This is a genomic window from uncultured Psychrobacter sp. (assembly GCF_947495825.1).
Lineage (GTDB): Bacteria > Pseudomonadota > Gammaproteobacteria > Pseudomonadales > Moraxellaceae > Psychrobacter.
This window is the reverse complement of the sequence record NZ_CANMAH010000011.1, coordinates 1-57,671: the sequence shown is the minus strand read 5'-3', so window position 1 is coordinate 57,671 and position 57,671 is coordinate 1. Positions and strand designations below refer to the sequence as shown.

The 57,671-nt window shown below is 40.9% G+C and carries 44 protein-coding genes (1 of these 44 running past the window's edge); 27 read left to right on the top strand and 17 right to left on the bottom strand.

The genetic code is table 11. The annotated features are described in order from the left end of the window. Positions 1-4,403, top strand: the 3' portion of a protein-coding gene (locus Q0895_RS11645; protein ID WP_299189107.1) for a translocation/assembly module TamB domain-containing protein. 592 nt of this gene lie to the left of the window's left edge; 4,403 of the gene's 4,995 nt are visible here — the last part of the coding sequence; the start codon falls outside the window, past its left edge; it ends in the stop codon at positions 4,401-4,403. Positions 4,404-4,543: 140 nt separating this feature from the next. On the opposite strand, the gene hemP is transcribed toward Q0895_RS11645, so the two are convergent. Further along, the gene (gene hemP / locus Q0895_RS11640; RefSeq protein WP_299189106.1) at positions 4,544-4,708 is read right to left on the bottom strand and encodes a hemin uptake protein HemP; all 165 of its coding nucleotides are present in this window, start codon (positions 4,706-4,708) and stop codon (positions 4,544-4,546) included. Between the two features lie 298 nt (positions 4,709-5,006). Here hemP and Q0895_RS11635 point away from each other — a divergent pair, with 298 nt between their 5' ends. The 19 genes from Q0895_RS11635 (at position 5,007) to Q0895_RS11545 (ending at position 28,003) form a co-directional block, all read left to right on the top strand. Continuing rightward, positions 5,007-6,092 carry an NUDIX domain-containing protein gene (locus Q0895_RS11635; RefSeq protein ID WP_299189105.1) on the top strand — a complete coding sequence of 362 codons (1,086 nt, stop codon included), beginning with the start codon at positions 5,007-5,009 and terminating at the stop codon, positions 6,090-6,092. 306 nt (positions 6,093-6,398) lie between these two features. Next, positions 6,399-7,331 (top strand): lipocalin family protein, encoded by a 933-nt coding sequence (locus Q0895_RS11630; protein ID WP_299189103.1) that lies wholly within the window; start codon positions 6,399-6,401, stop codon positions 7,329-7,331. Positions 7,332-7,728: 397 nt separating this feature from the next. After that, a complete protein-coding gene (locus Q0895_RS11625; RefSeq protein ID WP_299189101.1) occupies positions 7,729-9,174 on the top strand; it encodes a glyceraldehyde-3-phosphate dehydrogenase in 1,446 nt (481 codons plus the stop codon). 418 nt (positions 9,175-9,592) lie between these two features. Then, complete coding sequence (gene cgtA, locus Q0895_RS11620) at positions 9,593-10,801, top strand: Obg family GTPase CgtA (protein WP_299189098.1); 1,209 nt, start codon at positions 9,593-9,595, stop codon at positions 10,799-10,801. Between the two features lie 162 nt (positions 10,802-10,963). Further along, positions 10,964-12,136 carry a glutamate 5-kinase gene (gene proB / locus Q0895_RS11615; RefSeq protein ID WP_299189095.1) on the top strand — a complete coding sequence of 391 codons (1,173 nt, stop codon included), beginning with the start codon at positions 10,964-10,966 and terminating at the stop codon, positions 12,134-12,136. Between the two features lie 302 nt (positions 12,137-12,438). Next, positions 12,439-13,575 (top strand): uroporphyrinogen decarboxylase, encoded by a 1,137-nt coding sequence (gene hemE, locus Q0895_RS11610; RefSeq protein ID WP_299189092.1) that lies wholly within the window; start codon positions 12,439-12,441, stop codon positions 13,573-13,575. A 118-nt stretch (positions 13,576-13,693) separates the two neighbouring features. Beyond that, positions 13,694-14,761, top strand: a complete 1,068-nt coding sequence (gene argC / locus Q0895_RS11605) for an N-acetyl-gamma-glutamyl-phosphate reductase (protein WP_299189090.1) — start codon at positions 13,694-13,696, stop codon at positions 14,759-14,761. Between the two features lie 155 nt (positions 14,762-14,916). Beyond that, positions 14,917-15,804, top strand: coding sequence for a hypothetical protein (locus Q0895_RS11600; RefSeq protein ID WP_299189088.1), 888 nt, complete (start codon positions 14,917-14,919; stop codon positions 15,802-15,804). A gap of 141 nt (positions 15,805-15,945) precedes the next feature. Next, positions 15,946-16,359 carry an ATP-dependent Clp protease adaptor ClpS gene (locus tag Q0895_RS11595; RefSeq protein WP_299189085.1) on the top strand — a complete coding sequence of 138 codons (414 nt, stop codon included), beginning with the start codon at positions 15,946-15,948 and terminating at the stop codon, positions 16,357-16,359. A 606-nt stretch (positions 16,360-16,965) separates the two neighbouring features. Next, entirely contained in the window at positions 16,966-19,539 is a 2,574-nt protein-coding gene (locus tag Q0895_RS11590) for an AAA family ATPase (RefSeq protein ID WP_299189084.1), read from the top strand. A gap of 164 nt (positions 19,540-19,703) precedes the next feature. Further along, positions 19,704-20,441: a uracil-DNA glycosylase gene (locus Q0895_RS11585; RefSeq protein ID WP_299189083.1), complete on the top strand. Its 738-nt coding sequence runs from the start codon at positions 19,704-19,706 to the stop codon at positions 20,439-20,441. Next, positions 20,442-21,002, top strand: coding sequence for a tRNA adenosine(34) deaminase TadA (gene tadA / locus Q0895_RS11580; protein ID WP_299189082.1), 561 nt, complete (start codon positions 20,442-20,444; stop codon positions 21,000-21,002). A 181-nt stretch (positions 21,003-21,183) separates the two neighbouring features. Further along, entirely contained in the window at positions 21,184-21,954 is a 771-nt protein-coding gene (cmk, locus tag Q0895_RS11575; protein WP_299189080.1) for a (d)CMP kinase, read from the top strand. 272 nt (positions 21,955-22,226) lie between these two features. Further along, entirely contained in the window at positions 22,227-23,915 is a 1,689-nt protein-coding gene (rpsA, locus tag Q0895_RS11570) for a 30S ribosomal protein S1 (protein ID WP_299189079.1), read from the top strand. A gap of 445 nt (positions 23,916-24,360) precedes the next feature. Further along, positions 24,361-24,663: an integration host factor subunit beta gene (locus tag Q0895_RS11565; RefSeq protein ID WP_068036291.1), complete on the top strand. Its 303-nt coding sequence runs from the start codon at positions 24,361-24,363 to the stop codon at positions 24,661-24,663. A 151-nt stretch (positions 24,664-24,814) separates the two neighbouring features. Beyond that, complete coding sequence (locus tag Q0895_RS11560; protein ID WP_299189075.1) at positions 24,815-25,222, top strand: lipopolysaccharide assembly protein LapA domain-containing protein; 408 nt, start codon at positions 24,815-24,817, stop codon at positions 25,220-25,222. Between the two features lie 72 nt (positions 25,223-25,294). Further along, positions 25,295-25,993 (top strand): orotidine-5'-phosphate decarboxylase, encoded by a 699-nt coding sequence (pyrF, locus tag Q0895_RS11555; RefSeq protein ID WP_299189072.1) that lies wholly within the window; start codon positions 25,295-25,297, stop codon positions 25,991-25,993. Between the two features lie 213 nt (positions 25,994-26,206). Then, positions 26,207-27,004: a metallophosphoesterase gene (locus Q0895_RS11550; protein WP_299189070.1), complete on the top strand. Its 798-nt coding sequence runs from the start codon at positions 26,207-26,209 to the stop codon at positions 27,002-27,004. Positions 27,005-27,265: 261 nt separating this feature from the next. Beyond that, the gene (locus Q0895_RS11545) at positions 27,266-28,003 is read left to right on the top strand and encodes a histidine phosphatase family protein (protein WP_299189220.1); all 738 of its coding nucleotides are present in this window, start codon (positions 27,266-27,268) and stop codon (positions 28,001-28,003) included. Between the two features lie 121 nt (positions 28,004-28,124). Here the strand turns inward: Q0895_RS11545 and rpsT are convergent, their stop codons facing one another. Further along, entirely contained in the window at positions 28,125-28,391 is a 267-nt protein-coding gene (gene rpsT / locus Q0895_RS11540; protein ID WP_058369082.1) for a 30S ribosomal protein S20, read from the bottom strand. A gap of 594 nt (positions 28,392-28,985) precedes the next feature. On the opposite strand from rpsT, the gene Q0895_RS11535 reads away from it, so the two are divergent. After that, positions 28,986-29,696, top strand: a complete 711-nt coding sequence (locus Q0895_RS11535) for an NAD-dependent epimerase/dehydratase family protein (RefSeq protein ID WP_299189065.1) — start codon at positions 28,986-28,988, stop codon at positions 29,694-29,696. A gap of 164 nt (positions 29,697-29,860) precedes the next feature. Continuing rightward, entirely contained in the window at positions 29,861-30,379 is a 519-nt protein-coding gene (gene rraA / locus Q0895_RS11530) for a ribonuclease E activity regulator RraA (RefSeq protein ID WP_299189218.1), read from the top strand. 118 nt (positions 30,380-30,497) lie between these two features. Here the strand turns inward: rraA and Q0895_RS11525 are convergent, their stop codons facing one another. Further along, positions 30,498-32,132, bottom strand: a complete 1,635-nt coding sequence (locus Q0895_RS11525; RefSeq protein ID WP_299189063.1) for a BCCT family transporter — start codon at positions 32,130-32,132, stop codon at positions 30,498-30,500. A 424-nt stretch (positions 32,133-32,556) separates the two neighbouring features. Here Q0895_RS11525 and mfd point away from each other — a divergent pair, with 424 nt between their 5' ends. The 3 genes from mfd to Q0895_RS11510 all read left to right on the top strand — a co-directional run bounded on the left by mfd (position 32,557) and on the right by Q0895_RS11510 (position 38,610). Next, positions 32,557-36,261, top strand: coding sequence for a transcription-repair coupling factor (gene mfd, locus Q0895_RS11520; protein ID WP_299189061.1), 3,705 nt, complete (start codon positions 32,557-32,559; stop codon positions 36,259-36,261). A 205-nt stretch (positions 36,262-36,466) separates the two neighbouring features. Further along, on the top strand, positions 36,467-36,898 hold the full coding sequence (locus Q0895_RS11515; protein ID WP_058369077.1) for an HIT domain-containing protein: 432 nt from the start codon (positions 36,467-36,469) through the stop codon (positions 36,896-36,898). A gap of 323 nt (positions 36,899-37,221) precedes the next feature. Then, positions 37,222-38,610 carry an adenylate/guanylate cyclase domain-containing protein gene (locus tag Q0895_RS11510; protein ID WP_299189058.1) on the top strand — a complete coding sequence of 463 codons (1,389 nt, stop codon included), beginning with the start codon at positions 37,222-37,224 and terminating at the stop codon, positions 38,608-38,610. A 133-nt stretch (positions 38,611-38,743) separates the two neighbouring features. On the opposite strand, the gene fdx is transcribed toward Q0895_RS11510, so the two are convergent. The 8 genes from fdx to Q0895_RS11470 form a co-directional block, all read right to left on the bottom strand. Then, positions 38,744-39,082 (bottom strand): ISC system 2Fe-2S type ferredoxin, encoded by a 339-nt coding sequence (gene fdx / locus Q0895_RS11505; RefSeq protein WP_299189056.1) that lies wholly within the window; start codon positions 39,080-39,082, stop codon positions 38,744-38,746. Positions 39,083-39,191: 109 nt separating this feature from the next. After that, on the bottom strand, positions 39,192-41,084 hold the full coding sequence (hscA, locus tag Q0895_RS11500) for a Fe-S protein assembly chaperone HscA (protein ID WP_299189054.1): 1,893 nt from the start codon (positions 41,082-41,084) through the stop codon (positions 39,192-39,194). A gap of 182 nt (positions 41,085-41,266) precedes the next feature. After that, a complete protein-coding gene (gene hscB, locus Q0895_RS11495; protein ID WP_299189053.1) occupies positions 41,267-41,860 on the bottom strand; it encodes a Fe-S protein assembly co-chaperone HscB in 594 nt (197 codons plus the stop codon). Positions 41,861-42,014: 154 nt separating this feature from the next. Next, positions 42,015-42,335: an iron-sulfur cluster assembly protein IscA gene (gene iscA / locus Q0895_RS11490; protein ID WP_075100713.1), complete on the bottom strand. Its 321-nt coding sequence runs from the start codon at positions 42,333-42,335 to the stop codon at positions 42,015-42,017. A 235-nt stretch (positions 42,336-42,570) separates the two neighbouring features. Further along, the gene (gene iscU / locus Q0895_RS11485) at positions 42,571-42,981 is read right to left on the bottom strand and encodes a Fe-S cluster assembly scaffold IscU (protein ID WP_058369071.1); all 411 of its coding nucleotides are present in this window, start codon (positions 42,979-42,981) and stop codon (positions 42,571-42,573) included. 182 nt (positions 42,982-43,163) lie between these two features. After that, complete coding sequence (locus tag Q0895_RS11480) at positions 43,164-44,390, bottom strand: IscS subfamily cysteine desulfurase (RefSeq protein WP_299189047.1); 1,227 nt, start codon at positions 44,388-44,390, stop codon at positions 43,164-43,166. Then, positions 44,387-44,896, bottom strand: coding sequence for an Rrf2 family transcriptional regulator (locus Q0895_RS11475; RefSeq protein WP_299189044.1), 510 nt, complete (start codon positions 44,894-44,896; stop codon positions 44,387-44,389). The genes Q0895_RS11480 and Q0895_RS11475 overlap by 4 nt, the downstream gene beginning before the upstream one ends. Positions 44,897-45,284: 388 nt before the next feature. Further along, entirely contained in the window at positions 45,285-45,929 is a 645-nt protein-coding gene (locus tag Q0895_RS11470; RefSeq protein WP_299189042.1) for a hypothetical protein, read from the bottom strand. 706 nt (positions 45,930-46,635) lie between these two features. On the opposite strand from Q0895_RS11470, the gene Q0895_RS11465 reads away from it, so the two are divergent. Then, positions 46,636-46,908, top strand: a complete 273-nt coding sequence (locus tag Q0895_RS11465) for an HU family DNA-binding protein (protein ID WP_025653024.1) — start codon at positions 46,636-46,638, stop codon at positions 46,906-46,908. A 304-nt stretch (positions 46,909-47,212) separates the two neighbouring features. After that, the gene (locus Q0895_RS11460) at positions 47,213-49,087 is read left to right on the top strand and encodes a SurA N-terminal domain-containing protein (RefSeq protein ID WP_299189040.1); all 1,875 of its coding nucleotides are present in this window, start codon (positions 47,213-47,215) and stop codon (positions 49,085-49,087) included. A 131-nt stretch (positions 49,088-49,218) separates the two neighbouring features. Here Q0895_RS11460 and purH read toward each other — a convergent pair whose 3' ends face one another. From purH to mrcB, 6 genes are all read right to left on the bottom strand, one after another. After that, positions 49,219-50,799 carry a bifunctional phosphoribosylaminoimidazolecarboxamide formyltransferase/IMP cyclohydrolase gene (gene purH / locus Q0895_RS11455; RefSeq protein ID WP_299189038.1) on the bottom strand — a complete coding sequence of 527 codons (1,581 nt, stop codon included), beginning with the start codon at positions 50,797-50,799 and terminating at the stop codon, positions 49,219-49,221. Positions 50,800-51,092: 293 nt separating this feature from the next. Next, on the bottom strand, positions 51,093-51,371 hold the full coding sequence (locus Q0895_RS11450; protein ID WP_058369067.1) for a helix-turn-helix domain-containing protein: 279 nt from the start codon (positions 51,369-51,371) through the stop codon (positions 51,093-51,095). Positions 51,372-51,597: 226 nt separating this feature from the next. After that, complete coding sequence (locus Q0895_RS11445) at positions 51,598-52,818, bottom strand: DUF3426 domain-containing protein (RefSeq protein ID WP_299189036.1); 1,221 nt, start codon at positions 52,816-52,818, stop codon at positions 51,598-51,600. Between the two features lie 202 nt (positions 52,819-53,020). Further along, positions 53,021-53,944 carry a 50S ribosomal protein L11 methyltransferase gene (gene prmA, locus Q0895_RS11440; RefSeq protein WP_299189033.1) on the bottom strand — a complete coding sequence of 308 codons (924 nt, stop codon included), beginning with the start codon at positions 53,942-53,944 and terminating at the stop codon, positions 53,021-53,023. A gap of 71 nt (positions 53,945-54,015) precedes the next feature. Next, the gene (locus Q0895_RS11435) at positions 54,016-54,861 is read right to left on the bottom strand and encodes a tetratricopeptide repeat protein (RefSeq protein WP_299189031.1); all 846 of its coding nucleotides are present in this window, start codon (positions 54,859-54,861) and stop codon (positions 54,016-54,018) included. A gap of 40 nt (positions 54,862-54,901) precedes the next feature. After that, positions 54,902-57,370, bottom strand: a complete 2,469-nt coding sequence (gene mrcB / locus Q0895_RS11430; protein ID WP_299189029.1) for a penicillin-binding protein 1B — start codon at positions 57,368-57,370, stop codon at positions 54,902-54,904. Between the last annotated feature and the right edge of the window lie 301 nt (positions 57,371-57,671).

Below are 57,671 nucleotides of genomic sequence, written 5' to 3'. Positions count from 1 at the left end.
ATTTGCGTTATGCAGATATTGTAAAAATCAATGCATTACAAGGCAACATAGATTTGCAAGGCGACTATCCATTGGACCTCAGTGCCATCGCTGAAGTCAGTGCTCTAGAAAAAGCTTATATTGACCCCTTAAATATTACAGCGACAGGTACCCTAAAACGCACTGTAGGTAAGGTGCGTAGTCGTTACAATGAAGGGGATGTTCAAGGTGAGTTTGTCGTACAAGGCCTCGATAACGATTCGCCATTTCAAGCCAAATTACAATGGGATGATATCCTCATTCCTTATGCCGACGCCCAAAATATTCATCTAAAAAGTGGTACCGCTACTGCAAATGGGGTCATCTCTGAGATACGCCTGCGTATTAATACTGAATTGACTGCCAAAGACATTCCTTCAGGACATTACCAAGGCCGCGCTATCATCGCTAACAGCCAAATGCGTGTTGATCGCCTAGACGCTAATGTTCCAGCTGGTCATCTAATACTGCAGGGTATTTTGGATTGGCAAGATAGCTTTGATGCAAAGGTACGAGCGACAGGCAGTAACTTTGATATTCGCCGCGCTATTCCTGATGAATATGCTGATTTTAAGGCGTATGCACCGCAAAATCTTAATGGTCGACTATCAATGCATTATCAACAACAAAATAGTGTTGGTAATACGCAGATTGATGCAGACTTGCGTCAGCGTGATGGTGAACACGTCAATGCTAATATAGTACGTGGTAAGACTTCATTGAAGTCTAAGCAAGTGGCCCCTTGGTATATCGATGCCAGCTGGCAAAATCTTATTCGCAGCAATGTCCCTAATATCGGTAATATTAACAGTCCAAATGGACAAGCTGATGTTATTGTGCGCGGCTCACGTTTGTCTGTCGATGCCAATGCCCTTATCAATGAGTTAAACGCAGCCCCTAAAGGCAACTATGATGTGGCAGTCCGTAAGACTGGCGATGTCATTGATATCAATAGCCTTAATTATCAAGGCATTGTTGGTGATTTATCGGGTAACGGACAAATACAGCTAGCAACTAAGCGGCGCCCCTTGACATGGCAGATCGATGCACGTACTAATGGCTTGCTACCCAAACAATACCGTAGCGATTTGCCACTTGAGCGTTTGACAGGAAGCCTCAATGTAAATGGCCGTTTGTTGGATATCACCAAAAACGGTGTTAAAGGTCAGCGGCATATTATCAATCTAAATAATACGGACCTACAGGCTCAGCTTGATGCCACACAAGATGGTCGTGATATTGGTATAGCAGGTACGGGTGATGCGAGCATCGATATCGTTGGTGGTGAGCTGTCGGTTTTTGATGCACGTTTTGATGGTCAGCTTGATACCGCAGATGTACCTGATGGTCGACTATCGATTGATGCAGCTGGCACACCAAACCTAATCAATGTACGTAAGTTGGATTATACTGGCGAAGCAGGTGCTGTTAATGTAAAAGGTGTGCTTGATCTACGCCAAGATATTGGCTGGACAGTAAACGGGCGCTTTAATAATTTTGATTTGGGTTATTTTTTACCGAACAACCCTGCCATTCTTACTGGTGATTTGAACACCAGTGGGCAGTGGCAATCTGCGTCCAAAAACCGTCCTGATGAACCGGGCAAACTACAACGCTTTGCTGTAAATTTCGATGGTGTGCTAGATGCCAAACAGCTACCTGCTGGCAAACTGACCATTGATGCCAATGGAGACTCACAGCTCATTCGTATCAAGCGTTTTCGTCATGTAGGTACAGCGGGTAGTATTGACGCTCAAGGGTCGGTTGATGTGAGTAAAGGAGTTGCATGGGATATTAGTGCGGTAATGGATCGCTTTAATCTAGGTTACTTCTTAAAAGATACCCCAAGTACGATTACTGGCAGCATAAAAACAGATGGCAGCTGGCGTAAAGCGCAGCAAATTATCAATCTAAGACAAATTGACTTAAACGGTACTCTAAAAGGTCAGCCTTTGAGCGCCAAAGGTAGCTTGACAGCTAAATTAAATTTGCCAGAAAATTTAGCCAACTATTTTGAGCGTCTAAAAGCACAAGACGTTGAGTCACAGTATCAGCAAATCAACGCCCTCATCGAAAATCTAAATGCAAACAACTTAGTACTACGATGGGGAGATAATTATCTAACGGCCAATGGCAATGCCAAGCAGCTACAAACGAAGATCAATATTACCAGTCTCGATCAACTTTCTGACAAGCTTACGGGTAAAGTTACTGGCGGTGCGACCTTATCGCAGCCAGCAGGTCAGGCGTTGCCGACGATCTATATAGATTTGGTAGGTGAACGTATCGCATTGCCTGGATTTGTCTTACGTCAAGGCCGTGTACGCGGTAAGCTTGTAAATTTAGCCAATAGTCCTAGTCAACTAATTATCAGTGCAGAAGGCTTAGATGCAGCTGGACAAAGTTTTAAAAACGTCGATGCCTCATTTAATGGTACTGAGCAAAAGCATGTCGTCAACCTGAAGATGGCCAATGAAAAACTAAACATCTCAACACGATTAAAAGGTGGTTTTGATCGTGATCAGTTGAGTTGGTCAGGGGTGATAGGTAAGGGACGTATTCAATCACAGTACGCAACCTTAAACCAGTTACAGCCTGCGCAGGTCATTGTCAACTTACCAAAGCCGCAGAATAGTGGTACAACTGATCTAAAAGTGCAGTTGGCAGCACATTGCTGGCAAGCAGAGGATCAGACTGGTAAGTTGTGTTTGCGCGAAAACCTGATAGCTTCAGCCGCTGGTGGCAAAGTGAATCTGGCTTTACAAAAGCTTGATACATCATTGTTTTCAGTATTTTTACCTGAAGATATCGATTGGCATGGCCAGATCAACGGTAAAGCCGTTGTGAGTTGGCAGCGTGGCAAACCGCCTACTATCAATACGACGCTATATTCTGACAATGGTAAAATAGGTCTCATTCAAGATGGTGATGTTGCACCTGTAACCTTGACTTACGAGCGTGTGTCGCTCATCGCATTATCAGTGCCTGAAGGATTAAAGCTGCGCGCAGATATTAATACTGGCAATGGCGCTCGCGGTTACGCTGAAGTCATTGTAGACCCATACAAAACGCCCAAACCAATCTCAGGAGCGTTGGTACTTAATGAGCTCAATCTTGCTGTTCTAAAGCCGTTTTTCCCAGGAATGCGTGTACTTGAAGGTAATATTACCATGGCAGGTGGCATTGGTGGCACCCTAACCAAGCCGCAATTTTATGGCGACGTAAAGCTTGCAGATGGCCGTATAGCCATGCTTGATTTACCTGTTAACCTAACCGACGTTGATATAGATGCCAAAATTCGGGGTACTCAAGCCACCATCGATGGCAAGTTTAATAGTGGTACAGGCTCAGGTACATTGATTGGAACCGTTAATTGGCAACAAAAACTACAAGCTAAGCTGAGTATTGTAGGTGAAAGATTGGTGTTAACGCAGCCACCGTTATTATTGGCGGAAGTCAATCCTGATATTGACATCATAATACGCCCAGGCGATCGCTACGTTAATATTGAAGGTGCAGTCAGTGTACCCTCGGCGACTATTCGTCCTCCTGAGGCTAGTGAAGATATTATTACTCAAACCGAAGATGCTATCGTCATCGACCGTCGTTTAATCGGTAATATTGAAGATGTTTTGGCGGTGTCAAAACCTTGGTCTATTAACGCTGATATCGGTATCGATTTAGGTGATGATATCAACTTCCGTGGCTTTGGCGCTGTTATTCCTTTAGCCGGAGCTCTCAATATTAATCAGAGCGGTACTGGCATCATGCGTGCTAAAGGGGTCGTGCAAGTATCTCGCCGTACCAGTATTGATGCTTTCGGTCAGAATTTAGAGCTAAATTATGGACAGGTGCGTTTCAATGGCGATGTAATGAAGCCAAATCTTAGTATCGAAGCTGTCAAGATTATCGATGGTAAGACAGTTGGTCTACGGGTTAAGGGAGATACAGAAAATCCAAATATCATCGTCTTTAATAATGCTGGACTTACTCAGCAGCGGGCGATGAACGCCTTGGTAACGGGCCGTATTAACAACACAGGCGCGACGCAAATTAGTGAGCAAGGCTTTAAATCTCAGGTAACCAACAACTTAGCTGCAGCCGGATTGAGCTTTGGTTTGAGCGGTACACGTGGTTTAACCAATCAGATAGGTCAGGCCTTTGGTCTGCAAGGCCTCACTGTCGATGCCTCAGGTAGTAGCGAAGATACCAACGTCAATGTCACAGGTTACGTTACTCCTGACTTGTACATCCGCTACGGAGTTGGGGTGTTTAACGCTCAAAATAGCTTGTCTATTCGTTATCAATTGACACGCCGTATTTATGTCGAGGCAACTTCTGCAGCCGAAAACGCCGTAGATGTCGTCTACAGCTGGCAATTTTAAAGAGCAGCGCTCTTTATACTATGTTGAAAAATGGCTGTGGTTGTAAACTATGATAAGAGGTTGCTATAAATAACCAGCACTCACTGTTTTCCAATAAAAAACGCCTCTATCAAAAGGCGTTTTTTATTGGAGCAGTTAAATTATTTGGTCAAAATTAAGCGGTTATTACGAGTCAAGCGCAAGCGGTACTCCTCGCCTTCATGCTCAATACGTACCTCTTTGGTTAGAGCAAATAAGTGCTGCGATTGCAAGGTAGGCAAACGATTTTCACGGTAGTTTAAATAGCGAGAGATGACCATACTCATAGCGAATTCCTTTCAATTAAATGATGGGGTAAATACTAATAAATTCCAACGATAATAATTATCATTTACATTAAGAAAATTTGCAAGGCCATTGATAAAATAAAATGCAGTTATTATGTAAACTTATCTAAATTAACCATTTCCCAGATCCAGATAATGATTAGAGATGTTTCGAGCGAAATTTTAAATAAACTTAGCTGCCTTTTAGGTAAGCAGCTTTTTATAGTAATTTTGCAAAACGCTACGATAGAGCTGTTACGAGAATAACGACATAAGAGAATTGATATAGGACAGGGCTATGCTAAACCAATCGACAAAACAACCGATCAATAATACGAGCGTCACTGTTAATGTCGCCATTGCTGTTATTCACTACAAAAATAAATACTTGCTTGGATTTCGAAACCAGTCTCAACATCAAGGCAATCGCTATGAGTTTATAGGTGGAAAAATAGATGCCCACGAAACGACGAGTCAAGCACTAGTACGAGAAGTCGCTGAAGAGACAGGTATTGACATTCATAATAATACGATCGTTAAACTTGGGCGATTGCACCATGATTACGGTGATAAAAAGGTAAGTTTACAAGTTTATCGTATTGAGCTGACCACTCAGCAGTATGATAAGTATAGGCATCATGGTTATGGTTTGGAGGGACAAGCTTTGACTTGGGCCAATAAGTCTGAGCTGTTAGCAGGGGATTACAACTTGCCAGCTGCCAACAAAACGATTCTTGAATGGCTACGCTTACCTTCAAAGATAGCGATTACTTATCCTTTGTCATATTTCCATGCATACCCTGATACCGCACCGGCATGGTTAAAATACCATCAAGATCACATAGAGCCAAATGCTTGGGTTTATATTCGAGTCAAGGACACACGCTTCGAGAATATTGCAAAGCAACTAATGAGCCAGCGACTAGATATTCAGGTTATTGTGCCTAATGACGTTAGTCATCATTGCTTAAACGATCATTATTCAACGACCAATCATCAAATCGTGGCCCGTCATTTAACACAAACATCATTACTGCAATGGTCCCAAGAAGTTAAAGATAATCTCGCTTCTGTTCAATTGCGAGATTTATCTCATCCATTAATAATAAGTTGTCACGATGCAAATAGCATCTATGTAGCCAATAAACTCGCTAGACACCGTTTAGAACGACAGGAGCCGCCAGTAATGGGTATTTTCTTATCCCCTGTATTGGCCACTCAAACGCATCCTGATGCTAAGCCTTTAGGTTGGGAAGCATGGTCAGATCTAGCAGCACTTGCAGACATGCCTGTCATTGGCTTAGGTGGATTATCGCCAAAGTTATTCATGCAAGCAACGCAGTATGGTGCCACGAGTATAGCTGGTATCCGGCAGTTTCTTTAATGGGGCGAATAAGAAATAGTATCGTTTTATTTTTCACCATTTGATTATCATTTTTTGTTAACTAATTTACATACCAGTTACTATGTATTTAGTATTACTAATAAAGACTATGTTATTTACAAACGGTTGCTTTTCCCTACATTGCTACACTGTTTTGACTGCTGTCATATCTTTAATATTACAGGTGAAAATTATAATAGTCGAAAGCATAGGATAAGCAAACTAGTGTAAATCTTATCTTATTTAACTATATTTTTATATTATTTAATAAACAAGATTATTAACTTAAAAAATCATGGTATTTTTATGAAAACCAACAAGTTACCTACGTCAGAATATTCTGACATACAGGCAGCCGGTTCTCAGTCGGGGCAAAATCATCAATCGTTTGATGGGCGTTTAAGAGATGATAATACACGAGTAGCGAGCAATGCTAGTAACGATGCTAACTACAATAGAGCCAGACATTTGCTCTCAGAGGACGAAAGATCAATAGATAATGATCTTACTTCTACATATTTAAATGATGAAGTACCGGAGCGTGTATTTATGAATAGTCTTATCAAACATACTGGAATAGCGCTAGCGATTATCGTACCGTTGGCTGCATTTTCTGCTTATGCTGCAACACCGCCTGCGTCAGAAACCAATGCAAGTGTTGTAGGTGCTGATAAAGTAGACGCAGATAAGACGAATACGACTATAGATATTAACCCTTCTGCTATTATTTATAAACCAGCTACCGAACCAACCACAGTAGATAATCTTGATCTGAAGAAATATAGTGGAAAATGGTACGAAATCGGGCGTTTACCGATGTATTTCCAGCGTAACTGTGCCAGTGATGTGACTGCTACTTATACTCCTAGAGGGGAGGATACTGGCATTACAGTATTAAATCAATGTATTGACGAAGAGGGCAAACCAGTTACTGCTGAAGGACTTGCAAAGCCTGTAGACGATACAGGTAGTAAGCTTAATGTTACTTTTTTACCTTCATGGATTCGCTGGTTACCTGTTGGCCGCGCTGATTATTGGGTGTTGGCACATGATCCCAATTATCAAACAGCATTGGTTGGCACACCAGATAAAGAATATTTGTGGCTTCTCGCTCGTTCGCCGAATATTTCACAAGAGAGTTATGCAAATTATCGACAAATTGCTCAGCAACAAGGTTATGATTTAAAACCCTTTAAACTGACAAACCATCGTAATCAAACAGTAAATTTAGTCCCTTAATGCCAGATAAAAACTGATTACATGATTAGCAAGTCTGCTGTTTACTCATAGCGAACTTCATAGTCAATATCAACTTAGTTTACTAGATAGATAAAAAGGCAATCTATTAGGTTGTCTTTTTATTATTTATAAACATAGATTCTGTCGAAAAGGATACATGATTGATATCAAACGTTAGTAATAACGGTTATCACTAGCAAAATCAGGCATTTTGAGCTAAAATATACCCCAATTAAAACCTATGACAAATACAGTCATAGAGCCTATAAACCTACTACAGAATACAATCATCAATAAGTAAGTATCAATATTCAACGTAGCGTTTCATTCAGTTTGCAAGTTTTTAGTACTTATATAGCTTTCTGTATCTTACAAACACATTTTACTGACCATAAGGATGTTCCTCGTGAGCCAAGCTAATACCTTACGCCAATTACATCAAGATCGTCTAAATAGTTACAACGATCAAGAACAACAAGCCATTGAGTTAATTGGACTGTTAAACAAACTCTATAATGAAAAAGACGTACAAGTTACTTTGTTCGGCGAGACACTTGATACGACTTCAGTTGGTCAAGTATTAGCGCTACATCAAAAAGCCGCTACTCGTGAGCAAAACGGTAAACCTATTGCTATTGCTGATACTTTAGAAATGGTTAAAGAATTGGCTTCTAGTAGCGATATTCAATCAGCACGTGTGGATGTTGGTCAATTGATCGCCAATGACACTGATTTGCAAGCGGCTTTACAAGAAGTTGGTGATGATAAATCTGCACAAAACGGTACTACTGACGTTGTGTTATATGGCTTTGGACGTATTGGACGTATTTTGACACGTTTATTGCTGTCGCAAGCATCTAGCAAAAAGGGTTTACAACTAAAAGCGATCGTAGTACGTCCAGCTGCTGCAGGGGACCTTGCCAAGCGTGCGTCGTTACTTGAGCGTGATTCAATTCATGGTAGCTTTACAGGCGGTGTAAGCGTTGACGATGATAACAATGGTATGGTTATCAATGGTCGTTTTGTACAAGTGATTTATGCCAATGACCCAAGTGAGATTGATTACACAGCTTATGGTATCGATAATGCGTTAGTAATTGATAATACAGGTATATGGAAAGATGAGGCAGGCCTAGGCAAACATTTACAGTCGCAAGGTGTAAATAAAGTACTATTAACTGCTCCTGCGGGCGGAGACATCAAAAACGTCGTTTATGGTGTCAATAACGACACTGTCGGTGAGGACACTATCGTTAGTGCTGCAAGTTGTACGACCAATGCTATTACGCCAACGTTAAAAGTATTAAACGATGAGTATGGTATTGAAAACGGTCATGTTGAAACGATTCATTCGTTTACTAATGATCAAAACTTAATTGATAATTATCATAAGTCTGATCGTCGTGGTCGTAGTGCAGTATTAAACATGGTGATTACTAGCACTGGCGCTGCTAAAGCGGTTGGCAAAGCATTACCAGAGCTGAGCGGTAAACTGACAGGTAACGCTATTCGTGTACCTACTCCTAATGTCAGTTTGGCAATTTTGAACTTAAATTTAAAACAAGCGCCACAAGATGCGGACGCATTAAATGATTTCTTGCGTAAGATGGCTAATAGTAGTACTTGGCAATCGCAAATCTCTTATACCGATTCGACAGAAGCTGTATCAACAGACTTCGTTGGTACGAAGCATGTCGGTATTGTTGATGCGCAAGCGACTATTGTCACCGATAATCATGCAACAGTCTACATCTGGTACGATAACGAAGTAGGTTATAGCACGCAAGTATTACGCTTGGCGACGCAAATGGGCGGTATTAGCTATACCCAAATTCCTGCATAGAACTTATCTGAAAATGTGTTTTTATTAAGCTACTTTGTTTGATACAGCTTATGAGTGCATTTTAAGCAGATTAGTATGTTTGCAATATAGAACAACACCCGATACTCCATTTGGTTATCGGGTGTTGTTGTTTGATAACATCCATAACGGTTCTACTGGTATAATGGCTGTAATAGTTATAAAAAACTTTTAATACCTTTATAATAAGATAACAAAAGCACTACTAATTAGTATCTGATTTGAATCTGTAGCCTGCTTGCTTTATGGTAAGCATATTTTACAAGTACTTAACTTATAACCGTTGGTTTAGTAATTGAATAATGATTAGCTGATAGTAGACTGGTTAAGTATAACGGTATCTTTAAGCACACATATAAAATCAGTCGATGACTGTAATCTGGAAAGTAAGGAACGTAAGATGCGATTTATTGATGAAGCCGTCGTAACGGTAAAGGCAGGTGACGGTGGTAACGGAATCGCCAGTTTCCGCCGAGAAAAATATGTACCACGTGGTGGCCCTGATGGCGGTGACGGGGGTAGCGGCGGTGATGTTTATGTTATCGCCGATGATAATACAAATACTCTAGTCGATTATCGTTATACGCGTCGCTATGACGCCAAACGCGGTGAGAATGGTCATAGTAAAAACTGTGCGGGTAAAGGCTCTGATGATGTATTCTTGCCAGTACCCATTGGTACTACCATCATTGATACCGAGACAGACGAAGTACTAGGCGACTTGGTTGAGATTGGCCAAAAACTATTGGTCGCCAAGGGTGGTGATGGAGGACTTGGCAATACTCACTTTAAAAGCTCTACCAATCAAGCGCCGCGCAAAGCAACCTCAGGTTTCGAAGGCGAGTTAAAGGTACTTAAGTTTGAGTTAAAAGTAGTGGCTGATGTAGGTCTGGTAGGATTGCCTAATGCTGGTAAATCTACTTTCATTCGTCAAGTCTCTGCTGCCAAACCTAAAGTTGCTGACTATCCATTTACGACGCTCGTTCCTAATTTAGGTGTGGTAGATATTGGTCGTCACCGCTCGTTCGTGATGGCTGATATTCCAGGTCTAATTGAAGGGGCGTCTGAAGGTGCTGGACTGGGTATTCGCTTTTTAAAGCATGTTGCTCGTACGCGTCGTCTATTACACTTGGTTGATGTAAAGCCAGTTGATGGTAGTGATCCAGTAGAGAACGCTCGTGTTATCTTAAATGAGCTGGAGCGCTTTTCACCTGAATTGGCCAATTTGCCTCAAATTTTAGTGTTAAATAAAATTGATCAAGTGGCTGAAGAAGACTTAAATGAGTTATGTACGCATATCGTAGCAGAGCTTGGCTGGACAGGTATTGTGTTTCGCACATCCACTTTGACAGGCGAAGGTGTTGATGCTGTCAAATATCATTTAATGAATGAAATTGAGCGTGAGCGCGAGCGTGAAATAGAAGATCCTATTTTTGCCGACGCACAAAAAGAGCGTTTTGAGCGTTTAGAAGAAGAAGTACGTTTAAATACAGAGGCGCAGCGTGAAGCTTATCGTGCGGCTCGCAAAGCTGAGCGTGAAGGTACCAATCTTGTAGATGATGACGACTTAGATGACGATGACGGTGTAGAGGTAGTCTATACCTCTTAGAATATATTAGCAGAAGATAACGGTAGTGTTTACTGATATTCTCTGCTAACGTTTATACAAATTTGATGTCATTGTTTATGAGGCTATATTAGGTCTTTGTACGACAAAATAGATCATCTATTATTATTTTTGAATCAACCCCCACAATTTACAGGAGTTTTTATGGCAGGTGACATAGACCAAACGACCGAAGAAGCAAGGTTTATCAAACAAGATCGTAATTTTGATATTCAGCGCGTTGTTGTCAAGATTGGCTCATCGTTATTAACCAATAATGGACGGGGGCTGGATCGAACTGCTATTTATGAGTGGGCCAAACAGATTGCTAAATTGCACAAGCAGGGCGTTGAGGTGCTATTGGTGTCGTCAGGCGCAGTTGCCGAAGGCGTGGTACGAATGAACCTTGATGAGCGTCCAAAAAAACTTGCCGCATTACAGGCTTGTGCTTCTATCGGACAGATGGGTTTGATTGAAACGTGGTGGTCAGCATTGATTCAACACGGAATACAAAGCTCTCAACTATTATTAACTCACGATGATTTGTCTAATCGTAGTCGTTATTTGAATACCACTGGCGCACTGACGCAGCTACTAGAGTGGAATGTGCTCCCGGTCATCAATGAGAATGATACCATCACGATTGATGAAATTAAGTTTGGTGACAATGATACCTTGGGTGCGATGTCAGCGGCTATGATTAATGCTGACTTATATATTATCTTGACTGATCAAGATGGAGTGTTTACCGATAATCCACGAGACAATCCTAATGCTAAAATGATACGTCAAGAGCGTGCAATGGCTGACTATCTTTTTGACATTGCAGGAGACGGTGGTAAGCTTGGCCGCGGCGGTATGCTGACCAAAATTCGCGCCGGTCGCCTTGCAGCAATGGGTGGTTGTCCAACTGTGATCGTTAGCGGTGCTATTGACAATGTCATCACTCGCGTGGTGTCTGGTGAAGCTGTCGGTACACTATTGACCACCAATGATGCTGATAAAATTATTGCACGTAAGCAGTGGTTAGCCGCGCATTTACGTATGTCAGGTACTTTGATCATTGATGCTGGTGCTGCTAAAGCACTGATAGAGAATAATAGAAGTTTATTACCAGTTGGGGTTGTAGAAGTACGCGGTGACTTTGATGAAGGAGATGTAGTAGAGATTGTTCATCAAGACACAGGCGAACGTTTAGCGGTAGGGCAGATGAACTTCTCTTCTAATGATGCACGCCGAGTGGCTCGAGAGCGTACTGAACAATTTGACAGAATCCTTGGTAATAAGGAAGAACGCGTAGTCATGGTGCATCGTGATAATTTAGCATTGTCTATGTGATATCATCTATTAAAGACAGCGAGTCTACGGTAGCATAAGTAATAGATACATAGCTGGTCTATGAATAGTGCTGACTATTGGTTAAGATTACTCAAATAAGTAGTCGTAAGTATCATTATTTTTTTAAACTAATGCCATAATAGATTCTATCTTTATGGCATTAACTATATGTATGTTTCATACCATATATACGCTTTGACCAAAATACAATTAGTTATAAGCTAACAGACCCTTCTTAATTTTTTTATTTTTAACCATGATAATTACAATAATGAATATTGTACTCTTTTGGAGACTTATGCATGAGTGCCTCAAATAATATGAATACAGTCCAGCAAGAATTTGCCCCTTTAAAAAATGATAGGCTAATACGGGCACTACGTTTTGAACCTATTGATACCACGCCTGTATGGATGATGCGCCAAGCTGGACGTTACTTACCAGAGTATAAGTCAACGCGTGCAGAAGCTGGAGATTTTATGAGCTTATGCAGAGACACTGACCGCGCGACTGAAGTCACCTTGCAACCGCTACGCCGTTATGATTTGGACGCTGCTATTTTGTTTAGTGATATCCTAACCATTCCAGATGCGATGGGTTTGGGCTTATATTTTGAGACTGGAGAAGGGCCAAAATTTAAACATCCTATTCGTAATCAAGCAGATCTTGATAGATTACCAAAACTTGATGTCAACGACTCTCTTGATTATGTTATGCGCGCTGTGACGAGCATTCGTAAAGCGTTGAACGGACAAGTGCCATTATTCGGTTTTTCTGGTAGCCCATGGACGCTTGCTACTTATATGATTGAAGGTGGCAGCTCAAAAGATTATCGCTATACAAAAGGGTTTTTATACAGCAATCCTGACTTTTTGCATCAGTTGTTAGACAAGTTAGCAGTTTCTGTGATTGACTATTTAGATGCGCAAGTTGTAGCTGGAGCGCAAATTTTACAGATATTCGACAGTTGGGGCGGAGCGCTTGGTCATCGTCAGTTTATTGATTTTTCTCATCAATATAACAAGCGTATTGTGGCAGAGCTCAAAATACGCCATCCCAACATTCCTGTGATTTTATTCACTAAAGGCGGTGGTCTCTGGCTTGATATTCAAGCTGACAGTGAAGCTGATGCCTTAGGGTTGGATTGGACGATGCCGCTCGATCGCGCGCGTCAAGTGTTGACTGAAAGCCAGCGTCATCTCACTAAAAAGCATAAAAAGCTCCAAGGTAGTAAAGCGATTCAAGGTAACTTAGATCCAGCTACTTTATATGGTTCACCAGAAACTATTCAGGCAGAAGTAAAAATGATGCTTGATGGTGCTTATGCTAGTGGAGATAAAACAGGCTACGTAGCAAACCTTGGACATGGTATTACTCAGTGGGTCAACCCAGATCGGGCCAAAGTGTTTATCGATGCTGTACATGATTATCAGATTTAAGCTCTGGTATATTTGAGTAGTAGATAACGCAAGTTTTGATCAAGCGTCAGTATTGTTATATAAACACTTTACAAATGTATGTAGTGCATCTAATGACTATTAAATAAAAGGACACCTTATGATTTCAGCAGCTATTGTCGGCGGTACCGGTTATACAGGTATTGAGCTTATTCGCTTATTATCAGCACATCCTAAGGTGTCTATTGACCTATTGACCTCAAGAAGTGAAGCAGGGACGCGTGCTGATGAGATATTCCCAAGCCTACGTGGTATATCGGACTTAGTCTTTAGTGATTTGGGCGATGAGACGCTGTCTGCTTTACAAAAATGTGATGTGGTGTTTTTTGCTACCCCGCATGGAGTGGCGATGAAGCAAGCAGCAGACTTGACTCAAGCAGGCGTGAAGGTTATTGATTTGGCGGCAGATTTTCGCTTACAGTCATTGGCAGATTTTGAGCAGTGGTACAAACAGCCCCATGCTTGTCCTGAACTGCTCAAGACGGCTGTTTACGGCCTACCTGAGCTAAATCGTGACAAGCTTGCAGAAGCTTCTATTGTAGGTAATCCTGGTTGTTATCCGACTACGGCTATTTTAGGATTGAAACCAATTATTGATAGGCAAAATAAACAAGCAGCGCGTTTGATTGAGCCGCATATCGTTATTGATGCCAAGTCTGGCGTCTCTGGTGCGGGCCGTCAAGCGAGTCTTGCGCTTAATTATGCTGAAACGACGGATAATTTTAAAGCTTACGGCATCGGAGGCCATCGTCATTTACCTGAGATTGAGCAGGGTATTGAGCAGCTATTAGACAGTCAATACTCACAGCAGGTACGTTTTTTACCACATTTAGTACCTATGATTCGCGGTATGTTTAGCTCTATTCATATGGCGCTCACAGAGGCAGGCACTGGTATCGACTGGCAGCAAGAGTTTGAAGCCAGCTATGCAAATGAGCCATTTATTGATGTCCTGCCACAGGGTATCTATCCTGATACACGTAGTGTGCGTGCGAGTAACCGTTTGCGTATCGCAATACATCAAAATAATGAACGCGGCGAGTTGACCGTCTTGGTGGTACAAGACAATCTTGTCAAAGGGGCAGCAGGACAAGCGGTGCAAAATATGAATGTGATGTTCGCGCTTGATGAAACATTAGGGTTAAACGTGGCACCAATCGTACCTTAAAGCCTGCTAATTAGAAGAGATATCTATATAGAATATAGTGCTGACTTATCACAGAAACTTTACTATTAAGTCATTACACTTACAGCGTCATGCTAGGTATTGACTTTAAATTCCGTTATAATATCTCGCCTTTACTGTTAAGAGATATCATCCAGATGCGTGTTAAGAATGCCTCCCGCTTGCGCTATCAGCCAGCTCAACCAGCGTGTCACGCGTCTGCATTTGTACATCGTCAGCCTGCAACTAATGTGTGGTTGCAGCCATTATCAAATAGGGATTATCGTATAAAATTTAATCAGCGTATTGGCAATAGTCAACGAGGTGCATCGACATTGCTGCTAGCGTTATTTGTGGTAGCGATACTAGTGACGGCGATAATAGCCATATTACTTGGGCATAAGCTTGGCTATCAACGTGGTTATTATGCGCTAAAGACAGAAACTGAACAGGCAACGATCAATAGTAAAGAGGCTACTAACGAGCTCAAAGACTTACGCATTAGTCATAAGGTGCTGACCAACCAAGTAGCCACGGCCAAGCAAGAGCTGACCATCAGTCTGGCAAATTTAGATGACCTGCGTCAAAAGCAAGAGGCTTTGAAGACTGATAACAGACAAATCTCACAGTTGAACGATTTGTATGCAGATTTTATCGCCGAACAAGGAGGCATGCCATTACAGGTATTGGGTGCCAAAATTGATCCATTACCCGAAAATGCTTTTGAATATGGTTTTGATGTAGGGATGCTCAGCGAGGATGGCCTTGCTAAAAGTTTAAAGGTGACGTTAACGCTACAAAACAAAGATAACTTTGTAGAAGTTCCTTTAGACCCTGCTCGTTATGTTATTGAGGGCATTGTTCATATTCGTGGTCGATTTGTGATGCCTAGTGGGTTTAAACCTTTACAAGTTAAGCTCAGTTTAGAAGCAGGTGACGAAAAAGTCGAACAACTATACGATTGGAAGCTCGGTGATATGGTAGATAGTATGCCTTTGTCATTAATGGACCTGCCTGAAGTTGATCAAAGTCCCATTGAGCCATAAATAGTATAAGTGCGATAGTCCTTACCGCGTCCTCATAACTTTGAGCAGACTGTACACAGAATTTATATCAATTAATCCTATTTTAAAGAGTTATTAATTTACTATTTATTTTTATCAAATTTTATTGAAACCATTCTTATTATGACCATAAAACAAGTAATAAAGCATCCTAAACCTACGGTGGCTGATTGGCATTTCCCTAATAAGCCAGCTGATCATCGTGCTCAAGATGATGATACCGACAACGAAACAACGCCTCAGGCGGATGTGTTAGTTGCAGAACCTGAAGTAGCGAAGCCACCTATGTATGCTGTGGTTATGTATAACGACAACTATACGCCAATGGAGTTTGTCGTGTACATTTTGCAGTCAGAGTTTCGCCATAGTATCGATACAGCAGTTGAAATTATGCTGACTATTCATAACAGTAGTAAGGGTATTGCTGGGATTTATCCTAAAGATATCGCTGAAACTAAGGCTAAGAAGGTAAATAGTCTGGCTCATCGTGAGGGCTACCCGTTACTGACCCAGATTGAACCTTATCAAGGTGAATAGGGTAATCCGTCCTATTCACTTATAGACTGGCTTATCGGCCAATATTACACCTACCTCCATACCCAATTTACTTCTCCTTATCTTGATTTTAGTCACACATAACCTTATATAGGTATTATCTCTAAATATCACCGCTTTATTTACATATATCATTTTACATCAATTATAGTCATCCTCATTCATTTACATATTGGCTTAGTTCTTTAAAGTACTAAGATTTTTCTGTCTGCTAGTTTTCACACAAAACCTTAAACCTAAATTAAATAAGCCTTTCACCAGAATCAACTTGTAACGTACTTTTATTCAGAATGACAGGAGTATCAAGGGTAAGATTAGATGAAGAAGTTGTGTTTTTCTGAATTTAATGACATGTAGCAACCATACTCTTTGATACATTTTAGTACGTGTTAATAGATTGACTATATATAGCGATCGTGTTGTGATAAAGGTGAGTAGGAGCGAGGCTAAATACGCTTATAATCATATCGTAGCCGTTACCTTTTAATAACCGTTGTGTTTTAACCTTGAACAATCCTTTTGCTGCCCTGATTTACCAATTAAGCTATTAAATTATTATAAAGAGTTGTATAACCGTAGGAATTTCTTATGTTAAGTCGTCACCTTGAAGTCTCTTTGCGTTTAGCAATGACGCTTGCGCGCCAAAAGTCGCATGAGTATCTCACTGTTGAACATCTGTTGTTAGCGCTTCTTGAGAATACTCATGCTGCTAATACCTTAACTGCTTGCAATGCTAATATTTCAAATCTACGTACTGAGCTTGAAGCTTATATTGATAAGCATACGCCAACGATAGATGGGGATATGGAGCAATCTCCACAGCCTACTCAAAGCTTTGATCGTATTTTGCAGCGTGCTATTTTTCATGTGCAATCTATCGGTGGGGGTCGGTTGGTTGAAGGCTCTGATATTTTGGTATCTATGTTCTCTGAGCATGATACATATGCGGTATATTTGCTCAAAAAGCAGGGAATTAGCCGCTTAGAGCTTACTCAGTATCTATCGCACGGACAAGATAAGGATGAGCCGTCTGAATCGCGTGCTTCTATTAGTGGCGAACGCCGTAGCGCCTCAGAAAAAACCAGTAAAGACCCATTGGTAGAGTTTGCAAGTAACCTAAACCAGCGTGCTGCAGAAGGTAAAACTGACCCACTGATAGGCCGCGGTCCTGAGATTGAGCGTACTGCACAAGTGCTGTGTCGTCGCCGCAAAAATAATCCGTTATTGGTCGGTGAGCCAGGTGTTGGTAAAACTTCTATCGCTGAAGGTTTGGCATGGCTAATTATCAATGGTAAAGCTCCAAAACCTTTAAATGGTTGTGTGATCTATAGCCTTGATATTGGTGCACTGATAGCAGGTACTAAGTATCGCGGTGACTTTGAAAAGCGTATGAAGTCATTGCTTGATGCTCTCAAGAAAAAACCTAATGCGATTTTATTTATTGACGAGATTCATATGATTATTGGCGCAGGTTCGTCAATGAGTAGCAATATGGATGTGTCAAATTTGATCAAACCAGCATTGGCAAACGGTGAGTTACGTTGTGTTGGTTCGACTACCTTTACTGAGTATCGTCAAGTGTTTGAAAAAGATCATGCCTTGTCACGCCGCTTTCAAAAGATTGATGTAAAAGAGCCAAGTGTGGAAGATAGCATTGACATTTTACGCGGTCTTAAACCACGTTATGAAGAGTTTCACAATGTTGAGTATACGGATGAAGCGTTAGTGACAGCTGTAGAGCTATCTTCTAAACATATTCATGAGCGTTTTTTACCGGATAAAGCGATTGATGTCATCGACGAAGCTGGTGCATATAAGCGCTTAGGAATTATTCCTGACACGGATGATATCAATGCAGAAAACAGTCTGATTGCGGATCTAGAAAAAGATGTCAGTAAAAAAGACTACGAAGGGATCAATACAGAAAAAGCCGATATTGATAATGAAATGCAAGATGAAGCGGCAGCCGCTAAAGCAGATGATCAGTCGAAGACGATAGATGACTTGCAAACGATCAATAATCAAAAGCCATCGATAAAAATTGACGTCGCTGATATTGAAGCTATTATTGCCAAGCTTGCCCGTATTCCACCCAAGTCAGTCTCAAGTGATGATAAGAGTATTCTTGAACACTTAGATCGTGATCTTAAGCATTTAGTGTTTGGACAAGATGAAGCTATTGCTACGCTTTCTGATGCCATTAAGCTGTCTCGAGCAGGACTAAAAGCTCCAGAAAAACCGATTGGCTCATTTATGTTTGCAGGGCCTACAGGGGTTGGTAAGACAGAAGTGTCACGCCAGTTAGCAAGTCTATTAGGCGTAGAGTTAGTACGTTTTGATATGTCTGAATATATGGAAGCACATACTGCATCACGTCTGATTGGGGCACCGCCAGGTTATGTCGGTTATGATCAAGGTGGTCTGCTGACCGAAAAAATCAATCAGCATCCACATTGTGTGCTGCTTTTAGATGAGATCGAAAAAGCGCACCCCGATGTCTTCAACTTGCTCTTACAAGTTATGGATCACGGTACATTGACTGATAATAACGGTCGTGTGGCGAGCTTTAAGCAAGTTATTATCATTATGACGACCAATGTGGGGGCAGATAGTATTAGCCGCTCATCGATGGGCTTTACCCAGCAAGATCATAGTCGTGATAATACTGAAGCGCTAAAACGAGTCTTTACGCCTGAATTTCGTAACCGTTTAGATGCGATTATTCAGTTCAATCCACTGGATACTTCAGTCGTCATCTCAGTTGTCGATAAGTTCTTGGTAGAGCTACAAGTACAGCTTGATGATAAACAGGTTACTTTAGAGATTGATGATGAGGTACGCGATTATCTGGCCGAAAAAGGTTATGATCGTCTAATGGGCGCGCGTCCAATGCAGCGCTTAATACAAGATGAGATCAAAAAGCCATTAGCAAATATGATTTTATTCGGAGATTTGGTAAATGGCGGAGTGGTGCACATATCTTTAGAGCCAGAACATAATGATGAGTTAGATAATACTTCTGAACATGTTTCACTTAATAAGGATGAGACTACATCAAGTACTAGCATGCAAAGTGATAAAGGTTCAGCAGATAGCCGTATTATTTTGACTGTGGTTGAAACTCACGAGCCCCATTCAGACTCCGAGTCATTAGCAAGCTAATCATGTCATTCTTTGAATAAAAACGGTTACTTCGGTAGCCGTTTTTTTATGATATTCAATTATGCTATTGCTATACTTTATAACAAAGTTGGCATAACATTTTGCTAGTATGGTAAGTGGTATACTTTTTAAACTAATTAATAATAAATAGTAAAGGACTTATTATGGAATTGTTCAATGAGCAGACAACAAAAACTCCAGAACAAAAACAAGCGATTTTGGACAATGTGCGTTTGCCAGAAGACTGGAAAACGGCACTAGCGGATGAATTAACCTCTGAGAATATGGACAATCTACGGGCTTTTTTAAAAGAATCTTACCAGTCAAACGATAGCATTTACCCGCCAGCACAACTGATGTTTAATGCTTTTAATCTAACGCCTTTATCGCAAGTGAAAGTCGTTATCTTGGGTCAAGACCCTTACCATCGTCCAGGGCAGGCAATGGGATTATCATTTTCTGTGCCTAAAGCGATTCCAAAGCCTCCTTCATTGAATAACTTGCTTAAAGAGATGGCTGATGATATTGGTACCAAACCCCCAGCGCATGGTGATTTGACCTATTGGGCACAGCAAGGAGTACTATTATTAAATAGCTCTTTAACGGTCAAAGAAGGTGAACCAAACAGCCATCAAAATAAAGGCTGGGAGCAGTTTACCGATACGGTTATTGACGTAGTTAATGAACAAACAGAACATACAGTATTTATCTTATGGGGCAGTAAAGCACAGAAGAAAGGTAAGTATATCAATACTGACAAACATCTTATCTTAACCGCTGTTCATCCATCCCCGCTTGCTGCCAATCGTGGCGGTTTTTTTGGTTCTAAGCCGTTTTCTAAGACCAATGACTATTTAAAACAATATGGAAAAACGCCAATTGACTGGCAATTACCACAATAAATGCAAAATACACAAAATATAAGCTTAATGCCATATCAATCCTTAAACATTCAAGACAGTACGTTTTGGTCAGCCCAAGATGTTAGATGGATGCAAAAAGCTCTCATGCTTGCACGTCAGGGCGCTGAGTGTGGAGAAGTGCCAGTTGGTGCGTTATTGGTACATGACCATCAAATTATTGGTCAAGGGTTTAATGAGCCGATCGGACGCCATGATGCGACAGCGCATGCTGAGATTGTCGCATTAAGAGATGCCTGTACGCGCTTGAAAAACTATCGCTTACCACTTGAGACTACTTTATACGTGACTTTAGAACCTTGTACAATGTGTATTGGGGCTCTGATACATGCACGAGTCGATAGACTGATATATGCTGCAAATGAGCCGCGCGCTGGTATGGTTGGTAGTCAAATGAATCTACCTATACAGAGCTTTTATAACCACAACATAAAGATATATAGTGGTTTGTGTAGCGTCCATAGTAGTGAGATGCTCAAAAGCTTTTTTCGTGAACGTCGAAAAAGTATGAAGAAGCATAAAAATAGGGCTTTTAGTAAATAATATGGCTAATAGATAAGATATAAGTCTTGATACTAGTGATAACGTGGTTTGTTTGCTATAATATTGCCCTATTTGATTGCTAATCAATTAATTGGTTTATTAAACACCTGAGAAATAAACTGTAATATCAAGTAAGTATATGAAGCATTGTCTCCATGATACCTGTGATTAAGTGAGTGTTATGACTGTCTCTACACCTGATGACTCTTTACTTAATAGTGAGGATAATGGTACAACGAGTTTTAAGCGTTATCCTGTTATTTGTATTGATGGGCCAAGTGGTGCAGGCAAGGGCACGGTTACATGGCGATTAGCACAGAGTCTTGGTTATCAGCTATTAGATTCAGGCGCGTTATATCGTATCGTAGGACTAAAAGCATTTGAAGCTGGATTGGTTAGTGCAGATGCTAAACAACCTATCGATGAAGTAGCGCTACTGCAATTAACTCAAGGCTTAGATATTGTTTTTGTGCCCAATAATGAGTCAGGTCGGGTCGATATTTTGGTCAATGATGAAGCTGTCGGTGAGCAAGTCCGTAACGAAACCGTCGGAGGTTATGCCTCTCAGATAGCGATATTCCCTAAAGTTCGTCAAGCATTACTTAAGCTACAACAAAATATGGCTAAGCGTTCAGGGTTAGTCGCTGATGGTCGTGATATGGGGACAGTAGTGTTTCCTGATGCTGATGTGAAAGTTTTTTTGACGGCGAGTGCTACAGCCCGAGCTGAGCGCCGCGTAGCTCAGTTGTTGAATGCTGGTCAAACAGCAGATTTCGAAGCTATTTTGAATACAATTAAAGCTCGTGATGAACGTGATGAAAACCGAACCACAGCACCGTCAAAACCTGCTAAAGACGCATTGGTATTAGATAGCTCAATGTTGGATGCTGATACGGTTTATGAATTAGTCAAAAAACAATGCCAAGATAAAGGTATTTATTTTAATAGTTAATAAAAACAACATATTACGAACCAAAAAATTTCCTGTGATGATTGAATTTAGTATAAAATTATAGTAGTTAAAGTTAGTAGCGACTAAAAAGGTATTAAGATTTTTATATAAGACAGTTGTTGCTAATAAGTAAAATTGGCAAGAAGCTTATTAACAACAAACGTTTTTTTATATGGTTGTATAAGATATAAAACCAGTATTCTCGTTTTATGCAATCATAAATTTGATCCGTACTGTGCTGGACAGGATACGGCTATACAAAGGTAGACATAATGGAATCATTTGCTGAACTATTTGAAGCGAGCATTGAAGAGCAGGGTCTGGATATTGAGCGTGGCTCAGTTATTACAGGTGCTGTTGTGGCCATCGATAGTGATTGGATCACAGTAGATACTGGTCTTAAATCTGAAGGTATCGTCGCTCGTGAAGAGTTTTTAAGCGAAGAAGGCGAACTTGAAGTTGAAGTTGGCGATAGTGTTGATGTTGTGGTTGAAGCAGTTGACAATGGTATGGGTCAAACCTTACTGTCACGCGAAAAAGCCAAACGCGTTGAGACGTGGAATGTCCTTGAAAAAATCTATGATAACGATGAAATCGTTAAAGGTATCATTTCTAGTAAAGTAAAAGGTGGTTTTACTGTAGACGTGGGTTCAGTACGCGCGTTCTTACCAGGTTCATTGGTAGATGTACGTCCGATCCGTGACACGACGCATCTTGAAGGCAAAGAGCTAGAGTTCAAAGTAATCAAGCTAGACCAAAAGCGTAACAACGTTGTGGTTAGCCGCCGCGCAGTTATGGAAGCTGAAAACTCAGCTGAGCGTGAAGAGCTATTGAACAAGCTTGAAGAAGGTATCGAGATCGAAGGCATCGTGAAGAACCTAACTGATTACGGTGCGTTCGTTGACCTTGGTGGTATCGATGGCCTGCTACACATTACTGACATGGCATGGCGCCGTATCAAGCACCCATCTGAGGTGGTTGAAGTTGGTCAAGACCTTAAAGTTAAAGTATTGAAGTTCGACCGTGAGCGCAATCGCGTAAGCCTAGGTCTAAAACAACTTGGTACTGATCCTTGGGACAACGTTGGCGGCACTTACCCAGTTGGTAGTGTGGTTAAAGCACGCGTAACTAACTTGACAGATTATGGTTGCTTTGCTGAAATTTCTGAAGGTATCGAAGGTTTGGTACACGTATCAGAAATGGATCACACTAACAAAAACATCCACCCATCAAAAGTCGTCCAAGTAGGCGATGAAATTGATGTGATGATCCTAGATATTGATGAAGAGCGTCGTCGTATCAGCTTAGGTATCAAGCAAACCCTAGCAAATCCATGGGAAGAGTTTGATAAGAAACATGAGCGTGGTGATAAAATCACTGGTACGATCAAATCAATCACTGATTTTGGTATCTTTATCGGTCTAGACGGTGGTATTGACGGTCTGGTTCACTTATCTGATATCTCTTGGAATGAGACTGGTGAAGAAGCTATCCGTAACTACAACAAAGGTGACACCGTAGAAGCCATGGTATTGTCTGTAGATGCAGAAGCAAACCGTATCAGTCTAGGCGTGAAGCAGTTAAGCTCAGATCCATTCAACGAGTACCTAGTTAGTAACGACCGTGGTGCTATCGTCAATGGTAAAGTAAAAGAAGTAGACGCTAAGGGCGCTACTATTGAACTTGCTGATGAAGTTGAAGCTTATCTACGCGCTTCTGAAATCCAACGTGATCGCGTTGAAGATGCAACTAAGCATCTAAGCGTTGGTGATGACGTTGAAGCGAAAATCATCAGTGTAGATCGTAAGACTCGTAACATCAACTTGTCTATCAAAGCGAAAGACGAAGCTGAAGAGCGTCAAGCGATTAAAGATCTAGGTAGCACTAATACAACTGCTGCTCCAGGTTCTGATGCACAACCAAAAACAATTGGTGATTTGATCAAAGAACAGATGCAGTAAGCTTTAAGCTACTAATGTATTCTTAGTATGGAAAAAGCGACTTCGGTCGCTTTTTTTTATTTAGTTTTTGTTCAAAAAAATAATATATAAATATATTTGACGTACAGAAATGTTTATTTTTTATTTCTATTGCCAGTAATTTCAGCTATTATTTGCAACTATGAGTAACGAAATGTAAACTACTGATAGAACTTTTGGATGACGTATAATTTAAAACGAGGACTATTTATGTTCTAGTTTTATTCATAATATCGATTCAAATATACTTTGTGATTTTAATAGTAATTTTAGCTAAAATATTGGTTTAAATGATGTTTTAACCAATTGTTAGTAAGAATTGGACAATGATATCTTATTCTTGGTTTAATAGTAGGGTAAGTAATTATTTACCTGTCTATATAAACAACCGAGATGACGACTATAAATTAATAGGGCAACTGTAACGATGCAACAAGCGATTAATAAATCCGACTTTATTAGTAATTTGAGTGTGAGCTGTGACACCATGACTGAGATGGTTGTTGATGATGCTGTACGGGAAATATTAAACTTGATGGTAGATACTTTAGCTAATGATGGCCGTGTTGAGGTTCGAGGGTTTGGTAGTTTTTGTTTGCATCACCGACGTGCTCGCATGGGTCGAAATCCAAAGACTGGAGAGAGCGTACCAGTACCTGCTAAAGCCATTCCTCATTTTAAACCAGGTAAAGCACTGCGTGAAGCGGTCAACGACAAAGTAGCCTCATAGCTGATAAAGGATGATGATTAACAGAACAAGTATAAAGTAATGGGTGCTTATGATTTATCATGACTAATTAGTTATTCAATTTACTTATTTTACCTTTATTAGATATTAATAAGCAGGTGTTTTCGTACATTTTTGTCGAGGTATGCATATCATGCGCTTTATACTGTTCGTTTTATTATTTTTAAGTTTTGCTTATGCGCTTGGTTTGGTGATAGCCAATAATACCGATATTGGCGTGAACCTACTGTTCTTGCAAGCTCCTACGATGAATCTAGGACTATTACTTATACTTTGTCTGATACTTGGTATTGTGATTGGTATGCTATTAGCGTTATTAATTTTCCGTGTATTACAGAATAAATGGGAAATATCGCGTTTGCAAAAGTTAAATGCTAATTTACAAGAACAAGTAACCCAGGCCAACGTCGTTATTGATCGTCAAGCGAATGCACCGACAGTTGAAGAAGCTGTTTATGGTTCGTCAGTGACTAGCGCACATGATACAGTAGCAAGCAATGTGGATGAGAATGCTACGCTTACTAAGCAAAAGCGAAACTAAATTATGTAATGGTTAATCAATGATCCACCTATATATAATACTTAATAAATTCAATATTGATATGGCAGCACCATGAATAATGTAATTAATTCTCCAGTCATTATCGCTTTAGACAATATGACGATGGAGGCAGCAATAGAGTTGGCTGAAAAGCTCGATCCAGCGCTATGTCGTTTAAAAGTAGGCAAGGAGTTGTTCACTCGTTGTGGACCTGATATCGTAAAAGCGCTACATCAGCGTCAATTTGAAGTATTTTTAGATCTGAAGTTTCACGATATTCCAAATACCACTGCGCAGGCAGTATTGGCAGCAGCTGAGCTTGGGGTATGGATGGTTAATGTTCACGCTAGCGCAGGCCTAGAAGCGATGTCATTAGCTAAACAGCGCTTACTGGACAATGACTTAAATACCTTGCTAATTGCGGTCACAGTTTTGACCTCTATGGACGATCAAGCACTGACACAAACGGGTATCAATGATGGCTTGGATGCGCAAGTTAGTCGCTTAGCGCAATTAACCAAGCAAGCCGGTCTGGACGGCGTAGTTTGTTCAGCGCAAGAAGCCAAAACTCTTAAAGCTTTATATGGCCAAGACTTCAAACTTGTAACTCCTGGTATCCGTCTAGCTGAGGACAATGCAGATGATCAAAAACGTATCTGTACACCAAAACAAGCGTTGACTGATGGCGCTGATTATCTCGTAATAGGCCGTTCTATCACGCAGGCTGCAGATCCTACTGCTAAATTACAGACGATACTCAATAGTATCTAATGTTTATAGTATTATAAGAAAGACAGCTTAAACAGCTGTCTTTTCCCTTTTTGTAGGTCACAAAAAAAGTGCTACACTAGTTAACTTTATGTGATTACCAGTCGCAAAATTTGGCCTAGCAGCATCAAACCTACTTAATGCTGAACGCTTACTAATTGTAGTAATCGTTCGTTAATTTTTCACAACTGGTGTCGTTAGATAATATTGGATGATATGAAATTACAGATTTTAAGTGACTTACATATTGACAGTTATGCACGTCAGTCGCATCCTATAGGGCATATTCCCAAAACTGACGCTGACGTGGTATTAGTAGCGGGAGATACTGCCAATAGCGATAGTGGTATGCCATGGTTACAGGAGCAAGCAGCGCGTCTGCAGGTGCCTCTTATTACTATCGCAGGCAATCATGAGTACTTCAATGAAGACGTGCTGCATTTTGATAAAAAATTGGCTACTTGGGATAACTATAATGTCGACTCGCAGCTAGGCGTTCGCGTATTACAGTGTCAGCATCTCGATATTGGCGAGGTACGCATTTTAGGGTGTACGTTGTGGACAGACTATCAATATCAAGCCAATGAAGATACGCTAGTAGTTGCCAAACGTTTCATGCGTGATTATAAGCAGATATATGCAGGTGATGCGCTATTTTCACCTGAAGTGTCGATTGATCTGCATATTCAGCAGCGCCAATGGTTAAAGCAAGCATTAATTGATGCCCAGCAGTTAGGCAAAAAAACAATCGTGATGACCCATCATAGTATCAGTGCTTTATCAGTCTCTGAGAAGTATGCTACGCTGCCTAGTAACGCCGCCTTTGTGAGTGATTTATCCAGCTGGATGCATGAGGATTGGGCGCCTGCTCTGTGGGTCCATGGCCACACACATGAAGCATTTGATTACTGTATTGGTAATACCCGTGTGATTGTTAATCCTCGGGCTTATCCTAATGAAGTTAGCAGCACTCAGATTGAGTTTGCATGGGACAGAGTAGTAGATGTCGATTAGATTGCTTTAAGTCATGTGATTGGTTCAATACTGGCTGCTTAATAATAATTGTAAAACATGACTATTTGATGTCCTAACCTCTATATGATTTAACGATCATGCTTTTATTGCTAGTTGGCTCATATTTCGTTCACTACTACCCAATAATCTGCTACGCTAGCTGCCATGAGTAAATTTTCTGATTCGTCACATCCTGAGCAAACCAATGCTCAAAAAGCTCTTAAGACGAGTGCGCCTGCCCCTGCACATTTGCCTGATAGTATGATTTCCTCAGTCAGCTTGTTACCTGAGAATAAGCGCTTGATCTTGTTTACCAGACACTCTTTACGTGAGCGCTCTGATGGCAACGGGTTTGCCAGCTACCAACTGCCACTTACTCCTAGAGGGCGCGTATTAGCGAAGTCTTGGGGACGCTGGTTAGCAGGTCATCTGCCATACTCTCTCGACGTAGACAGCATCTCAAGCCCTATTGGACGTTGTATTGATACTGCGCAACTGATGCAAGAAGGAGCAGGGTTACAACGCGATATTGCACATCAGTCGTTGCTGGTTGAGCCAGGTAGCTTGGTTACAGAGCCTGAGATTGCTAATGCAGTCTTTAAAGAGATCGGTGTGCTCAATTTTATCAATCGCTTCTTGCAAGGGAATCTTGAAGGCACAAAAAACGCCTATCAAGGTGGTCTTGATATTTTATCGCTATTTTATCAAAACCAGCCACAGCCTGGGCATTTAATGCTAGCAGTGAGTCATGATACGTTGTTGTCTGCTTTTTTGGCGGTAATGTTTGATGTGATTGAGATTGATTGGAATGACTGGCCCAAAATGATGGAAGGCGTATTTTTATGGTTTGATGATAAACCATTTGAGCAGGCCAATGCTTATTTTGTCTGGCGCGGTGAGGTTTATGTTCGTCCGATTAATACGTTAATGGACAGCTACCGTGCCGCAGGTTTTCATCCTAGCAAGCTATTGTTACCACCAGAAGTGAAATGGACGTAATACTAAGTTAAAGATTATATTGCTTTTTTGACTATGATATTTTGGGAGATTTTGGATAGATATAAAAAAACCTTGCCACTAGGACAAGGTTTTTTTATGATCAGCGTTAACGCAACTGATCTTAAGCTTGTAGAGCTTTGATAGCTTTGTTTAGACGGCTTTTGCGACGAGCAGACTTATTCTTATGAATAATGCCTTTATCAGCCATGCGATCAAGAACAGGTACCGCTTTTTTGTAAGCTTCGGTAGCTGCGTCATAATCTTTAGATTCGATTGCCGCATCAACACGCTTTAGATAAGTACGAACCATAGAGCGTTGTGACGCTGAATTTTGGCGACGTTTGGTGTTTTGACGGGCGCGTTTACGAGCTTGTGCAGTATTAGCCACGCGTATCTCCTTTATGAAAGACAGATAAAAATATGAATGTTGATTGCAATAATGGGTTTAACAATCATCGGTGACGAGCAGCCGTCTCGTCAAACATGATGTCGATGTTCAATATCAGATTTTCTAATATTAATGAATCATCGTAAGCGTCAAAGCCACTTGGAATAATTAAATAGCTATGACGTGTAAAGCCGGACATCTTAACAAATTATTGCGCTTAGAACAATATATTTGATCATCAAAGCGAAAAGAAGTTGTATGTAACGCTATACTCATACGTACAAAGTTTAAAATATAGATAAATAGCTGGTGGACAGTCGAACCATTGTTAAAAACTCTTACAATAAATCATGAATAGTAGCGACAGTTATGAGGTAACTTAGTTATGATACTGCCTTATAGTATCAAGGTATAATGGTACCGAGATATAATTAACCTCAAAGTATAGTCCGTTCGAGGTAAAATCGAGAGGTCACTGGCTATGTACTATAACGGTTTTAAAATGAATCGACTATAGTACGACTCAACAATCATAAAACTAACAATCATAAATAGTCTTTATAATAGTTGACGATTATGAAAAATGGATAGGATATGCAGCAAAAAGCAATTTTAATTGGCGCGACAGGCTTGGTTGGTCAGCATCTTGCTAAACAGCTTAGTGAACTCTATGATACATTAATAGTAATCGCGAGACGTCCACCGCGGTATATAAACGCTAGCATGAGATTCTATCAGGTCAATGATTTTGATAATTTAGCCGACGTTTTTGCAAGCGTTGGTGCAGATGCTACCACAGATGCGTTTAGTTGTTTGGGTACAACTAAGAAGCAAGCAGGCAGTGATGAGGCTTTTCGAAAAGTAGACTACGACTATAATGTAAATTTTGCCAAGTTATGCATTAATAAAGGGGTTAAAAACTTCTTTTTATTATCTGCGATGAATGCTGACATCGATAGCCGGTTTTTATATAACAGAGTAAAAGCAGAGACTGAGCAAGCTATCATGGAGTTAGGGTTTGAGCGTTTGGCTATCTTTCGACCTTCATTATTATTGGGCAAGCACAAAGGACGACCGCTCGAAAGCATCAGTCAAAAAGCCTTTAAAATTATTTCACCTTTAGTGTCTGAGTCGTTACCGCTGCATCCTATTTCAGCTAAGCGTGTTGCAAATGCAATGGCAATGACAGCTCATGATATGTACGAACGTCGCAAATACAGTGAATATCGCGCTGAGTCAAAGCCTAGTATTACTGACATTATCGAAAACAAGAGGATGCTGGCGATGACTCGTGTCAAAAAGTAAATCAAGACACTATCATATCGTTTGATTGAACCAATTTATAAACATGCTTTGTTAGAAGTAATAGCCTAAGCATTTAATAATAAAACAACACGAACCATCGTAAGACCACAAAATAGCCGATAGTCATTAACAAGGAGTAAATAACTATGTCAGAATCAATAGCAATGAACAAAGAGAACTTTGTCACCTGTGATCTATTGGATGCCAACCCTGAATCACAAGTCTGCTTACCAAATATCGAAGGCAAGTCGTTCTATAGCTTTGGTGCCAAAGATAAATTCTGTGGCGAGATTGTGACTGTCAAATGCTTTGAAGATAACAGCCGTGTAAAGGCGTTATTGAATAGTGACGGTAAAGATAAAAATGGTGAAGGCAAAGTATTGGTCGTCGATGGTGGTGGCTCGATGCGCTGTGCGCTGCTCGGCGATATGATTGCACAGTCAGCGATAGATAATGGCTGGGCTGGTGTCATTGTGTATGGCTGCGTCCGTGATGTCGATGACATGGCACAAATGGATATTGGTGTGATGGCATTGGGCTGCATTCCGCGTAAGTCAACCCGCCGAGATGAAGGTCAAACAGATATTGAAATCAGCTTTGGCGATTTAACGCTTAATTCTGGTATGTTCATTTATGCTGATAACAATGGCATTATTGCAAATCATAAGCCTTTAATAGCGTAAATTATTATGGTCATCAAGCTGTTGCGAGGACAAATAAGCATATATTGTCAGTGGTTATAAAGAAAAAACCCAGTTCAAATTATAGAACTGGGTTTTTTGGTTAGAAGTAAATGATTTATCAGTATTTTTCAAGCTCTGAGAGCATCTGTTCGCGCGCTTTATAAATCCTGCGTAGACCAAGCCATAGGCTGATGCACATAACGATCAATACCGAGGTAAAAGGTAAGCCTGTGCTTACTGAGCCTGCTTGGATGGTTTTTAGAGCTTGTGCGCCGCCGCCATAGAGCAGAGCAATAGCAATAAGACCTTGAGCAACCGCCCAGAATATACGCTGATATATGGAAGCTTCAAGCTTACCACCTGCTGTAATCGTATCAACCACCAAGGAGCCTGAGTCTGATGAGGTCACAAAAAACACCATTACTAGAATAATAGCAATGAAAGAGGTAATAGTCCCTAAAGGCAGATTTGCCAACATCTGAAACAAGGTCAAGGAGGCATCACTAACACCCTCTGCCAGCTCACCGACTTGATTGTTATATTGACTCAATCCTGACTGTCCAAATACCGTCATCCAGACGATGGTTACAAGCGTAGGGGCTAACATCACTGAGGTGATAAACTCGCGTACTGTACGGCCTTTTGAGATACGAGCGATAAACATACCTACGAATGGTGACCAACTGATCCACCATGCCCAATAAAACACAGTCCAGCCGTGAAAAAACTCATCATCACCGCGGCCTACAGGATTAGACAAGGGGATAATATAGGTTGCATAATCAACAGCGGTGGCACCGATTTTGCTAAGCAGTCCAAGTGAGTTGCCAACGAAAAACACAAACAATAGCAAGGCTAAAGCAACCAGCATATTGACGTTACTCAAAAGTTTAACCCCGCCATCAAGGCCACGTGCTACTGATATAGTGGCAAGAGCAGTCACCACAACTATAATAGTAATCTCGAGAGAATTACCTGCAAAGTCCCAACCAAACAAATAGTTAAGTCCGCTGGCTGCTTGCTGAGCACCCAAACCTAGTGATGTCGCTAGACCAAATATCGTCGCTAGTACGGCCAATATATCAATAATGTGGCCTGGCAGACCCCACGTTTTTTCTTTAAAAATAGGATAGAATACGGAGCGCATGGTCAGGGGAAAGCGAAAGTTATAAGCAAATAAGGCCAGCGATAAACCAACGACTGCGTAGATACCCCAAGGATGCAAGCCCCAGTGATACATGGTTGCACCCATAGCAGCACGGTAAGCTTCAGGACTGTCTGCTGCTACATCAAGTGGTGTACCTGCCCAACCGCTTGCATAAGCCAATGGCTCAGCCACACTCCAAAACATAAGGCCAATGCCCATACCAGCTGCGAACAGCATGGAGAGCCACGAGCGCCGATTAAAATCAGGTTTTGCATTCATACCGCCAATGCGAATGCTGCCATAAGGAGATACAATTAGTATTAGGCTAAATATCACCATGATATTAGCTGTACTGACAAAGAGCCAGTCAAAACCATTGACCACCCAATCTTTAGTACCATTGAGCCAAGAATTGGCTATATTAGGTAGTAATAAGGCAAACAATACAAAGCCAACAACGGCAATAGCGGTAAAGAAGAATACCGGTCTGTGTAAATCTAAACCCAATATTTCAGTATTGTTTTCACCAACTGTATGTTCAGTGGTGTAGAGCCTGCGACGAAACTTGTCGAGAAGAGGCTTTGGAATCTGTTTTTGCTCGTTCATAGGTGACGAATCTCCTGATGAGTTAGCTGAGCTGGACACCGTCAAAGTATCGACTATTCATTGCTAATCAATAGTTTTTGGCAGCTACAAGCTTTAGATTTTAGGTAATATAAAAATACTGTTGGCGCTTTATCAAGAGTACAAGCTACTTAATAGTTGAGCACTAAAGACTCAATAAGAAGCATGTATAGGAGATGATTGTTCAAAATACTATGCAAAAGTTCATTAAAAGATGAATGTTTTTGAGTAATAGAGAGTTAGCTCAAATTAAACTTTAAAATAAGAATTTTCAAAAGCGTGCCATGTTAACAAACCGTTTAGTTTTGTCAAATCGTAGCAGACCATCAGAGTGGAAATTAGTTTTGGTCAATTGCGAAAATATTCGTATAATAACTGCCAGATTCTTAAATAGATCCTACCTGCTATGTCTATCACTGCTTTAACTGACGCCTTTGCTCCCATTAATGAGCAGCTATTTCCTATTCAAAACTCGCAGAGACGCTGGCTTGCACCCGTACATGGTGCAGTAGGCAGTCTATGGCTGGCAAGTTTGGTCAAAACGACTATATGGGAAGTGGCAGATCGTTTAAAAGTGGTTGTGGCTCGAGATCAAAACCAGCTCAACCAGATAGAGACTGAGCTGGCATTTTGCGGAGTTGATGCTTATGTTTTTCCTGACTGGGAGACGCTAACGTATGATGAGCTGTCTCCGCATCAAGATATTGTTAGTGAACGAATCAACTTATTGACAGATATGCCAACATCGGGCGTACTACTCATCTCAGTACAGGCTTTGATGCACCGCGTTGCACCGCCCAGTTGGCTGATCGGACAACACTTTGATTTAAGCGTTGGTGATCAATTTGATATTAATACTCAACGTGAGCTACTGGCAAAAGCTGGTTACCGCGCAGTTGACAATGTATTTGAGCCAGGTGAATTTGCAGTACGTGGTAGCATTATTGATATTTTTGCGATGGGGCAACCATTTCCACTGCGTTTAGATTTATTTGATGATGAGATTGAGACGATTCGTTTTTTTCATCCGCAAACTCAGCGTACATTGACTGATGATGATCTAAAGGCGATGGTGTCAGGTAATGATAAAAGTATGGGTCAAGAGTCATTATCGTTATTACATAAATTGCCTGATATCTCCAAACCTATTAAGAAGTTTCAAATACTACCTGCAAAAGAGTTTCCTTTAGAAGAGGGCAGAGACACTTTTCGCATGAATTTTGCTGCAATGTTCCCAAACGCTAGTAGCCGTAAATCTGAGCTACATAAAGATGTGATGGCAGGGATTGCAAGTAGCGGACTTGAGTATTATCAGCCGTTGTTTTTTGATTTAAAAGATTGGCAGCAAGAGAGTAGTTTATTTAACTATTTGCCTAAAGATGCTTTGTTTATCACAGATGAGCTAATCAATGAGCGCCAAGCGGATTACTGGTCGCAAATCCAGCGCCGTTACGAGGAGCGTCGTCATGATATTGATAAACCTATTGTAGCACCAGAGCTATTATATCTACTATCTAATACGCTTAATGAGTATCTTAATCAATATCCACGGGTAATATTAAGCGCGCGCGAAGAGCTTGCATCTATGACAGATGTAGAAGCTAATAATGACAGAACAGCAGCATCTGCAGCTGCTCAAATACAAAACAAGCAAGGCCTAGTGACACTGAGCGCCCAAATGCCACCACAATTGGCTGTCAATCATCAAAAAGCAGAACCTTTGGCAGAACTGTTGGATTTTTTGAATATGCAGGCGCAAACAGGTACGCCAGTATTAATCGTCGCTGAAACTGCAGGTCGCCGTGAGATTCTCATTGAGCTGTTCAAAGGTAAAATTGATATAAAAACCTACGACAGCTTCAAAGATTTTTTGGCAGCAGACAAAGCCAGTGACAACAATTCAAGCCAAAAACCACATGTTGGTCTGACAGTTGCACCGATTGAGCGCGGAGTCTACGTTCCCGAACGCTTGGTGCTGATTAGTGAGACTCAGCTGTTCGGTAGGCAAGTGTTGCAAACACGTCGTCGTCGCCAAAGTGGCGTATCAGAAGAGTTCTTGGTCAAAAGTGTCACTGAAATGACGCAAGGCAGTCCTATCGTCCATATCGAACATGGTATTGGCCGCTATAATGGACTCATTATTTTAGACGTGGGTGACGGTGAGCAAGAGTTTATTCATCTAAAATACGCTGATGATGCCAGCATTTACGTGCCGGTGGCCAATCTACAAATGATCAGTCGTTACAGTGGCGGTGATCCAGCACTTGCTCCTCTACACAAAATTGGTAGCGGGAAATGGGACAAAGCCAAGCAAAAGGCATTGCAGCAAATTCATGATGTGGCAGCGGAGCTGCTCAACATGCAAGCAAGGCGCGAAGCAAAAGTAGGCATTCATTTTAAAATAGACATCTCACAGTATGATCTATTTGCCAGTCAATTTGCTTTTGAAGAAACCCCGGATCAAGCCAACGCTATCCACGCAGTTATCGAAGACATGAGACAAAACCAACCGATGGATCGTCTTATTTGTGGTGATGTGGGCTTTGGTAAAACAGAGGTTGCCATGCGGGCAGCATTTATTGCTGTTAGCGCCGGTTATCAGGTTGCAGTGTTAGTACCGACTACTTTACTTGCAGGCCAGCACGAAGACAACTTCCGCGACCGTTTTGCCGATTGGCCTGTCCGTATCGAGACTTTGTCACGGTTTGGTGGTAAAAAGCATCAGGATACGGTACTGGCAGATTTGGATGCTGGTAAAGTTGATATTGTGATAGGTACGCATAAGCTGTTACAGCCTGACGTAAAGTTTTCTAATTTGGGATTAATGATCGTTGATGAAGAACATCGCTTTGGCGTGCGTCACAAAGAGCGTATTAAGGCTATTCAGACTGATGTAGATAGTTTGTCAATGACAGCGACACCGATACCTAGAACGCTTAACATGGCGCTATCTGGTATGCGTGATATGTCTATTATTGCAACCCCGCCTGCACGTCGCTTAGCCATCAAGACGTTTGTCATGCAAAAGACTGATGCTTTAATGAAAGAAGCCATCTTGCGTGAGTTGCTACGTGGCGGACAGGTATACTTATTGCATAATGATGTGGCGAGCATTGAGCGCATGGCAGAGACCATTCGCGAGCTGGTACCAGAGGCGCGTGTAGGGGTCGCTCATGGACAGATGCAAGAGCGTGAGCTTGAACAAATCATGCAGCAGTACTACCATAAAAAATTTAATGTGTTAATTTGCACAACTATTATCGAAACTGGTATCGATGTGCCAAATGCCAATACCATTATTATTGAGCGCGCTGACAAATTTGGTCTGGCTCAGCTGCATCAGTTGCGTGGCCGTGTCGGTCGTAGTCATCATCAAGCCTATTGTTATCTATTAGTACCATCACTTAAGGGTCTTAAAGGTGATGCCAAACGCCGTTTACACGCGATTGAGCGCGCCAATACATTGGGTGCAGGCTTCATGCTAGCGAGTGAAGATTTAGAGATTCGCGGTGCTGGTGAAATCCTAGGCAAACAGCAAAGCGGTAACATGCAGGCAATTGGCTTTAGTCTGTATATGGATATGCTCGAACGGGCTACCAAAGCCATCAAAGCAGGTAAAGAGCCAGATTTGAGTACGCCGTTGTCGCTGACCAGTGAAATCAATTTACATAGCTCAGCATTGATACCAGAAGAGTATTTGCACGATGTGCATCAGCGCCTATTGTTCTATAAACGGATCAGTAACGCTGACAGTAAAGAAGCTTTGATTGATATTCGTACTGAAATGATAGATCGTTTTGGGGTGTTACCAGATCAAACCAAGCAGCTATTTGCCATTCATGATCTGCGTTTACAAACAGAGCCATTAAAAATTAATAAAATTGATGCTAATAGTCATAGTGTGACCTTAGAATTTGCACCTGATACACCAGTTGACGCGCTGGCGATCATTAAATTGATTCAATCTGATGGTCAGCGTTATCGTATGAATGGCGCTTCAGGTATTCGTTATAACGATGCAGATAAACTTGAGACACCGCAGCAGCGAGTCATTGCTATTCAAGAGCTATTACATTATTTTAGCGAACATACAGTAGCCGAACCTGCTTAAATATAAGTCCGATCTTTCTAGTCAAGGGTGCTATATCGTTATCACTTAGTCTTAACCGAGTACACAGTTTTGATAAACTGGTACGATCAGCAGTAGGGATTTGTGAATGTTCAACACGCCTTCACAGATAACTGATAAAATAGCGCCATTATAGATAGCTATTAACTGAATTTATTGAAGTTTTATAACAAGAGAAGCCGTTATTATGTTCCAACTACATCCTAAGCTTGCTGCTGATAGTTTTTTAGTAGGGGATTTTCCCTTGTCGACATGTCGTTTGATTAACGATTGTCAGTTTCCTTGGTTGATTCTAGTGCCACGTGTGTCTGGTATCAAAGAATTGTACGAATTGTCTGAATCTGATCAAGCACAATTTTTACGTGAGTCAAGCTGGCTATCAAGCCAACTTGCCAAGACATTCCAAGCTGACAAAATGAATGTGGCAGCACTTGGTAACCAAGTTCCACAGCTACATTTTCACCATATAGTACGCTATCAAAATGATCTGCAATGGCCAAATCCAGTATGGGGTGTACCTGCAGTACCATATACAAAGGATGTATTGGCACAAATGCAGCAGACACTGATGATTGCATTGCGAGGCCATCATCAAATGCCATTCGATTGGCGTATGTAGTCGTTACTTAATAGCTAGATACAGTGCTTGGTAAGTGGTTACGCTTATATCGTTTGCATTGTTCTGTTTTTGCTTTTGTTATAACAAGGACATTACCTACTGATACTACTGTATGCAAGTAGACTATATTTGAGGTAGGTAGTGTTTTTTAATTGCTAATGACGTATATTGTTAGCGGCCTATGTTGTTAGTAATTTATACAATATCACGCTATATTCTTACTAATAATAAATCAGCTATATTCTCCTCTATTGTTCTATGAAAGCTTAGCGCTTACTCGTTTACGCTTTTTTCACTTTTCCCAATCCGAGCGACCATCAAATATGCCTTTTTCAGGTGGATTGAAATCACCGACTTTGTTGAAAAAACAAGAACATGCTCGGTTTGACTATCCAGAGATATTAGTCTTACTGCTTACCGTAGCACTTGTTGCTATGCATTTTGAGTTTAATTCTGTGTCAATGGCGCTGTTTGCTATTGTAAGCTTACCAAGTTTGATGATTTTGGTTTATAACTATCAGCGTCAGCCAAGCTTTTGGACGTCTAATATTGTTGTGGTGCTATTTTCGACAGTCATTGGAAGTATGCAGTTTTGCACGGTACTGTCACTGAGTCTGTCACTGTTGATCGGTATTCGAATCATCTTAAGCGAACCTGAAAATCGACTTAAATTGATGATGATTTTTGTCGTCACCGCGATCATGTTTTATTATGTCAGTATCACCCTATATAGCGATATGATGGTTTGTAATGAAGACCTTATATCACCTACCATATTGCTGGCTAGTATTATTACTGTATTCTGGCAGTTTTGGAGTGTATATCATAAATATCTAAGTTACGAAAAAACGGCAGAGAAAGCAAAGGGACGACTCAATACTTTAGTATCGGTCATTAGTAAATTGACCCGCTTTATACCTCCGCAGGTTTGGCAACCAATCGTGAAGTCAGACAGTGCTGTAAATGTAAATAACAAACGCGCCAAGCTTACGATTATGTTTTCAGATATTGCTGGGTTCACTGAGCTGTCTGATAGCTTAAGCTCTGACAACCTAGCTGATATTTTAAATACTTATATGAAATGTATGACGGTCATTGCCAACAAGCATGGGGCGATGCTAGATAAGTTTGTTGGTGATGGCATGGTATGCTTTTTTGGTGAACCAAATAGTCGGGGAACGCGGCAGGATGCATTGGACTGTGTGGCCATGGCTATCGATATGCGCCGTGAAATGCGTAGTTTGCGACAAGAATGGCGCTTAATGGGCTTTGAAGGGCTGTATGTGCGTATTGGGATTACCACTGGCTACTGTCATGTAGGCAACTTTGGTAGTAATAACCGCATTAGCTATACTATCATTGGTAAAGAGGCAAATCTTGCATCCCGTCTTGAGTCGATAGCAGGAAAGGGAGACATTCTTATTAGTCAAAGGACATATGATTATATCTGCCACGATTATGAATGCGAATATGCTGGCACCTATCAATTAAAAGGTTTTGATAGCAGTATAAATGCTTGGCAAGTGTTAGACCCTGATGCTAATAAAGGCCGTCTATCCAAGTGGGTAGATCATACGTTACCTGGTTTTAACTTACATCTAAATTTTAAAGACATGCAAAATTATGATTATAAAGAGATTAAAAGCAAACTAAACTTTGCGCTTGAACGTATCGAAAAAGAAGAAAAAGAGCATTCTTTAAGCAACAAGTAACTAATAAAGAGAGCAAACTGTTGTAATCATTATGTTTTATAGATTAAGGATATTACCCCGTAAACCAACTAAAAAGCCAGCTATTACAATATAATAGCTGGCTTTTTAGCGTAGCAAAATCTATGCTTAATATTTAATGGTTTTCTTTTGCATGGTTGAGCGTATATTTAGGAATTTCTATGGTCAAATCTTCATCGTCAAGCATTACCTGACAAGACAGACGTGAATCAGGCTCCAGTCCCCAAGCACGATCTAACAAGTCAGCTTCAATATCGTCCATTTCTTCTAAGCTATTAAATCCTTTACGAACCACGACATGACAGGTAGTACATGCTTTTGACATCTCACAAGCATGCTCGATTTTGACGCCTTTTTCAAGCAAGGCTTTACATAAGTTATCACCAGATTGAAGCTCAACTTCGGTGCCTTCAGGGCAAATCTCATGATGGGGTAGTACAGTAATCTTTGGCATAAATCGTCTGTCCAATACTAATCAATTAAAAATAAAGCGTTATAAGATAAATTATTATATTAGGTGAGTTATAATTATTAAGTTACAGCCACCAATGTATCTACATCTGCTACCAGTCTTGAGCACTTGTACCTGCCATACTGGCTTTGACACTCTGATTCATAATACGAGCAGCAAAAGCATCGCTATGTGGTTTGAGCTTGGCTTGCTCTTTTTCGATAATTGACAAATCATCAGTGTTAAGTGCTGTTTGTAATGCTTGAATATGCTCAGTGAGTGACTGCTGTTCCTCAGATGTTAATAAAGCAGCAAACTCGTTAAGTGCTGATTGTAGCGCCAATACTTCGCGCTCGGCTTCTACTTTAGTCTCAATTAAAGAACGCGCATTTTTATCTTCTTCTGCATGCTTAAATCCTGCAGTCAAGAGCTGCTCTTTTTGCTCATCTGACAATCCATAAGAAGGCACAATTTCAATCTGACTCTCTGTCTTTGTCGTGGTTTCTTGGGCACTGACTGTCAACTGTCCATTGGCATCGATGCTAAAAGTCACTTCAATACGAGCAAAACCTGCCTTCATTGGCGGAATACCATATAGCTCAAAACGTCCAAGTGAACGGCAGTTTTCTACTGTCTCGCGCTCACCTTGCACTACATGAATAACCATGCCAGTTTGTCCGTCTTGGTAAGTGGTAAACACTTGACGTTTTTTGACAGGGATTGGAGTATTACGTGGGATCAATACTTCAACCAAGCCGCCCATTGTCTCAAGACCAAGCGATAATGGTGTCACATCTAATAATAGTAAATTGTCATTACTATCACCGTTAACCAATTGATGCGCTGTCTGAGCCGCGCCCAAAGCGACAACTTCATCTGGATTTAGGCGACAAAGAGGCTGCTTGGCAAAAAACTCAGCTACAACATGCTGAATGGCAGGCATACGCGTAGAACCACCGACCAAAATTACTTCATCCAAGTCAGTGCTAGATAGCTTTGCATCACGCAGTACCTGTTCGCATACACTTAACGTACGGCGACTAACTGGATCGGCAATAGCGACTAAGTCTTCATGACGTAACACACCTTGATAAGATTGCTCGTTAACTACAATGTCGATATCGACTTGTTTAGCATCAGTTAATGCTTGCTTATAAGCCTTTGCTTGTTGCGCAAGTATCGACTTGTCATGACGGCTGACATCTTTAGGATCGATGTTTACTTGTTTGATGAGCCAATTGGTCATCAAGCGATCAATATCATCTCCGCCTAAGGCGCTGTTACCACCCGTTGCTAGTACTTCAAACACGCCATCAGTAAGCTTTAAAATGGAAACATCAAAAGTACCACCACCAAGATCGTAGATTAAATAATAGCTTTCTTTATTATCGCTCTTAGCCGAGTCCTCAGCAGGTTTATCAAGACCATAGGCGACTGCAGCAGCGGTTGGCTCGTTTAATAGACGCAGTACATTGATGCCGGCCGCCTGTGCTGCATCTTTAGTCGCTTGACGCTGAGCTTCATCGAAATAAGCCGGCACAGTAATCACTGCACCTTCTATACTGTCTGCAGGTAGGGCAGTTGACGCTCTTTGCTCAAGGGCTGCTAGGATCCGTGCTGATACTTCAACAGGAGATACGTCACCTTGAGCCGTAACAAAGGCTGGCATATCATCTTTATTACCACTTAATTCGTAAGGATGAGAGAATTTGATATCAGCTTGGCTACGGCCCATAAAGCGCTTAGCTGAAACAATCGTATTTTTTGGATCATCCGCTAGATGCGCTAGGGCGTCATAACCAACAAGTGGATTACCAGTGCTTGGATAGTAAACAACAGAAGGTAATAAGGTATCGGTTGTTGTATCTGACTCTAAGACTTGCGCTTTGCCTGAACGTACTACAGCCACCAACGAGCGTGTAGTACCAAGATCAATTCCTAGACCAAAACGATGTTGGTGAGGTTGAGCGCTTTGATTGGGTTCGGCAATTTGCAATAAAGACATAAGATAACTCAAAGATAAAATAAATAAGTGAAATGAAGCAAATCTAGTATGCAGGCGGCGATAGTTTAACGGCTAAAGTCTCACTCTACAATAGAAGAAAATAGCGCTTAAAATAAGAAAGTATACAATATTGCTAGTAGTATTTTGACCTTACGTATAGACCTAACATTTATACGTTAAGTCTAAACATACAAGTCATCATCATCTGAATGCTCAGCACTTGCTACTTCATCAAGACCAATCGTAACATCAGCGTTTAATTTGACTAAAAACTTCAGTTTTTGCGTCGCGTCAATAGCGGTCTGCCAGTCTTCACTTTTGTAAGCTTTATCAAAACGTTCAGATTGATAGGCCAAGCGCTCTATGATTTGCGGATGTAGTTGTTTTAATGTGGCAAGATCTTTTTCTTCGATTGCTTCATCTAAATCAATACGCATCTGCATAGCATCTTCTAAAAAATCTAAATCAGCAATAGAATGCTCCACATTCTGTGCTTGGTCAGCCATATCAAGCAAATAGCTAGCACGACTATCGGGTGCGCTTAGAGTTTGATAAGCTTGATTGATCAATGCTGATGCCTGCTCAGACTGCTGCTTTGCTTGTGCAATATTTGCTACATGTTTTGTATCATCGACAGAAAGGTTGTCTGGATGATAACGCTTTTGTAGCAGACGTAGACGCTGATCAAGACTATCTTGATTGACTTCAAACTGTACAGGATGCTCAAATAGAGCAAAGAAATTATCAAACTGAGCTTCTAAAGTGACATTTGTCATATTATGCGCCTTGCTTTTCTGTTTGTTTTTCAGGTCTTTGCCTAACTAAATATTGTAACTATGGAATAGTAACTGCGGACTTATATAAGACTTAATGGCCGATACTAAGTTTGCAATAGCGATAGGCTGCTGTCCAAGATTGTAATCATACTTTTTAAACAGTAAAAGACTCACCGCAGCCACATTCGCCCTTTTGATTAGGATTGGTAAATTTGAAGCCTTCGTTTAAGCCTTCTTTTTCATAATCCATCAATAAACCGTCTAAATAAACCAAGCTTTTAGGGTCAATGAAGATACTGACACCGCGACTTTCATAACGGGTATCATTGTCATCAGGCGTATCTACAAACTCTAAAACGTAAGCCAAGCCCGAGCAACCCGCTGTACGGATACCAACTCGAATACCTTCGCCCTTACCGCGATTATCCAAAAACTCTCGAACATGCTGAGCGGCGCGTTCTGTCATTTCAATCATGCCAACTCCTACTTACTATCAAATGTAATACAACTAATAATAATATGGTTGTTTATTCTTTAAAAACAATCATTACAAATCTATGGTTATATCAAAGAACCCATTAAAAACATAACAACTGTTAGAAAATAAAAGGTGACAAGTACATAAGCATCATTGTCACCTCCAAGCATTAGTAGTAAAAGTCATACTACTAATGCAGTATTAATAGCATACATTGCGTATGCTATTAAAATTAATTAGTCGCTTCTTCTGCTACTTCAGCAGTACCATGCTTACCTTTATAGTCAGTTATGGCAGCTTTAATAGCATCCTCTGCAAGTACAGAACAGTGAACTTTTACTGGTGGCAATGCAAGCTCTTGAGCAATATCGTTGTTTTTGATTTCGCCAGCTTGATCCAAACTCTTGCCTTTTAACCACTCAGTAACGAGCGAGCTTGAAGCAATCGCTGAGCCGCAGCCATAAGTTTTAAAGCGAGCGTCTTCAATGATACCTTTATCATCGACTTGGATTTGTAGACGCATCACATCACCACAAGCTGGGGCACCAACCATACCGGTTCCAACGTTTTTGGCATTTTTATCAAGATTGCCAACGTTGCGTGGATTTTCGTAATGATCAATAACTTGGTCACTATAGGCCATGGGGTTTTCTCCTAGTTAGATGATGAATAGCCATTTATCAACTTTAAAATGTTTTACTACTCATCGATAATTGGGGTCAAACACTTCATATAAAAACATTATTTATAATTGTCTGATTGTTCATTCGATGGCTATATTTTATAACCATATTATTTATTTTACTAAGTTTGCACTAATAAATATTAATGCTCTGCCCACTCAACTGAATCTAAATCAACGCCTTCTTGGTACATATCCCAAAGAGGAGAGAGGGCACGTAATTTATCGACTGCTTCGTGCATTTGCTTAACCACAGTATCAATGTCTTCTTCGGTAGTATAACGACCGAAACTAAATCGAATTGAGCTGTGAGCTAACTCGTCTGGACGACCAATCGCACGTAGCACATATGATGGCTCAAGCGTTGCCGAGGTACAAGCTGAACCAGATGATACGGCTAAGTCTTTCAACGACATCATCAGTGATTCACCTTCAACAAAGTTAAAGCTAATATTTACGATGTTGGGGACGCTATGTTCTAAATCACCATTTAAATAGATCTCTTCGATGTCTTGCAAGCCATCCCAAAGCTTTTGACGTAATTTGGCTGCGTGTGCATGATCTTCTTCGTAACGCTCATTGGCTAGAGCAAATGCAGCTCCTAGACCAACGATTTGATGCGTCGGCAGAGTACCTGAGCGCATACCACGCTCATGTCCACCGCCATGCTGTTCTGCTTTTAGGCGAATGCGCGGCTTACGGCGAACAAACAATGCGCCAATACCTTTAGGACCATATGCTTTGTGACCAGAAAAACTCATCAAGTCAATTTTCATCTCTTCAAGATTGATAACTACCTTGCCAACCGCTTGAGCACCATCAACATGGAAGATAACACCTGCGTCACGCGTGATCTCGCCAATAGCAGCAACATCAGTAATTGTACCAAGCTCATTGTTCACCATCATAAGTGATACTAAAATCGTATCATCACGCAGTGCTTCTTTAACTTGCTCTGGTAGAATTAAACCAGTACCTGCTTGTGGCTCAAGATATGTGATCTCAAAGCCTTCTTGTTCAAGCTCGCGGCAGGTATCTAATACGGCTTTATGCTCAATCTTACTCGTGATGATATGCTTACCGCGAGACTGATAAAAATGCGCTGCACCTTTAATTGCTAGGTTGTCAGATTCTGTTGCGCCAGAAGTAAAGACGATTTCGCGAGGGTCGGCATTAATCACTTCAGCGACTTGCTGACGCGCTGTCTCTACTGCTTCCTCTGCTTGCCAGCCATAGCCATGCGAGCGCGAAGCTGGGTTACCAAAGATGCCATCTACAGTCAGATACTCGCTCATCTTAGCAGCTACTGGTTTAGCAACTGGGGTAGTGGCGGCATAATCTAAATATATAAGGTTGTTATGTTGGCTCATGCTGGGTTTGCCTCGCTGGTCGATAAAGTAATAGTATTAATGTCTTTTAAAGAAATCTCTTTGGTAGAGGTGTGCTGACGTTCTGATACTGATTGCACGTTTTCCATGTCTAATAATTGCGCTAGTGTTATATTTTTCAAGTACTGTTCGATATGATTTGACAATGCACACCATAAATCATGGGTCAAACACATTGTACCACCTTGGCAATCACCGCGCCCTTCACACTGCATAGCATTAACAGATTCGTCAACAGCAGATATGATAGTCATCACGTCTATTTCATCCAAAGGCTTAGCTAGATGGTAACCACCTGCAGCACCGCGAATACTGGTAACCAAGCCACGTTTACGAAGTTTGGAAAATAGCTGTTCAAGATAGGAGATAGAGATAGATTGTCGTTTTGCAATATCAGATAAGGATACAGCGCTGTCTTGCTGACTGGTCTGTAAAGCCAAGTCTAATAAAGCGGTAACGGCATACCTGCCTCGAGTAGTTAAACGCATAAAATATCTCCAAGCTGATCAGTTATAAGCCAAATTCAATAACGAGCTTAGGCATGTTGATTAATACAGTTGGTGTAAAGTTACTTACATCATAGCGATACTAAATAACTGCAACGCTATCACTGCTAGACAACAAATGGTTAACCCGATATGTGCTGCGATAGGGGTATTATACTTAATCCTGAGTAATTTAGTCAAGATTAAAGTGTCTTAGTATGGTTAATCTTACCTATCACGATTATTAATAAAAGTAATCGGTAAACTCAAAGTTTAGATAAGATATAAAAGAGAACGTAATAGGAAGAAAATTATTTGAAATAAAAACGCTTAACGACATGGCAAAGTTGTCATTAAGCGTTTTTAATCAAAGAAAGGGGAGCCATGTAGGTTAGCTCATTAGCAAGGCAATGATGGCTCCGATTGCAATAATAGTGGCTATTACTGACACAATGGTAAGGGTTTTTTGTCTACTCTGTAACTCTTTGACTGTCGTTTCAAACTCGCGATTTTTTATGGTCAACGTATTTATTTGAGTCTGTTGTTCTGCAATACGCACTTTATAATTGTGCTTCTTTTCTTCCATCTCTTCTGCGCTAGGCTTTTGCTTGCCATTGCCACCTTTGAATTTCTTTATGATACCTTGAATCAAGCTACCTAGACCTAATTGGGTAATAAACTGTTTAATCAATTGTACCTGAACAGCTTCTCCGCGCATTTGTAGTTTTTCAGTCGCCTCACTGTCGTGAGAGGTAAGAGCGTTTAGTACTTGAATACTATAGGCGTTAATAACAACGTCAGGTTCACTACGATCAACAGGCAGCTGCGCATCCAGTAATACCCCTTTATAGCTAAAAGTTGCAAAAACCTCTACATGAGGTAAATACAAGCGCAGACAAACCACGGTGCCCTGTTTCGCTAGTGGATATGCAGCCTTGCGTAGCTCAGGATCTAGGCGTAGCAACAGCGTCAATGCTGACTCAATGAATACTAAAATGATATTAAGAAGAGAGTGAGACAATGTAGTACGCTTCATGTAAGTAATCCATTTTATTGGGCAGGTTAGAAATAAACATAAAATATGAGTAGCAATAAATAATTGCAATCATAGAATTGATTATAGTTTGGTTTTTATAACATATTATGCGTTAGCTATCATAACGTTTCCATCATAAAAAGTAATGTATCTCTATGTCAGTTAATAAATTGTTGCGCTATTAACTCAAACAAGACTAAAAACCTTATGAGCGTTAGTTTAACTGAGCCGTAAGTGGGTAAAAATAAGAAAAAGGCCATGAGTTACTAATCAATAAGCTGATATCATCATCAATTGTTACTTTATAATAGGATAATAGGCAAATTTTATCTTTCACTTTGAGTTAATCCTTTAAATTATATTAAAAGCGTTACCTTTTTGAGAAAACTGTCTGTTACAGAGTACCAATATGGCTTTGATGATTTACTAAACTACTCTTTTATAAGTGGTATTTCTGGGACAAATTTATACATGAAACGACGAGTTACAGGTGATTTGCGTAACGTTAAGTGTCAAATACGTAGTTTCGCGGGCGAAAAAATGTAAAATCGCTTGCGCTCCTTTTGTTGCCTTGATATAAAGGCGTTAATAACGCGCAACCACAAACAAAAGCGTCTAGAATGGTTTTTATTGCTTATATCACGTGAGAGCGATACAATGCCGGACGTTAGCGTTTATTTCAGCCCTTAAACTTGAAGGAAATTTTATGAATAAGTCAGAATTAATTGATAGCATCGCAGATAAAAGTGGCCTTAACAAAACTCAAGCTGGTGATGCATTGAACGCCGTTATGGAAAGCGTTGGTGAAGCTCTAGAAGCGGGTGAAAGCATCTCATTAGTTGGCTTTGGTACGTTTAGCGTAAAAGACCGTAAAGCCCGTACTGGCCGTAATCCTAAGACGGGTGAAGAGCTAAGTATCCCAGCAAGTAAAGTACCAAGCTTTAAAGCTGGTAAAAATCTAAAAGAGCGCTTAAACTAGGCGTATCTTGGCTTGTTTTTATATAACTGTTGTTTAACTCTTGTTAACGAAACAAGCAATAAAAAGCACCTTTAGATAAAGGTGCTTTTTTTATCGCTACAATTTATATAGTACGAGCTTGGAATATTTTGAGTCTAGACTAAAATTCACGTATCATAGGGCGCGCGTGACAATACTGCTTTATTAAATTAAGATTTAATCAGGCTTGAATAACACAAATATCATTTATCATCCCATTGTTCTATATGTCATCGACAGCGTTGCAATGGTTTATCATCAATATGAGTTAAAAGTAGAAATAACTATGGATAAATTGCGCGATTTTTTAAAAAGCTGGCCTGGTCGCATTTTATTGATTCTATGCTTATCGCCACTTGCTTTATTGGGTATTGAAAGCTACTTTCAGGGCAATGTTGATCCCAATCAAGTTGCTCAAGTAGGTGAAGCAAGCGTGGGTTTATCAGAATATCAAAACGCAGTCAATAATAGACGTTCTGAGATTTTAGACCAAATTGATGATGCAAGCTTGTTAAATGAAGACGTGTTGCACGAACAAGTACTAAAAGGCTTGATTGATCGTACTTTGCTTGAGCAGCAAGCTGGCAAGCTAGGTATGACGGTATCAGATGAAACGATCAATCGTCTGTTGCGTCAAGAGGATGCTTTTAAGGATGAAAATGGTGAGTTTTCTAATGCTCAGTTTTCAAACTTTTTACGTCAACGTGGTATGAACAAAAACCAGCTTTTTGCTGAATTTCGCAATCAACTAAGCCTTGATCAGCTTAATGCTAGCATCGTTGGCACTGCTATTTATCCTATGAAAGCGGTAAACCAATTGATTGACTTACAGTTGGAGTCACGCAACATTTGGCTACATCGCTTTAATTGGCAGGATTATCAGCAGCAAGTTAAGCTTAGTGAAAGTGACATCCAAGCTTACTACGATGCCAATAAAGAAACCCTAAAAAGCGATGCAATGGTTGATTTGGCTTACATTCAGCTAAGTCCTGCGATGATCAAAGTCGATACAGTGACAGAAGAAGAATTGCAACAGCAATATGAAAGCTATAAGCAAGGCCTTGCTGTGGTCGATGAACGTAAGATTAGCCAAATCTTATTGACTGGTGATGACGCAAAAGCACGTGCTAATGAGGTTAAAGATCGCCTTGATAAAGGTGAATCATTTGTAGCGTTGGCTAAAGCGGAGTCAGATGATCCATCAGGTGCAAGTGGCGGTGATATTGGACTTTTTAATGCATCAGTATTTGGTAGTGATGCTGCCGCTGTCGAAACAGCGCTACAAGGTTTGAGTGTTGGTGAGGTTACACCGCCTATCAAGACCAGTTTTGGTTATCAAATATTTACGGTAACAGAAGACAATGGTAGTAAGATACCAAGCCTAGAAAGCATGCGTGAAGAGCTAACAGCCAAGGCAAAAGAGTATAAACGTCAATCTATTTATGCCGATAAAGTAACAGCAATCAACGACTTGGCAGCCGATGGTTTTAGTATCGAAGATATTGCACAACAAGAAAACGTAGCATTAAAACAGATCAAAGACTATCGAAAAGACAATAATACTTCAGTACTATCGCAACCTGCTGTTATTAAACAAGCGTTCGATGAGTTTACTATTCAAGACCAAGCAGTAACAGCAGGAATTGAAGTTGGTGACGGGACGGTGTGGGTACAACCTAGCAACTATCGTCCTACTCAGACTCTTACGCTTGCAGCAGCCACGCCAATAATCACGCAAAAGCTACGTCAACAAAAAGCCAGTGCTATGGCTCTTGAAGACGCTAAACAATTAGCTGCTGATATTAAGACTGTGGCAGATATTAATGGGCAACCAGTAAACTTTCAAGCATTAGGTCAAGTGAATCGTCAGACAACGTTATTGACCAATAAGGAACGCAGTTTAGCATTTAGTCAGCAAGCGCCTAAAGATGGGGTTGTAGCGTTAGCTAGCGAGACTGAGATAGGCGCTAGTGTGATAGTTGGTGATCGTATCGAAACTGAAAGCCAATCACAGCTCTCAGATACAGAAAAAGCCCAAACCGCACAGATTATTCGTGACAATCTAGGTCAAGATCAGCTACAAGATTATTTAGATTATTTACGCTTAGTATATAAAGTTGAAATTAATGAAGCCAATGTAGCTGGCGCACAAGGTCAATAAAAGTATTATGGCTTTAAGTTTAGCTATTAATGAATAGCTAGAAAATGTGTAAAGTTTAATGAATAAAAAAGCCACTGTACTATACAGTGGCTTTTTTGATGGATGATAAATAAATACTAACTGGCTGAGTACTAGTGGCGGAAATGGCGCATACCAGTAAAGACCATGGCAATGCCGTGCTCATTTGCAGCAGCAATGGTCTCATCATCACGCATAGAGCCGCCAGGCTGAATAATCGCTGAAATACCTACTTCTGCAGCGTTGTCTATACCGTCACGGAATGGGAAGAAAGCATCTGATGCCATGACAGCTCCTTCAGTAACCAATCCAGCGTGCTCCGCCTTGATAGCTGCGATACGAGCTGAGTTGACGCGGCTCATTTGACCTGCGCCTACACCAATAGTACGCTGGTTTTTGGCGTAAACGATAGCGTTGGATTTGACATACTTTGCAACATTCCAGCTAAACAGCAAGTCAGCAATTTGGGCTTCAGTTGGTTGGACATCGGTTACGATTTTTAGATCATTAGCCGTAATCAAGCCTAAATCCTGCTCCTGCACGAGTAAACCCCCGTTGACGCGCTTGTAATCAAGTTGAGAGTCACGCTGATCTGGCGTTGGCAACTCGCCGCAAACCAATACACGTACGTTTTTCTTAGTCGCAGTTGTCTCAAGCACACCGTCTTCAATACTTGGTGCAATGATCACTTCAACAAATTGATTGTCAATAATAGCCTTAGCAGCCGCAACTGTTAATGGGCGATTAAAAGCAATGATACCGCCAAAAGAAGATTCAGGATCTGTACTAAAAGCTGTTTTGTAAGCAGTGACTTGATCTTGATTTACTGCTACGCCACAAGGGTTGGCGTGCTTTACAATCACACAAGCAGGCGCATTAAAGGCTTTAACGCACTCAAGAGCTGCATCGGTGTCAGCAATATTATTATAAGAAAGAGCTTTGCCTTGTAGCTGCTTAGCAGTAGCAATAGAAGCTTGCTGGCTCCTTAGAGGCTGGTTTTCGGTATAGAAGGCAGCATTTTGATGAGGGTTTTCACCATAACGTAGGTCTTGTGCTTTCTCGAGCTGCACATTAAAGGTACGCGAAAAATTCTCTGGTTCTTGAGTGTCATTGACACGGCTACCTAGGAAGTTGGCGATCATACCATCATACTGGGCGGTATGTTCAAACGCTTTGACGGCTAAGTCATAACGTAGAGCCGTTGTCAGCTCAGTACCGTCACCTAAAGCGGTAAGCACACGCTCATAATCAGCTGGATCAGTTACAATACCCACATGAGCGTGATTTTTGGCGGCAGCACGTACCATAGTCGGACCACCAATATCGATGTTTTCGATAGCATCATTCATAGTGACATTGGCACGAGCAATTGTCTCAGCAAATGGATAAAGATTAACCACGACCAAATCAATACGATCGATACTATGTGAATTCATTACTGCATCGTCTGTACCACGGCGACCTAAAATACCGCCATGAATTTTTGGATGTAATGTCTTAACACGGCCGTCCATCATTTCAGGAAAACCAGTATAATCTGATACTTCAGTTACGGCCACATCATGCTCTTTGAGCAACCGATAAGTACCGCCAGTGGATAATAAGTTAAATCCTGACTGAATAAGCCCTTGAGCAAATTCTATGATATTAGATTTATCAGAGACTGAGAGTAGAGCAAACGGTTTGGTAGCCATAAAAACGATTCCATAAAAAAAGCCCGACACAAACGTCTGGCAAGATAGTAGTGGCAGTCACAGATATAAACACATTAAATCTGTGAATTGCCGTATACAATAATGATAAAGCGTAATATTAAGCTTAGCGTTAATTTCTAAGGTTATAGCAACGCATATAAAGCCAGTTACGTACTACTTAGCCTTAAAAAATAACACGCCAATAATCACGATGCCTATAATAAAACATCTGACCCATTTACACAAAACTCAATATCATTTTAGAGCATAAATACTACTTTCTATACAATCAGCTACATTAAATTATGGGTTTTTAGTTTTTTACGCAGCGTGCCGCGATTAAGTCCCAAGATTTGAGCACATTTGGTTTGATTTCCACGAGTCTGCTCAAGCACGACAGTTAATAAAGGTAGCTCTACTTCTCTTAAGATAAGCTCATAAAAGTCTGTTGGCATCTCATCCTCCAAAGCAGCAAAGTACTCACGTACGACACGTTCGACATGTACTCGTAGAGGGGCATTGACTGGCGCAAGCTCTGTGTCACTAGATAAGAGGCTGTCTGAGCTTTGCAAACTGTTTTGTGCGTCAGTTGTTGGTTGCTGAATACTATCTTGATTATCAAACTCATTAAAATGGTCAGAATGCTGGGCAAGATGGTTAGCAAAAGGAGGAACTGAGTGTGCCATAAGGTGATGTCCTTAAAAATTGTCATACGACAAAGGTTATGAATAAAGGGCTAACTGAGTGTCAAATTACATCAATGTAAACACCAGGCTAGAAACAGACAAATATAAAAGGTTAATAAATAGGATCAATAGTTACTCTATTAATCTCATTATTGATAACTGGAACGGTAAACATAAAGGGTTTGTTTTGTTCAGCAGAGAGTACGTTTTGTTTGCTGACTAGATAGTCCTTTGGCATGGCAATGAACTCTCCAATGACATCATCATTACTATAAATACTGACTTTTAGATTGGGTAATAACTGGGATTTTGTACTGTGATTTGCCAAGGTAGCTGCTATGTCAGTAAACTCGTCAGCAGCTTTTACTTCACTGGGCCGATAAACCACATCATTGATATCGAAAGCTGACATATCAGCATTGGGTAGGCTACAAGCTGCGACAGCGCAAACTGCTTGTAAGCGCTCCGCATGGATTGGATCTTTGACTAGATTATCTAAATTAAAAATAACATATTGTGCAAACAATAGCATTACCAACACCAAACAGCCAGCTAGCCACAGTAAGGAGGCTACAGATGTTTGCACACGAGATTGTACCGGATAAACACGTGACTGAGCTTTACTTGCTTGCTTAGAAGGGGTTTGAAATTGATCTCTTAGCGGTACGCCCATGCTCGCTAACAATTGTGATAAGTCAGTACCAGACTCTACAACGTCTGTACTGTTGTTTTGCTCCTCAAGGAGCTTTTCGAGCCATGCATTATCACTATCACTATCATTAACACTATTAGTATTGTCACTTCTGTTAGAAGTATTGGCAGATGCTGAGGCGTTATTATGCTGAGGCTTGGTGTTTATGATGTAATTTGACTCTTCAAACGCCTTTTCTTGATCGTCATAAATATTATGAGGGTTAGGGGAGCCGCTAGTCGTAGCATCTGTTGGTTTAGGTTCTGCGTTTTTAGAATCTGGACGTACTGACGACATCGGCGTAGTGTCCAAATCAAAGGACCAAGCGCTCATTTCATCCCAAGAGTCGTACTCCAAATCTGATGGTTCAAGATCGTCAATAGGCATATCATCATGAATGAGCGTATCAGAAGATAAGAAGTCATCATTATATTGAGAAGTATTGTTGCTTTTTTCGATAGAAGTGGAGGCGTTACTGATATCTGAAGGCTCATCACCAGAAACGACAAGGTTTTCATTGACCAAAAATATCTGCTGACAACGTTTACAGCGTACTTTTGCATCCGGCTCACTTAGTAAAGTCTGTGGTAAACTAAAGTAGGCTTGACAAGAAGGACATTGAGTTTTGATAAGCGTAGTCATGTAATTGAGTCCAAAGAAATACAGTAATAATCACCATGTACCGACTCACCAAAAACTGTCTTATTTTAGATATTAATAGGTATCTATATAGCGATAGACAATAGGAGAGCAGTATTGCGTTTGCAAAATCCAACCAATTGTCTATCGTAACAGATGTAATAAATTGTTGATAGTATGTAAATAAAACTATTCGGTATTGCTATTATGTAAATACTCCTGATAAACGTTGCCAATGTTGATCTTCTTGAGAAGTAAAAGCATGTTTGGAGTCAAGATTAAAGTAAGGACGATAAGCTTCTGCAACTTGCTCGGTTTGAGACTCGATTAATCCTGCTAACACTATGCGTCCTTTTGATGCGATTAAAGTTGCAAAGTAAGGAGCGAGACTAATAAGAGGTTTTGCTAAAATATTTGCGACAATAACATCTACTGGAATAATATCGTGCTGCGTGCAATAGTCTGCAAACTCCTCGGGTAAAAATGCTTGCAATCGTCCATCAACCTTATTGCGTGCAGCATTTTGGTTTGTAGCTAGTACCGCTTGTGGGTCAATATCGACTGCATAAACTTGTTTGGCACCTAATAACAATGCACCGATACCCAATATACCCGAGCCGCAACCATAATCTATTATTACTTTATCTTTTAAGTCTTGTTCTGTCAGCCAGTCTAGACATAGACGCGTAGTGGCATGATAACCTGTGCCAAATGCCAGCCCTGGATCCATAATAATATTAGTGGCATTAACGTCAGGTGGCGTTAGCCAATTTGGGACAATCCAGAGATTGTTGGCGCATTCAATTGGATGATAGTGAGTCATCCATTCACGCTCCCAATCTTTATCATCGACCGCAGTGAGCCAAATACGACTGGCTTGGATTTGCGCTGCAATATCATGACTGAGCTGCTCGACAGCTTGTCGACTGCCATCTTCGGTAGTAGCGTCAAAGAGACCAGTTATTATCACGTCATCCCATAGGGGTGATTCGCCCGGTAATGGCTCAAATAAAGGTTGATCACCTGCATCGTCTAGCGCGATAGACAGTGCGCCCGCCTCTAATAACAGTGCCTCTGCAAGATCGACATTTGCTTTTTCACATTGTAGGTGCAGTTGTTGCCATGCCATAAAGATAACCTTGATTAAATTAAGTGAATAAAAAGTAAGCTGTTGTATTTTATATAAAAGTAATTTAATAATTACTTAAGTGCTTGCTGCGCCTCACGAACAACACGTGAATTATTTTGTTGTTGACCTGAGTGTAAGATGAGCTGCCATAATGAACGGCGACGATTGGCGTCTTCAGAAACGGTAAGACCGCGACGAGCCATGGCCTCAGCTTTACGCGGTTGCCCTTTTTTTAGGGCTACTTGTGACAGGTAAAAATATACTGCAGAAGATCTGGGCGCTAAACGCTGTGCACGGGTAAAGCTGTTTTCAGCAGCAGTCAGATTGCCTAATTTGAGCTGATTAGTACCAGTTTGCATTAGATTGCGAAAAGCTGGCAAGTTGCTTTGATTATTAGTAGGTTGACGGCTTCTTTGCTGTGAATTTTGACGCGCCTGCTCTAAGAGTTCATTGTGTGACGGCGCAGTAGGGGGTTGTGAAATCATATAATCGTCACGTGGGGGAGTATACACAGGCTCGTTAAATATGACTTCTCGTTGTTCTATAACCTGTGTTTGCTGCGTCAAAGGATTATTAGCGGTTGAGGTGTTTTCTGAGTAGGTATCGTGTTCTGGCGTAGCATCAGTAGGCGATATGTATGGTTTGGTTTGGTAGGTATGCGTATTATCAGTGCGATTCTGAGTAGGTTGCGGTGTTTTAGTCATTGCAGGTGCTACAGTGACAGGTGCTTTGGTAGTCACCGTAGCGGTGTTGTTAGGCAGTGACGAGGTAGTCTGACAAGCACTCAACGTCAGCATACTAATAAGCGCACTTGATACCAAAAAAGATCTGATGAGACTTTTGTGCTTTTTGTTCTGTACTATTAAGTATTGATGTTGCATAAATACCGCCATATCAAACCCCTTATTCTGTGTCATTTTAACCACCAGTATGAATCAACAACTTAAAAATAATTTATTAGAACCACTCAAGAGCTCGATCGTACCAAGTGTCCGTACGTCTTTGAGTATCGTTATCACTACCTTCTGCATTTGGCTCGATTACCTCACTGTTTGGTATATCTAGCCCTTCACGTTGACGTTGCTGATTAATCGACCCTTGCTCGTTTTCCCATTGTATTTGACCACGCGCTTGCTCTTGCTGATATAAAGAGATCGCACAACTGCTTGCTTCTTTTGGCAAGTACGCTGACATAACTGGTAAGTATCGAGCCGAAGCACAGCGTTCATTAGATAGTTTGCCAGAGTTGTTCTCAAGCCATAACCATTCAATCCCTTCAGGCTCTGGCATAGCGACAGGCGTCAACTTTATACGATTCATATAATCGACCCATACTGGTAATGCTCCAGTACCACCACTAAGCCCAATCGGTTTATTATCATCGCGTCCAACCCAAACGACGCTCACATAGTTGCCGCTATAGCCTGCAAACCATGCATCACGGTAGTCATTGGTTGTCCCAGTCTTACCCGCTAAGTTTAAATTGCTACCGAGTGATTGGGCACGTTTGGCAGTACCGTTTTTGACCACTTCTTGTAAGGCGTAGTTGGTTAAGTAATTAGTTTCAGGTGGTATGCTGCGCTGAGTATTTAGACCAGTACGTTGCAAAATTCGCCCGCGATTATCAATGACGGTTCGAATACTGTGAATAGGAGTGCGAAAGCCACCAGTTGCAAAGACTTGATACACGCCAAGCATATCCATAGGACTTAAGTTAACTGAGCCTAACAGTACTGAGGGATAAGCGGGAATTTTCTCTTCGATACCCAAACGACGTAACTGTTTGGCAAATGTATCGATACCAAATTCCATACCCAAACGTACGGCGCTTTGGTTGTATGATTTGGCAAGTGCAGTTGTTAATGGAACATAGCCATGATCACGACCAGCGTAGTTTTTTGGGTTCCACTTGCTACCATCGCCTAAGTTAACTGTAATCGGAGAGTCATCAACGGGGCTGGCTAAGTTGTAGCGACCACTTTCAAGTGCTGTCATATAAATAACAGGTTTTAACAATGATCCAACCTGACGCTTGGCATCGACCGCACGGTTGAAACCAGTGAACTCGCTACCACTACCCACGACAGCGACTAGCTCACCGGTCTCAGGATTGGCACTGACTAAGGCACTTTGCAAGTCTTTAGTCTTACTACTTTTACGGCGTAACTCGCCAAGTTTTTTGTCGACAGCTTTGTCGGCTGCTAGTTGCGCAATAGGGTCAAGGGTACTAATAATGGTAAGACCTTCGTTTTTTAGGTCATCAGAATAATACACTTCATTGAGCTCACGCTTAACGATGTCCAAAAAGTCTGGAAATTGACTTTTGCCTTCAACAGGCTTATCTACAACCCCAAGAGGCTTTTCTAGTGCCGTGTCGTATTGCTCTTGGCTAATAGAACCCATCTCTAGCATATTGTTGAGCACTACATCACGACGTGCCTTTGAATCATTGGGATGACGGCGAGGATTATAGACGCTTGGACCCTTTGCCATACCGACTAGCATGGCTTGCTGATCCAAACGCAGCTCATTTAGAGGTTGGTTAAAATAAAATTGTGCTGCTAGGCCAAAACCATTAATAGAGCGATTGCCATTTTGACCAAGATAGATCTCATTAAGATAGGTTTGCAAAATCTCATCTTTACTATAATGCAGCTCTAGTAATACGGCCATCAGAGCTTCATTGGCTTTGCGTTTGAGCGTACGATCAGAGTTAAGATAGAAGTTTTTGATAAGCTGCTGGGTAATAGTTGAGCCCCCCTGCATAGAGCCACCAGAGAAGTTATTAATCACGGCGCGTGCGATACCGCGTATAGATACTCCTTTATGCTCATAAAAACCACGATCCTCAGTCGCGATTAAGGCATCAATTAATGGTTGCGGTACATCATCTAAAGAGACAACCATGCGATCTTCATTACTATCTGGATAAATACCACCGATATTCACAGGTTCAAGACGAATAATCCCAGTCTTATTTTGTTCAGTGCTCTGAATCGACTTAATCTTATCGTTGGCAATCGTCATTTTAATGACTTGTTCTTTATCAATATCGTTTGCGCTATAAGTAAAGCCGCGCGTATGGATAAAGTAGTTATTGCCTGATTTATAGAAGCTACCTGTGCGATCATAGTCCTTGTTGCTGCGATAGTTAAGCAGCTCAAGCCAAGTTTTTATCATACTGTTGTCAACCGCCGCACCTTGATACAGCTCGAGCGGCTGCGAATACACTTTGGCAGGAATGTCCCAGCGCTTACCTTCAAACTTATGAGTAATAGTACGGTCAAGCTTGACCAAATACAGCGCCAATAAAACCATGCCAGCGATGACAATGATTAATAAGATACTACTAAATACAATTCCACGCTGCTGCGAGGGAAGAGGGCCTACAGCAGACTGAGGTAACTTAGGATTAGATTTTCGCACTGATAACGCACCGTATTGGGATAAAAAACTGCCTCATAATGACGCAAATTGACAAAATTTTCAATCTATCATCATCGACTCAGGGTTTTATTGGGTTTAGCGGGGAAGGTGTATAATGGTATAACATCGAATATCAATATATAAATTGATTAAATAAAGCGTGGTAGTAGCGCTGATATGATTTTAACAGAACTAAAAACAGTAAAAACTCTATAAGTAAAAACTTGGGGCTGTAGTAGATAAGGATTAAATATCACACCATTTTCTCAAGGTTTTCAGCTGATTAGATGGTGAGCCATAG

Coding starts and splice junctions, on each gene's coding strand:
- hemP (WP_299189106.1), bottom strand. CDS start 4,708: ATGAGTATGGTCATCTCTCGCTATTTAAACTACCGTGAAAATCGTTTG.
- Q0895_RS11635 (WP_299189105.1), top strand. CDS start 5,007: ATGCTAAACCAATCGACAAAACAACCGATCAATAATACGAGCGTCACT.
- Q0895_RS11630 (WP_299189103.1), top strand. CDS start 6,399: ATGAAAACCAACAAGTTACCTACGTCAGAATATTCTGACATACAGGCA.
- Q0895_RS11625 (WP_299189101.1), top strand. CDS start 7,729: ATGTTCCTCGTGAGCCAAGCTAATACCTTACGCCAATTACATCAAGAT.
- cgtA (WP_299189098.1), top strand. CDS start 9,593: ATGCGATTTATTGATGAAGCCGTCGTAACGGTAAAGGCAGGTGACGGT.
- proB (WP_299189095.1), top strand. CDS start 10,964: ATGGCAGGTGACATAGACCAAACGACCGAAGAAGCAAGGTTTATCAAA.
- hemE (WP_299189092.1), top strand. CDS start 12,439: ATGAGTGCCTCAAATAATATGAATACAGTCCAGCAAGAATTTGCCCCT.
- argC (WP_299189090.1), top strand. CDS start 13,694: ATGATTTCAGCAGCTATTGTCGGCGGTACCGGTTATACAGGTATTGAG.
- Q0895_RS11600 (WP_299189088.1), top strand. CDS start 14,917: ATGCGTGTTAAGAATGCCTCCCGCTTGCGCTATCAGCCAGCTCAACCA.
- Q0895_RS11595 (WP_299189085.1), top strand. CDS start 15,946: ATGACCATAAAACAAGTAATAAAGCATCCTAAACCTACGGTGGCTGAT.
- Q0895_RS11590 (WP_299189084.1), top strand. CDS start 16,966: ATGTTAAGTCGTCACCTTGAAGTCTCTTTGCGTTTAGCAATGACGCTT.
- Q0895_RS11585 (WP_299189083.1), top strand. CDS start 19,704: ATGGAATTGTTCAATGAGCAGACAACAAAAACTCCAGAACAAAAACAA.
- tadA (WP_299189082.1), top strand. CDS start 20,442: ATGCAAAATACACAAAATATAAGCTTAATGCCATATCAATCCTTAAAC.
- cmk (WP_299189080.1), top strand. CDS start 21,184: ATGACTGTCTCTACACCTGATGACTCTTTACTTAATAGTGAGGATAAT.
- rpsA (WP_299189079.1), top strand. CDS start 22,227: ATGGAATCATTTGCTGAACTATTTGAAGCGAGCATTGAAGAGCAGGGT.
- Q0895_RS11565 (WP_068036291.1), top strand. CDS start 24,361: ATGCAACAAGCGATTAATAAATCCGACTTTATTAGTAATTTGAGTGTG.
- Q0895_RS11560 (WP_299189075.1), top strand. CDS start 24,815: ATGCGCTTTATACTGTTCGTTTTATTATTTTTAAGTTTTGCTTATGCG.
- pyrF (WP_299189072.1), top strand. CDS start 25,295: ATGAATAATGTAATTAATTCTCCAGTCATTATCGCTTTAGACAATATG.
- Q0895_RS11550 (WP_299189070.1), top strand. CDS start 26,207: ATGAAATTACAGATTTTAAGTGACTTACATATTGACAGTTATGCACGT.
- Q0895_RS11545 (WP_299189220.1), top strand. CDS start 27,266: ATGATTTCCTCAGTCAGCTTGTTACCTGAGAATAAGCGCTTGATCTTG.
- Q0895_RS11535 (WP_299189065.1), top strand. CDS start 28,986: ATGCAGCAAAAAGCAATTTTAATTGGCGCGACAGGCTTGGTTGGTCAG.
- rraA (WP_299189218.1), top strand. CDS start 29,861: ATGAACAAAGAGAACTTTGTCACCTGTGATCTATTGGATGCCAACCCT.
- Q0895_RS11525 (WP_299189063.1), bottom strand. CDS start 32,132: ATGAACGAGCAAAAACAGATTCCAAAGCCTCTTCTCGACAAGTTTCGT.
- mfd (WP_299189061.1), top strand. CDS start 32,557: ATGTCTATCACTGCTTTAACTGACGCCTTTGCTCCCATTAATGAGCAG.
- Q0895_RS11515 (WP_058369077.1), top strand. CDS start 36,467: ATGTTCCAACTACATCCTAAGCTTGCTGCTGATAGTTTTTTAGTAGGG.
- Q0895_RS11510 (WP_299189058.1), top strand. CDS start 37,222: ATGCCTTTTTCAGGTGGATTGAAATCACCGACTTTGTTGAAAAAACAA.
- fdx (WP_299189056.1), bottom strand. CDS start 39,082: ATGCCAAAGATTACTGTACTACCCCATCATGAGATTTGCCCTGAAGGC.
- hscA (WP_299189054.1), bottom strand. CDS start 41,084: ATGTCTTTATTGCAAATTGCCGAACCCAATCAAAGCGCTCAACCTCAC.
- hscB (WP_299189053.1), bottom strand. CDS start 41,860: ATGACAAATGTCACTTTAGAAGCTCAGTTTGATAATTTCTTTGCTCTA.
- iscA (WP_075100713.1), bottom strand. CDS start 42,335: ATGATTGAAATGACAGAACGCGCCGCTCAGCATGTTCGAGAGTTTTTG.
- iscU (WP_058369071.1), bottom strand. CDS start 42,981: ATGGCCTATAGTGACCAAGTTATTGATCATTACGAAAATCCACGCAAC.
- Q0895_RS11480 (WP_299189047.1), bottom strand. CDS start 44,390: ATGAGCCAACATAACAACCTTATATATTTAGATTATGCCGCCACTACC.
- Q0895_RS11475 (WP_299189044.1), bottom strand. CDS start 44,896: ATGCGTTTAACTACTCGAGGCAGGTATGCCGTTACCGCTTTATTAGAC.
- Q0895_RS11470 (WP_299189042.1), bottom strand. CDS start 45,929: ATGAAGCGTACTACATTGTCTCACTCTCTTCTTAATATCATTTTAGTA.
- Q0895_RS11465 (WP_025653024.1), top strand. CDS start 46,636: ATGAATAAGTCAGAATTAATTGATAGCATCGCAGATAAAAGTGGCCTT.
- Q0895_RS11460 (WP_299189040.1), top strand. CDS start 47,213: ATGGATAAATTGCGCGATTTTTTAAAAAGCTGGCCTGGTCGCATTTTA.
- purH (WP_299189038.1), bottom strand. CDS start 50,799: ATGGCTACCAAACCGTTTGCTCTACTCTCAGTCTCTGATAAATCTAAT.
- Q0895_RS11445 (WP_299189036.1), bottom strand. CDS start 52,818: ATGACTACGCTTATCAAAACTCAATGTCCTTCTTGTCAAGCCTACTTT.
- prmA (WP_299189033.1), bottom strand. CDS start 53,944: ATGGCATGGCAACAACTGCACCTACAATGTGAAAAAGCAAATGTCGAT.
- Q0895_RS11435 (WP_299189031.1), bottom strand. CDS start 54,861: ATGACACAGAATAAGGGGTTTGATATGGCGGTATTTATGCAACATCAA.